This is a genomic window from Bogoriella caseilytica (assembly GCF_003752405.1).
In the GTDB taxonomy this organism is placed as follows: Bacteria; Actinomycetota; Actinomycetes; order Actinomycetales; family Actinomycetaceae; genus Allobogoriella; species Allobogoriella caseilytica.
Genome location: NZ_RKHK01000001.1, coordinates 1,712,891 through 1,768,958, shown reverse-complemented (window position 1 = coordinate 1,768,958; position 56,068 = coordinate 1,712,891). Strand labels below are relative to the sequence as shown.

Below are 56,068 nucleotides of genomic sequence, written 5' to 3'. Positions count from 1 at the left end.
TCCGCGCCGTCGGCCCACTCGTAGCCGGCCTCATCGAGGAGGGTGTTCGCGGCGTCGAGGTCGAAGTCCACGCGGATGTCGTCGCTGGGCTCCCACCAGATGTTGGTGAACACGTTCGGCACGATGGAGGTGGCCGGGTCGCCGAATCCGCCACGCACGCGCTCGATGAGCTCCTCGCGGTCCAGTGCGTGATGAATGGCCTGGCGCACCGCCGGGTCGGTCACGGCCTCGCGCAGGTTGCCGAACTCCTCACCGTCGCGGGTCTGCGGTCCGTGGTTGAAGCGCATGGCGAACCAGCGCCGGTCGGGGGCGGTGTTCGTGGTGACGTGCTCGATGCCTTCCAAGCGGCGGATCTGCTGCTCGTTCAGGCCACCGATGAGGTCCACCTCGCCGGCCTCCAGGGCCGCGATGGAGGTGTCGGGCTCGGTGTAGTACTGGAAGACGAGCTCGTCGAAGCCCGGTGCGCCGCGGAAGTAGTCCTCGTTGGCGGTGTATCGGATGTAGGAGTCCACCGAGAACTCGGAGGCCTGGAAGGGGCCGATGCCGACGATCGGGAAGTCGTCGTTGTCGTACTCGCCCCAGGCGCCCTCGTGCTCCTCCCAGATGTGCTTCGGCACGATGACCTGGTCACTGGCCTCGATGCCGATGTCCGGGAAGTTGAGCTCGAAGACCACGGTGAAGTCGTCCTCGGCGCGTACGTCGGCGATGAGCTCGTTGGTCGGAGCGTTCCGGGCTGAGATGTCCGGGTCTTCGCGCATGATGTGGTAGGTGTACACCACATCCTCGGCGGTGAACTGCTCACCGTCGTGCCAGTACGCGTCCTCACGCAGTTCGAAAGTCCAGGTCAAGCCATCCTCTGAGGCTTCCCAGTCTTCAGCAAGGCCCGGCTCCGGGGTGTAGTCCTCGGCACTGAGGCGCACCAGGGGCTCATAGGTGATCTGACGGAACTGGTGCTCGATGACGTACGTCTGCTGGAACGGGTTCCAGGTCTCGATGGACTGCGAGGTCCCGACGACGAGGGTGTTGGGGTCATCGCTGTCGACCTCGTCGGCCGACTCGACCCCCTCGTCGGTGTCGGTCTCCGCCTCATCGGCATCGGCCCAGGCTGGCACCGAGAGCGTCGCGCCCAGCAACAATGCGCCGGCGGCCGCTGCGGCCCTCGGGAGCAGCTTGTGTGGAGTCATGTGCGTCGTTCCTTGTCTGATGGGGACCGGGATCGTGGTCCTGCGACCACGGTGGGTGAGAGGAAGTCTCACAGACTGATGTCACAGCCGTGTAAAACTCCATTGGTCAGAGGTAACAAACCGAAAAAAAGTTCCCTTGGCTACCCCCACGGCCGGAATGTCACCAGATCGATATGGGTCATGTCACTTCCTGGACGCGCCCTGTTCGCATGCTGGACATGTGGCCAACTCGCTGAACGGGCTGTTGCAGGTTCGTGAATGACCGGTACCGTGCCCCTGCACACCGGCTGGCGCGCAGTCGTGGAAACACGTCCTCGCGTCTGACCCCACGACGATCAGGAGGATTCGTTGAGCGCTCCCCCCAGGCCCCCGCACGGCGCATCGGCTGCGCCGAGCGCGCAGCCCCGCAAGCGACGAGGGCGGATCCCCGCGCCCCGCGTCTTCATTCCTGCCCTGATCATCATTCTGGTGATGACGCTCGTCCCCTTCGTCACCTCGGTCATCGTGCCGCAGATCTGGAGCGGTGACGTCGCCGAGTCCGTGGAGACCGGGCTCGCCAACACCATCGAGACCACCATGCAGGGCGTGGTCTCGGGTCTCGGCCCCTGGATGGTCGTGGCCGTGGCCGGCTTCGTCCTCTTCTCGCTCGTCATGGGCCTGAGCCGTTTCGGCGACATCAAGCTCGGCCAGGACGACGACAAGCCCGAGTTCTCGCTGCTCTCCTGGTTCGCGATGCTCTTCGCCGCCGGCATGGGTATCGGACTGGTGTTCTGGGGCGCGGCCGAGCCTCTGGAGTACTTCACCTCACCGCGACCTGGCGTCAATGGCGAACGTCTCGACGGTGCCGCCGAGGGATACAACCACTGGGTTGAGGGCGACATCGCCGGAGTGGCCGAACAGGCCATGAACCAGACCTTCCTGCACTGGGGCTTCCACGCCTGGGCGATCTACGCCGTCATCGGCCTGGCACTGGCTTACGCGATCCACCGCAAGGGTCGTCCGGTCTCGATCCGCTGGACCCTCGAGCCGCTGCTCGGTGACCGGGTCAAGGGCTGGATCGGCGACGTCATCGATGTCATCGCCATCGTCGGCACGGTCTTCGGCGTGGCCACCTCCCTGGGCCTGGGCGTCAGCCAGATCGCCGCCGGCTTGAACCACCTCGGCCTGATCCCCTCCTGGGGCTTCGACGAGGACGGGTCCGTGGGCAGCATCGCACTGATCCTGGTGATCGTGGTGGTTTCGGGCATCGCGCTGATCTCGGTGGTCTCCGGGGTGGGCAAGGGCATCAAGTGGCTCTCGAACGTCAACCTCGGCATGGCAGCCATCTTCCTGATCGCCATGCTGCTGCTCGGCCCGACCCTGTGGCTGTTGCGCACCCTGGTGGAGTCCATCGGCGACTACCTCGGAGCCGTGGTCCCGCTGACCTTCCACACGGCGGCCTACACGGGCGAGGAAGGCTTCTCCTTCCAGCGCTGGTGGACGGTCTTCTACTGGGGCTGGTGGATCTCGTGGGCGCCGTTCGTCGGCGTCTTCATCGCGCGCATCTCCAAGGGCCGCACCGTGCGCCAGTTCATCGGCGGTGTGCTGCTGGTCCCGACGGTGATGAGCTTCGTGTGGTTCACCGTGATGGGCGCCGGCGCGATCTACGAGGCCTGGGAAGACGGCGGCGAGGGCCGTCTGTGGTCCACCGAGACAGCCGGAACCGTGGGCGAACAGCCCGAGGCGGTGCTGTTCAACTACATCGACGTGCTCGCCGGTGGCGGCACGGCCCTGGCCGCCGGCCTGGCGATCGTGGCCACCGTCATGGTGGCGATCTTCTTCATCACCTCCTCCGACTCCGGTTCGCTGGTCATCGACATGATCGCCTCGGGCGGCGAGCTCGATCCGCCGAAGTGGTCGCGCGCCATGTGGGCCGGACTGGAAGGCCTGGTGGCCATCCTGCTGCTGGTGGCCGGTGGTCTCACCCTCTTGCGGGACGCCGCCATCCTGACCTCGGTGCCGGTGATGATCGTCATGCTCGCCATGTGCGTGGCGCTGTGGAAGGCACTCAACGGCGAGCACCAGGTGCTGGTGGAGGCGGAGCGCCGCCATCGTCGCGAGGAACTCGAACGCCGAGTCGCCGCACGAATGGAGACCCACGTCGAGAAACAGGTCGACGAGACCCTCGACGAGCAGTTCCCTGATCGCTTCCGCGAGGAACTCGCCACCGTCACTGTGCGGATGGCTGCCGAGCATGAGCCGGGCGCGTCGCCCAGCACGCCTGGCGAGGCTGGCGCCGCCTTCACCCTTCCGGAGGCGCCGAAGCGCAGGAGCTGGCGCCGCAGGCGCGACTAGCACCGGACCTGGAGCGCCGTGCGCTCCGCATGCCCCCCGCTCAGCGCATGACCGCAGACCCTCGAAGCCGATGGCTTCGGGGGTCTGCGCATGCCTCATCGGCCACACTGGAGGGGTGTCCGCCTTCGCGCCGCCCGACCTCCTGGGGCTCCTGCGTTCCCTCGGGGAGCCCGACGGGCGTTTGCTCCATGTGGAGACCACTCCGGCGCGACCGGCCCGCACGGCGCCGTGGCCTGCCTGGGCCGACTCCGCGCTGGTGGCCGGTTACCGCGAGATGGGGGTGGCGGAGCCCTGGACCCACCAGGTTCAGGCCGCAGACGCATTACGAGCCGGCCGGCACACGGTGATCGCCACCGGAACCGGCTCCGGGAAGTCCCTGGCGGCATGGCTGCCCGCTCTGACCGCGGTGCGTGAGGCGGCGGGCACCTCCGGCTCCATCGCCGCCCTCCAGCGCCGGCCCACCACGCTCTACCTCTCCCCGACCAAGGCGCTCTCGGCGGACCAGCTCGCCGGGCTCGAGCGCCTGCTCGGCTCCGCCGGCGTCCGTGACGTCCGGGCCGCGACCTGTGACGGCGACACCCCCCTGCAGGAGCGGGACTGGGTCCGAGAGCACGCTGACGTGGTGCTCACCAACCCCGATTTTGTGCACTTCTCCCTCCTGCCCGGGCACCGCCGCTGGGTGCGGCTGCTCCAGGGCCTGCGCTACGTGGTGCTGGACGAGTGCCATGCCTATCGAGGTGTGCTCGGAGCGCATGTGGCCTTGATCGTGCGCCGCGTGCTGCGCCTGGCCCGTTCCTTCGGGGCCGAGCCGGTGGTGCTCGCCGCCTCGGCCACCACCGCCGACCCCGCGCAGACCGCCGCGCGGCTCATCGGCGTACCCCCGGCGGCCCTCGAGGTGGTCACTGAGGACTCCGCTCCGGCGGGCCGGCGCACCCTCGTGCTCTGGCAACCGCGCCTGAGCCGCTCTTTCTCCCCCGAGGACGACGACCCCTGGCTGCTGCCCGAGGTGGGGCAGACCGGTGACCCGATCGGCGGTGATTCTCCGGTCGACGGCGATCCCGCGCCGCGGCGCTCCGCTGCCTCCGAGGCCGCGGAACTCGTCGCGGACCTGGTCGCTGCCGGGGCCCGCACCATGGCCTTCGTGCGCTCGCGTGCCGGCGCGGAGGCACTGGCCGGGCACATCCGCGAGCACCTCCGCGGCCACGGCGAGCAGGGGGCGGCCCTGGCAGAGCGCGTGGCGGCCTACCGTGGGGGCTACCTGCCCGAAGAGCGCCGTGAGCTGGAGCGGGCGCTGCGCCGCGGGGATCTGCTCGGCCTGGCCACCACGAATGCGCTGGAGCTGGGGGTCGACATCGCCGGGCTCGACGCGGTGGTCATCAGCGGATGGCCTGGCACGCGGGTCTCCCTGCGCCAGCAGGCCGGCCGGGCCGGCCGCGCCGGGTCAGACGGCGTGGCCGTGTTCATAGCCGGTGAGGACGCGCTGGAGACCTATGTGGCACATCATCCGGAAGCGCTGCAGGGCTTGGAGGCCACCACCTTCGACCCGGCGAACCCCTACGTGCTGGCACCTCACCTGTGCGCCGCGGCCCAGGAGCTTCCCCTCACCGGCCCGGATCTCGCGCTCTTCGGCCTGCCGGACGAGACGCTGCTCGAGGAGCTGGCGCACCGCGGCTTGCTCCGCCGTCGGCCCACGGGGTGGTTCTGGGACATCTCCCGGCCCGAGCGCCCCCACGACCTCGCCGACCTGCGCGGCTCCGGCCCCCGACCGGTGCAGATCGTGGAGGCCGGCACCGGTTCCGTGCTGGGCACCGTGGATGGCGCACGCGCCGACTCCAGCGTTCACCCGGGAGCGATCTACCTCCACCAGGGCCGCAGTTTCCTGGTGGAGCAACTCGAGGACGACGTGGCGGTGGTGCACGCCGCACCGGAGGCCGCCTACCGCACGCGGGCGCGCACTTCCTCGCAGGTGCGGATCCTGCACCAGCGCGAGGAGGCCTCCTGGGGTGAGGGCATCACCTGGCACGCCGGCGACGTCGAGGTCACCAGCCAGGTCACCGGTTACGAGCGGCGGATGCTTCCGGGCATGGAGATCGTGGGGACCTATCCCCTCGAGCGACCGGAACGCGTGCTGCGCACGACTGCCGTGTGGTGGACCCTGCCGGAGGAGAGCTGCACGGCGGTGAGCGTGGGCAAGGACGTCCTACCAGGTGCGCTGCACGCGGCCGAGCACGCCTCGATCGCATTGCTGCCGCTGCTGGCCACCTGCGACCGGTGGGATATCGGCGGCCTTTCGACCGCGCTGCACCACCAGACCGCACAGCCCACGGTCTTCGTCTACGACGGCTTCGCCGGTGGCGCCGGCTTCGCCGAACGGGGCTTCCGGATGGCGGAGCAGTGGATCCGCGACACCCGGGCCGCGATTGCCTCCTGCGCGTGCGCTCATGGCTGCCCCTCATGCGTGCAGTCACCGAAGTGCGGGAACGGCAACTCGCCCTTGGACAAGCGCGGCGCGCTGCGCCTGCTGGCGCTGCTGGAGCGTTCCGCGCGCTGATCAGGCCGGGCCGGCGCGTGCCTGTGCCTCCACGTGTGCCGCAAGACGGCCCGGGAGCTGCGCGGTCACGGTGGCGGTGACCTCCACCTCGTGTCCGCGGACCGTGCAGGATCGCAGTTCCGCGCTATTGAGCTGCGCGAGCTGAGCGGCCACCACGCACGGGTCGGGTCCGCCGATCTCGTACAGGCTGCTCGCGGCCGCCAGGGCGGCCAGATCGGCGGCGGCCTGCGCTCGCCCGCGGGCATCAACAGCCGCACCAACCGAGGCGACCGCGAGCGCACAGGCGGCCAGGACGCCCACGAGGGCCACGGCAAGGACCGTGCCGGAGCCACGGTCCCCGCGGGCGAGGGCGTGCGTCATGAGCCGGGTTCGGGCCGCGCAACCGCCTGCGCGCGTGCGGTGACGTCGATCCACCCCAAGGGTCCCGGCACCGGACGGGCGACCGTGACCTCCACGAACTCGCCGGCACGCCCGATGCCGATTTCGGCGCTGTCCCCCGCGATGGCGACCGCAAGCGAGCGGACGTCACTCTCGATCTCACCCAGGGCCACCGCACGGGCTCCGGCCCGTGCAGCATCCGCCACCCGCACCTGGGTGAGCGAGGCCGATGCCACCAGCAGGACCGCCACCAGCACGGTGACCACAGCCGGCAGGGCGAGGGCGAACTCCGCCGTCGCCGCACCGCGTTCGCCACCGGGCGCCGGGCGCCGTCGCAGTGAGCGGGTGCGGTGGGCGGAGCAGCGGCGCCACCGGACGCGGTGTGCCCGGGGCGCGCACTCCCGCAAAGGCCGAGCACGTCGGGCACACTGGTCGTCCGCGGGGCAAACGGCGGTCATCAGGCGGTGAATACGCTTGAGATGATGCCCTCGATGGCCTGCTGCACCATTGGCGAGCGGATCACCAGCAGCAGTACGCCGGCGAGGGCGGCGGCCGCCACCATGACCAGCGCGTACTCGGCGGTGGCGATGCCTTCCTCCGCGGAACGGATCGCCCGCCAGCGGCGGATCAGCACAGCGCGCCGCTGGGCGGGGCGGGTGATGGCAGCGTGGCGTCTTCCAGGGCGGCCGTGGACAGTCACGGTGCCTCCTTTCGCTGGGCGATCGAGCCGCCCGGTGGGTTTCTGGCCGATCGGAACGCCGGCCGTGGAAGGCAGCGTGCGGTAGCGGAGCGGTGCGCCGCCTCGCTCTCCCCGGCGGCTGGGGATGGGGGCGTTTGCAGGGGAGCATCTGTGGACGGACCGCACTGGCTTCGATGTGGTCCGGCCTGGGCGCCACCCGTGCACTGTTCAGTGGAGGACCAGGCCACCAGCGGAGACCACCACGGGCACCACGCCGAGAAGGATGAACGCCGGGAGGTAGCAGACGCCCAGGGGCAGCACGAGGCGGGAGCCGAGGCGCGCGGCGGCCTCCTGAGCGCGGCGTGACCGTCCCGCCCGCACGGCGGCGGCGGCCTGGCGGAGCAGGGGGCCCGGGTCGGCGCCATCCCTCCAGGCCGGTTCGAGGGCCTCACTGAGGCTGCTCAAGGTCTCCGGCGCATCGGCCCACGCCTCCGGCCAATGGGCCCCGAGAAGGAGAGCGCGCCCGGCGCGGCGTAGTGCCGCACTCGCGCCGTCGTCCCGGTCATCGAGGGCGTGGCCCAGGCCAAGGATCATCGCTGGGACCGAGGAACCCGCACTCAGGCCGGCGTCGGCGAGGTCTAGCACGACCGCCGGATCCAGCGCACCTGGTGCGCCTCCTGCACTCCAGCCATCGGCGTGCTCGGCCGCCCGGTCCAGCGCCCGCACCCAGCGGCGGCCGGCCAGCATGCAGAGGACGCCAGCGAGCAACGAGAGCGATCCGAGGCCGCCTCCGAGCAGCACCGCGACGGGGTCCAGACCCAACCCGATCCCCACGATCAGACCGAAGACCGGCAGCCACCCGAGGAGCCGGGCGGTGGAGCGCGGGCCGGCCAGCGCAATGGCACGGGCGGAGTGCGCCTGGCCGGCCTCGCCGATGCCGTGGGCGCAGCGCTGGAGGATCTCGGCTGCGGGCACCCCGAGGTCATGACTGAGCCGGCACGCGGCCAGCATCCCGGGCAGAGCCCCAGCTGCTTCCGGCGGCACAGCATCTCCTGGGCGCACCCCCGTCAAGCGGGTGCGCATCGCCGCCGCCCCCCTGACTGCGGGAGCCGGTTCAGCCAGCTGCGCGAGGGCGCGCGGGACGCCACGATCATCGAGTTCCGCCACCTGACTGTGTGCCAGGCCGGCGCGCGCCATCGTGCGGGCCCAGGCGGACTCGGCCGTGGCGCCTGCCTGAAGTCGCGTGGCGACCTCGGCGGCGACTGCGCCGAGGTCCACGGGGCGCGGCTTGCTCCTGCGGCGCAACCGCCAGCGAGCTCGCGCACCTGAACTCTCAGCACCCGCGACGGCGCCCGCATGGCTGGCGGGGGGCAGACGCTGGGGCGCCAGCAGTAGCGCGACAGCGCCGGCCAGCGCGAGCCACGCCAGGAGCGTCACGGATCGAGGCGGTTGTCGAGGCCGAGCCGCCGGGCGAGCACCTCCCACGCCGGGCCGCTGCGGACCTGCCCCTCGCGGTGGATCACAGCTTCACGGCAGGCCAGCTCAGCGCCGGTGCGCTCCAGCACCCCGATCTGCTCCATCCGCCGCGTACCATCGCCTCCGCGCCGGAGGTGGATCACGGCGTCCACGGCTGCAACTGCCTGGGCGGCGGTGGTCTGCTCACTCATGCCCGCGAGCGCGCCCAGGGCCACGAGCCGGGCGGGGACCTCTCGGACAGTGTTGGCGTGGACCGTCGCCCAACCGCCGTCGTGGCCGGTGTTCAACGCGGTCAGCACCTCACGTACCTCCGCCCCCCGGCACTCACCGAGAACCAGGCGATCCGGTCGCATCCGCATAGCGGCTCGCACGAGTTCGGCCAGAGCCACCTCGCCGGCTTGCTGCACATTCGCGCGCCGCACCTGCAGGTGCACCACATGGGGATGATCAGGTCGCAGCTCCGCGGACTCCTCGATGCAGATAAGCCGCTCGCCGTGCCCTGCCAGGGAGAGCAGGGCGGCCAGCAAGGTGGTCTTCCCGGACCCGGTGGCGCCGGAGATCAACACATTGGCGCGACTGCTCACCAACGCACGGACAACGGGCTCAAGCGCGCGGGGCACGGTGCCGGCGGCCACCAGGTCCTCCAGCGTCATAGCCGTCTGCCGGTGGGTGCGCAAGGAGATCAGCGCTCCCTCAGCACCCAGTGGCGGCAACACGGCGTGCAACCGGGTGCCGCCGGGCAAGGTGCCATCGACGATCGGGCTGGCGTCGTCGAGCCGGCGCCCCGAAGCCGCGGCCAGCCGGGTGGCCAGTCCCCGGGCGGCCGGAGCATCGAGGGTGAGCGGAGTGCGTTCCATACCCTGGCCCCGATCCACCCAGACGCCGTTGCCACCGTTGACCAGCACGTCGGTCACCGCTGGGTCATCCAGGAGTGCTTGCACGGGTCCGCCGCCGTGCGTGGCGGCATGCACCCGTTCAGCGGTCTCGAGGAGTTCTCCCGCCCCGACGTCGCCCGTGCTGGACAGGGCACTCGTGAGATCAGCACCCTCAGCCAGCCGGCGGCGCACGCGGGCGACCGCGTCATCGACCGGCGCGCTCATCGGTCCAGCTCCAAGTCCGCCACCAGGGCACGTGCGCAGGTCATCAAAGGTCCACGGCGCCGGTCACCGGGGCGCAAGCCGTGATCGACATCGGCATTCAGACTGCGTTCAGTACCCATGACCCCCGCCAGGGGCAGGCCAGCAAGCTCGGCGACATCGCGGGCATGCCGCTGGGCGGAGCGGACTACCAGATGCACCTCCGGCCCCGCTCCGGCCAGCTCAGCGGCGGCCATCGTGGCCGCGCCGGCGCGGACCCCGCCGCGGCTGAGAAGCACGAGGTCGTCGCAGCGATCAAGCCACACCTCGCGCGCCTGGCCCGGGGCGAGAACCTGGCGTGGGAGATCGAGGACGATCAAGTCATGCCCCTGGCCCAGGGCCCGCACTGCTGAGCGGACGGCCAGGTCGGAGACATCCGCACCGCCACGGCGATCACCGGAGAGCACGCGCACCAGATGCCAGGCCGGGAGAGTGAGCGCGAGCCGTTCGGCTAGGAAGGCGCCGCGTTCCGCACGCACATCGGCCCAGCGGCGGCCCGGATCGAACTCGATCCCAAGCAGCACGTCCAGGCCACCGCCGCCGGGATCGAGGTCCACCAGTGCGGTGGCCATCCCCACCACCGTGGCCGCGCGAGCCAGCGCTGCCGCGAGGGAGGAGGCCCCGGCTCCGCCATGCGCCGCCAGCACTCCCACGGTGCGCGCCCGGAAAGGCAGAGCCGCCACCACCAGCGCATCGAGGAGGCGGGCCTCCTCGCCAGGAATCGTCACCGTGGCCGGCAGCGCCGCTTCTGCCGCGGCGGCACGGCCGGGGTCGAGGGTGATCTGCACCTGACCGCCCGGGAGCGCATCCAGCAGGACCGCCACCGGTGGGGCGGGGTCGGTGAGACTGAGCATGGCCAGCTCGATCCCGGCCAGCTCCGCCAGCCGGGCAACCCTGACCGCAAGCTCGGCATCGGCGCCGCGCAGGGCGGCTCCGGCAGCAGGACGGTCCAGCAAGAGTCCGGTGGTGGTCATGGCGCGAGCCTGCACGCGGTGACCACGCGCCTGCAGCCACGCCCCGAGCATCTGTGGATAAATCACCAGCGTCGAGCGTGCTGTGGAGCATGCGGTGGCTCGCGGCCTTTCCGGGTCTGAGCGGCGCGTTGGCACCGCTGAGGTCCGTGCGGTCGATACGGTGCGAGCAGGCGCAGACCGCGCTGCGCAGCAACCCAGGGAGCACCCGTGACGACCTCTGATTCCGATCGCGCACCGGAGGCCACCTCTGCCGGCGCTTCCGGCACCGACGTTCCCGGGTCACCCACACCCGAAGCTGCCGAGCACGCCCCGCCCGAGCACGCCCCGCCTGAGCACGCCCCGCCTGGGACCGCCTCCCCGGAGAGCCCGGCCACTGCCGCACCTGCTCCACCGGCCTCAGAAGCCCCGGCACCGCCCAGCGCGTCGTCCCCGGCAGCGGGACCCACCCGGCGCACACGACCGACCTGGCTCGCCACCACCTCTTCGCCGCCGGCCAGCCCGGACCGCGAGGAGGACCTCGAGTCCACTGCCGTGCGACGCCAGGGGTTGCTCGCCCCCACTGCCACCCCTGCCAGGGGCGGAAGCGCAGCATCACCGGTGGCCACCGAGCCCACTGTCGCCCTGCCGGCGGGACGCACCCCGCCGGAGCAGGAGCCGGAGGCCGCCGAGGACGCGGCCCTGCTCGACGGGGCCACCCAGGTGCGGCCGCCGTCCCGGGCCTGGGCCCATGTGCTCACACCATTCCTCACGCTGCTCCTGGTGCCCATCGCCTGGTACCTCATCGCCGACGGCGGAGCCCGCCTGGCGATCGCGCAGACTGCCTCACCCGGACAACTCGCCGTATGGCCGATGCTCGAGGTGCTCGCCGGTCTCGCCCTGGCCGCAGGGATCCTGGCACTCGCCCGGTGGTCGGCGCTCGGTGCCATCATCATCGGCGCCCTGGTCACGCTGATCAGCCTCCCCTTCCTGCTCGCACCCGGCTGGGCCACCGACCTGGTCGCGCCGGCCATGACCCGGCTGGAGAACCTCGGTCTCTTCGATGCCCTCGGACCGAACATCGCCTACCACCTCCAGGCCGATGCCCTCGTGGGCCGGCTGACCCTCTACGCACTGGGCCTGCTCCTACTGGGCATCCTGGTCACTGCGGCCCGCCGGGCCGGCCGGGACGACCAACGCGCCGAAGACGCCTACGCCCGCAGCACCCACCGTCCCGCCGCCTGAGGCGCGGGGCCCGGTGCTGGGCGGCACGCTCGCCGAGGCAGAATGCGCCCGCGCGACCACGCAGACCGACCGCCGCGACCGCCCGTGACCCCGGGAGCGCCAGGCGCCGCATGCTGGCTACAGTGAGACTCCCGGGGCAGCCAGCAAGCGCGCCTCCGGTTCTGCCGTAGAAATGAGGAGGACGCCGATGTCCGCACAGCCCGAACCCCACACCGCGGAGACCTTCCCACCCAGCGCCGATTTCGCCGCACAGGCCAATGCCACGGCGGATCTCTACCAGGCGGCCGAGGGAGACCGGGAGGCCTTCTGGGCGGGCCAGGCGCGGGATCTGCTGGACTGGGCGCAGCCCTTCACCGAGACCCTGGACTTCTCCGGCGCCCCGGTGGCGCGCTGGTTCGGCGACGGCCGGTTGAACGCGGCCTACAACGCCGTCGATCGCCACGTGGCCGCCGGGCTCGGCGACCGCGTCGCCATCCACTTCGAAGGGGAGCCCGGCGACTCCCAGGCCCTCACCTATGCCGAGTTGCAGGAGCGGGTCTCGCGCGCAGCCAATGCGCTGACCGAGCTGGGCGTCGCTACCGGCGACCGGGTGGCCATCTACCTGCCCATGATCCCCGAGGCGGTCATCGCGATGCTCGCCTGCGCACGTATCGGCGCGCCGCACTCGGTGATCTTCGGCGGCTTCTCCGCCGAGGCGCTGTACTCCCGCATCGTCGACGCCGAGGCGAAGGTGGTGATCACCGCCGACGGCGGCTACCGGCGCGGCAAGCCCTCGGCGCTCAAGCCGGCCGTGGACGACGCCCTGGCCAAGGGCACCCCGGTCGAGCACGTGCTCGTCGTGGAACGCACCGGGCAGGAGGTCTCCTGGACCGAGGGCCGCGACGTGCGCTGGAACGAGGCACTGGAAGCGGCAAGCCCCGAGCACACCCCGGTCGACGTCGAGGCCGAGCACCCGCTGTTCATCCTCTACACCTCCGGGACCACCGGGAAGCCCAAGGGCATCCTGCACACCACCGGTGGCTACCTCACCCAGGCCGCCTACACCCACCGCAATGTCTTCGACCTCAAGCCAGAATCGGACGTCTACTTCTGCACCGCCGACATCGGGTGGATCACCGGGCACACCTATGTCACTTACGGCCCGCTGCTCAACGGCGCCACCCAGGTGATCTACGAGGGCACACCTGACACCCCCGAGAAGGACCGCTGGTGGCAGATCGTGGCGAAATACGGCGTCACGATCCTGTACACCGCCCCGACCGCGATCCGTGCGGCGATGAAGTGGGGCGAGGAGTTCCCCGCCCGCAACGACCTCTCCTCCCTGCGGGTGCTCGGCTCGGTCGGGGAGCCCATCAATCCCGAGGCCTGGCGCTGGTACCGGCGCGTGATCGGCGCCGGCACCACCCCCGTGGTGGACACCTGGTGGCAGACCGAGACCGGCGGCATCATGATCACCCCGCTCCCGGGAGTCACCGCCGCGAAACCCGGTTCCGCGCAGCGCCCGCTCCCCGGGGTGAGCGCCGAGATCCTCGACGACAACGGCCAGCCCGTGCCGGACGGTGGCTCCGGTTACCTGGTGCTCACTGAGCCGTGGCCGGGCATGCTGCGCGGCATCTGGGGCGACATGCAGCGCTTCACCGACACCTACTGGTCGCGTTTCCCGGGCCGGTACTTCGCCGGTGACGGTGCCCGCAAGGACAACGACGGTGACATCTGGGTGCTTGGCCGCGTGGACGACGTCATGAACGTCTCCGGCCACCGCCTCTCCACCGCCGAGATCGAATCGGCGCTCGTCTCCCACCCCGCGGTGGCCGAAGCCGCCGTGGTGGGTGCCACCGACGAGGACACCGGTCAAGCCGTGGTGGCCTTCGTGATCCTGCACGGGGACGCCGGCAAGGGCGAGACCGAGGAGCTCATGGCTGAGCTGCGCGGGCATGTGGCCAAGGAGATCAGCCCCATCGCCAAGCCTCGCTCGATCCAGGCCGTGCCCGAGCTGCCGAAGACCCGCTCGGGCAAGATCATGCGCCGCCTGCTGCGTGACCTCGCCGAGGGCCGGGAGGCCGGGGATGCCACCACGCTGGCTGACACCACCGTGATGGAGAAGATCATGCAGGGGCTCAAGCGCTGAGCGGCTGACCGGCGCCCGTTCCCCTCAGGCGCTCAGGCCCCGCTCAGGCGCCCAGTTCCCCCTCGTAGGAGGGACACAGGTCGGCCAGCACGCAGGCTCCGCAGGCCGGACGGCGGGAGTGACACACCCGCCGTCCGTGGAAGATCAGTCTGTGGCCGGTCATGGTCCAGCGCTCCTGCGGGATCACCTCGGCGAGGTCCCGCTCGACCTTGACCGGATCCTGCTCCCGGGTCCAGCCCAGACGCCGGGAGAGCCGGCCCACGTGGGTGTCCACCGTGAGGCCGGGAATGCCGAAGGCGTCGCCGAGCACCACGTTGGCGGTCTTGCGGCCCACGCCGGGCAGTGCCACCAGGGCGCTCTGGTCGGCCGGCACCTCGCCACCGTGCTCGGCCACCAAGGCCGCGCCCAGACCCTGCAGGGAGGCCGCCTTGGCGCGGAAGAACCCGAGCGGGCGGAGAATCTCCTCAAGGTCTTCCCGTGAGGCTGCCGCGTAGGCGCCGGCGTCGGGATAGCGGGAGAACAGCTCGGGGGTGACCTGATTGACACGCTTGTCGGTGGTCTGGGCGGAGAGCACCGTGGCCACCAGCAGTTCCAGTGGCGTGGTGAAGTCCAACGCGCACCGGGCGTCCGGGTGCTGCGCCGCCAGACGTTCGTCCACCTCGAGGACATGACCCCGTGCCGCCTTGCGGGTGCGGGGCCGCTTGGCACGGATGGCTGGCGGCTCCACCGACCAGGCGGGGACCTCGATCTCTGCGGCTGGCGGGGAGGCGGCGGCATCAGGAGGGCCGGTGGCCTGTGCTCCCGGGCTCGCGCGCCGCCCTGTTTCGCCGTCCGTTTGCATGGCAGTACCCTAGAACGCTGGCCCCACAGCGGCCGGTCTCGATGGAGCTCGACGTGCTCAACGAGGCCAAAGCGTGTGCCCACGGTCACAAAGTGGCAGGATGGGCTATGGAGGCGCCCCACCGGGCGCAACGGACACGACCGATTGGACCTCACGTGCAGCACAACGTCGTCGGGAATATCCCGCTCTTCGAAGCCCTGGAAGACCAGGACAAGGCAGAGCTCCGGGCGCTGATGACCGAGACGACCGTGCGCCGAGGCGAGACCCTCTTCACCGAGGGCGACCCGGGCGACCGGCTCTACATCATCGTCGAGGGCAAGATGAAGCTCGGTCACACCGCTCCGGACGGCCGCGAGAACCTCCTCGCGGTGCTCGGCCCCGGCGAACTGCTGGGCGAGCTGACCCTCTTCGACCCGGGCCCGCGCTCGGGCACCGCGACCGCCGTCGGGCTCACTGAACTCCTCAGCCTCGAGCACGACGCTCTGATGGGCTTCATCGAGCGACGCCCCGCGCTGGCCAAGCACATGCTGCGGGAACTGGCCCGCCGTCTCAAGCGCACGAACGAGGCGCTGGCCGACCTGGTCTTCTCCGACGTGCCCGGCCGCGTGGCCAAGGCACTGCTGGACCTGGCCGAGCGTTTCGGCAAGCAGACCGACCAGGGCGTGCACGTGCCGCACGACCTCACCCAGGAGGAACTGGCCCAGCTGGTGGGGGCCTCCCGCGAAACGGTGAACAAGTCGCTCGCCGAGTTCGTGCACCGTGGCTGGATCCGGCTGGAGGGCCGCGCAGTGCTGTTGCTGGACGTCGAGCGCCTCAAGCGCCGCGCTCGCTGATCTTCTGCCGCCGCGTTGCGGCAGCGCCACAGGCCCCGGAGTTGCTCCGGGGCCTGTGCTGTGTCGCTGAGGTCAGGCGAGAGCCGCGATGATCTCGACTTCCACCGCGGCATCCAAGGGGAGCACGGCCACGCCCACCGCGGAGCGGGCGTGCTCACCGAAGATCTCACCGATCAGTTCCGAAGCACCGTTGAGCACCACGGGCTGCCCGGTGAAGCCCGGATCGGAGGCCACGAAGCCGGTCACCTTGAGCACGCGCGCGATGCGGTCCAGACCGCCGGCCTGCTCGGCGACCGCGGCCAGCGCGTTCAGGGCACAGATGCGGGCCGCGTCCTGAGCCTGGTCGGGATCGACCCCGGCGCCCACTTTGCCGGTGAGCATCACACTGCCGGCAACCATAGGCAGCTGCCCAGAGGAGTACACCAGCCCGCCATGGGCGACCGCCGGCACGTAGGCGGCCACAGGAGCCGGCACCGGAGGCAGTACGAGGCCGAGCGCAGCCAGGCGCTCGCTGGGGCTTCCCAGCGCGTTGACGTCCCTGGGTGCCGGCGACGTCACGCGTGGCCGCCGGCGGGGCGCTTCATGTATGCCACCAGATTCGTGGACCCCTCCGGGCCGGGCACGACCTGCACGAGCTCCCAGCCCTCAGAGCCCCATTGATCAAGGATGGCCTTGGTGTTGTGGATGAGCAGCGGAACGGTGGAGTACTCCCAAGTGGTCATGACGCCGATCGTAGACTCTTCACGTCGTACTGACCCTCCGCTCGACGACGCGCGCGCAGTCGGCCAATCACCTTGGGGGGCTCCGGGCTGCGCAGTTCCTCGGCGACCTCGTCCTGCGAGTCACGCAGCCATTCCCACCAGTCGCTCACCCCCGGATACTCCTTGATCAGCGCGCGTCGTTCCCGCTCGGTCAGCCCGCCCCACACCCCGAAGGGCTCCTCACTACTCAGCGCCTCAGTCAGGCACTGCAGGCGAACGGGACAGGTCAGGCACAACTGGCGCACGCTCTTCTGCTCGGCACCGCGCACGAAAAGCGTGTCGGGCTCCTTGGCCGCACAGGCGGCGCGCACCGCCCACGGCTGGTCAGTGACTAGTGCGGTCACGGCCTCTCCCTTCTGGCTGTGGCCGTCAGGCTTTCGGTGGCGCGTCCTCACGCCACCAGCTGCTCGGTCCGTCGTGCACTCGACGGTATGCGTGACCGGCGCCACAAAGATAGGGGCTGCGTCCAGCCGTGATCGAACTGTGATGCGAACTGCCCGCGTGCCGCACTGACGCCCGGTGTAGGCATGCGGTGGCGCCACCTGGTGTCGAACGAGCCACGATCCCCACCGATTCGAGGCTGCGCCCGTAGTCTGGTGGCATGTCGCCTTCGCGCAGAAGCCCCTCGCGTGCGGTCGGTCCCGCGCAGATGCTCGCCCTCCTGCTCACCTTCGTCTTGGTGGCCGGGCTCGGTGGCGTCCTCGCCGCCGGCCTGATGCTCCCCGCCCTGGGAGCCGTCGGTACCGCCACGCAGGCCACTGAGGACATGTTCGACGAGATCCCCGATGAGCTGGCGATACCCGAGCCCTCGCAGCGCAGTGAGATCCTCTGGGCGGACGGCTCACGCATGGCCAGCATCTACGCCGACAACCGCGTGGTGGTGCCGCTGGACCAGATGAACCCGCACCTGCGCAACGCGGTAGTAGCCATCGAGGACCGCCGCTTCTACGACCACCGCGGCGTGGACCCCGAGGGCATCGCGCGCGCCTTCGTCAACAACCTGGCCGGCGGTAGCCTCGAGGGCGCCTCGACCATCACCCAGCAGTACGTGAAGAACGCGCTGATCGAGCATGGACGCATCACCGGGGACGCCGATCTCATCCGTGAGGCGCAGGACGAGTCCTACGGCCGTAAGCTCGCCGAGGCCCAGATGGCCATCTCGCTGGAGCAGCAACTCACGAAGGATCAGATCCTCGAGGGCTACCTCAATCTCGCCCAGTTCGGTCGCTCGCAGTACGGCGTGGAAGCCGCTGCCCAGTACTACTTCGGCAAGCCGGCAGCCGATGTGACTCCGGCCGAGGCGGCCACGCTGGCCGGGATCACTCAGAGCCCGGCCGCCCACGACCCTGAGCGCTACCCCGAACAGTCCGAGCGTCGCCGTAACACCGTGCTGTCGGTGATGCGGGCTCAGGGCTTCCTGTCCGAGGCGGAGTACCAAGAGGCGCGCGATACCCCGATGGAGGAAATGCTCACCATCACCCCGGCGCCGAACGGGTGCCAGGCCGCTCGCAGCGCCGCCTACTTCTGCGAGTACGTGGTGGACGAGCTGCTCCAGCACGAGGAGTGGCTGGATTCCCGCGAGGAACGCCGGGACGCGCTCTACCGGGGTGGCCTGATCATCCACACCACCTTGGACCGGGAGCGCCAGGTGGCGGCCTACGAGTCCGTGACTGCCAGCGTGCCCGTGGGGGATCCCTCGAACATCAGGATGGCGCTGTCCTCGGTGGACCCCACCACCGGCGACATCCAGGCCATGGCCCAGAACACGAACTTCGGCAGTCCCAGCGAGGAGGACAGCTCGGCCACCTCGGTCAACCTCAATGTCGGGCTCTCCCACGGCGGCGGCCGGGGCTTCCAGGGGGGGTCCACGCATAAGGTCTTCGCTCTCATCGAGTGGCTCCGGGAGGGCGGCGCGCTCGAGGACACCATCACCGTGCGTTCACCCACCGGGCCCGACGGACGGCGGGAGTTCGAACCCGACGAGTGGTCCAACTCTTGTGACGCCGCGAACCCCGGTAGCGTCTACCCGCCGCGCAACATCGAAGGCACCGGCAGTGATGTCATGACGGTGCACGACGCGACGCGTATGTCGATCAACCTGCCCTTCGTGGAGATGGCTACCCAGATCGACCTGTGCGCCATGATGGACACGGCTGCGGCCATGGGGCTGGAACGGGCCGATGGCAATCCGCTGCTGAACTACCCCTCCACGGTGCTCGGGTCCAACGAGATCACGCCGTTGAGTCAGGCGGTGGCCTTCGGCACCCTCGCCAACGACGGAATCGCCTGCGCACCGCGCGCGATCACCTCGATCGAGAACCACCACGACGAGGAACTGGCCACCTTCGAGACCTCCTGCGAGCGAGCACTCGAATCCAGTGTGGTCAACGCTGCGAACCACTCTCTGCAGGCAGTGATCGACGACGACCCGTACGCCACCGGGCGCAGCGCCATCCTGCCGGAGGGGCGGAGCGCCGCCGGCAAGACGGGCACGGCCAACGACGCCTCGGCCTCCTGGTTCGTGGGGTACACCCCCGAGCAACTCTCCACCGCGGTGTGGATGGGTTATCAGGAAGCCACCGGCGCCATGACCAATGTGACCGTCGACGGCCAGCACTACGACTGGATCTTCGGCTCGCACATCCCGGCACCCACCTGGCGTGACTACATGGCCCGGGCGCTGGACGGCGAGCCGCAAACCCGTTTCGGCGAGGTGGGCGAGCGGGAGCTCGAGGGTGAGCGGCGGCGGGTCCCCTCCGTCACCGGCCAAAGCATCGGCCAGGCCGAGGACACGCTCGAGCAGGCCGGATTCTCCACGCGCGTGGGTTCCGGCCAGTACTCCTCCGCGCCCTTCGGGACGGTCGCCGGGACGAGCCCGGGGGGAGGCACCGAGGTGCGCGGGGCTGAACTGATCACCATTCATCCCAGTGCCGGACCACCACCAGCGAGCACCAACAACACCGGCGGTGACGATGACGACGGCGACGATTCCGAGGACTCGGACGGAGACGAGGACTGAGCTCGCTCGGACGCCTCGCCGTCGGCGCCGGCCTGGTCCTCGGCGCCGGCGCCGCGTCTCTGGGATGGGCGGTGGCCGAGGCCCACATGTTCACGCTGCGTCGGCAGCGGGTTCCCCTCCTGGAGCCAGGCTCGGTGCCGACGTCCGGATCGCTGCGGGTGCTGCACCTTTCTGATCTGCACCTGGTGCCCTCCCAGCAGGACAAGATCACCTGGGTGCGCGCCTTGGCCGACCTGCAGCCCGACCTGGTGGTGACCACCGGCGACAACATGGCGCACCGTGATGCGGTGCCCGCCGTGCTCGAGGCGTACGCCCCGCTGCTGGGAATCCCGGGCGCCTTCGTCTTCGGCTCGAACGACTATTACGCGCCCGCCCCCAAGAATCCCCTGCGCTACTTCCTTCCGCATCGTCGCATCACTCCATCGCCTCGGACACTGCCCGCGGCGGAGCTGGCGAGCGCCTTCCGCGAAGCCGGCTGGGCAGACCTGACGAACCGCCGCGCACGCCTGAGCGCGGCCGGGATCGCGATCTCGGCGGTGGGAGTGGACGATCCGCACCTCGACCGCGATCGCATGCCTGCGAGCTCGGGGGCACAGGCCGGGCTCCATCTCGGCGTCACGCACGCGCCCTATCGCCGGGTCTTGACCGCCATGCAGGCGGAGGGCGCCGCGCTGATCCTTGCCGGCCACACGCACGGGGGACAGGTGTGCGTGCCCGGCGTGGGTGCACTGGTGACCAACTGCGATCTCGATCGCGGGCGCGTCAAGGGCCTGCACGGCTGGCCCGGCCCGCGCCCTGATGAACTCGGCGGTGCGGACTCGTCCTGGCTCCACGTCTCGGCTGGCCTGGGCACGAGCCCTTACGCGCCCATCCGCTTCGCGTGCCGCCCGGAAGCCACGCTGCTCGAACTCCTCCCGCAGGCTTGAACGCCGCGGGGACGGCGCGTTCCCGGGAACAACATAGGTCCCGCCGGATTCCGGCGGGACCTATGTTCTACCCGAGTCGGGGTGGCGGGATTCGAACCCACGACCTCCTCGTCCCGAACGAGGCGCGCTACCAAGCTGCGCCACACCCCGGGGAGCCGGTTCAGGATAGCCGAGCGAGCGGTTCACCCGGTAACGCGAGGGTGCTGACCAGGGCCGATTGAGACTGATGCCACGCTTGTCCGGGCACGGAAGCCCATAGCTCCCGCCGCCCAGCAGGGCGCTCAGCGCCCGGTGCCGCCGTAGACCACCGCTTCGGTCTCCGCAGCATCGAGCTCGAAGGCCGTGTGCACCGCACGTACCGCGGCGTCGAGGACCTCGATCCGGGTGACCACCGAGACGCGGATCTCGGAGGTGGAGATCATCTCGATGTTGATACCGGCCTCGTGCAGCGAGCGGAAGAGCTTGGCGGAGATCCCCGGATGGGAACGCATCCCCGCACCCACCAGGGAGAGCTTGCCGATCTGGTCGTCGAAGCGGTACTCCGAGAAGCCCAGGGCCTCGGCGTTCGCATCGAGCGCGCGCAGCACGTCGCGGCAGTCGGCCTCGGGCAGCGTGAAGGAGATGTCGGTCTTACCGGTCGAGTGAGTCGACACGTTCTGCACGATCATGTCGATGTTCGCGCCCACCTCGGCCACGACCTCGAAGAGGCGCGCGGCGATCCCGGGGACGTCGGGCAGGTCGACCACCGTGATCTTGCCCTGGCTCCGGTCGTGGGCCACACCGGAGATGATCGGCTGTTCCATGTTCTCCTCCTGCCCCGGTACTGCCGGGGCATCGGTAATCCACGTGCCTTCCTTGTCCGAGAAGGACGAGCGCACGTGTAAGACCACACCGTAACGCCGGGCGAACTCCACGGCGCGCAGGTGGAGCACTTTGGCTCCGTTGGCGGCGAGGTCGAGGGTCTCTTCGTAGGTCATCCGGTGCACCTTGCGCGCCGCCGGCACGATCCGCGGGTCGGCCGTGAAGACGCCGTCGACATCGGTGTAAATCTCGCACACGTCCGCCTCGAGCGCGGCGGCGAGCGCCACGGCCGTGGTGTCTGAGCCGCCGCGGCCGAGCGTGGTCACGTCGTTGAGCTCGTTGACACCCTGGAAGCCGGCCACGATCGCGACACCGCCTTCGGCGAGCACCGAGGTGATGCGTTCGGGTCCGATCGCCACGATCGAGGCCTTGCCGTAACGCGTGTCAGTGCGCAGCCCTGCCTGCTGGCCGGTGAAGGACCGCGCCGGAACGCCCAGCTCGTTGACCGCCATGGCGAGCAGGGACATGGAGATCCGCTCGCCTGCGGTCAGCAGGATGTCCATCTCCCGCGCCGGCGCCTCCTCCGTGACCTGGGCGGCGAGGTCGAGTAGCTCGTCGGTGGTGTCACCCATCGCCGAAACCACCACGACGACGTCGTGTCCTGCCTGTTTGGTGGCGGCCACCCGACGGGCGACGCGCCTGATGGCCTCGGCATCAGCCACCGAGGATCCGCCGAACTTCTGGACGACGAGTGCCACGAGATCTCCGAGAGTCGATGGGCTGCAGAATCGGTCGTGCTGTCCCGCCTCAGGCGGTGTGGCTGAGGCTATCCCCCGAGCACAGCCCGACTGGTGCAGTGTACGAAGCAGTCCAGCATTTGGTGGGGCCACATCCCGCATCGTGGTCGGTCTGCTGCGTCACGTTCCGGGAGCGGGGCCGAATGCTGCGCTCCGGGGATGGTGCGTCAGTCGCTGACGCGGCGGCGGCCTTCAAAGGCTCGGCCGAGGGTGACCTCGTCGGCGTACTCGAGGTCACCGCCCACCGGCAGGCCGGAGGCTAGGCGGGAGACTGCGATACCCATGCCGCGCAGCATGCGCTGCAGATAGGTCGCCGTGGCTTCACCCTCGATGTTCGGGTCGGTGGCGATGATGACTTCCTCGATCTGACCATCGCCCAGGCGGGTCATCAGCTCGCGGATACGAAGATCCTCCGGCCCGACGCCGTCGATCGGATTGATCGCGCCACCGAGCACGTGATAGCAACCGCGGAACTCGCGGGTGCGCTCGATGACGACAACGTCCTTCGGTTCCTCGACCACGCAGAGCACGGTCTCGTCCCGGCGCGGGTCCACGCAGATGCGGCACCGCTCGGCTTCCGCCACGTTCCCGCACACCTCACAGAACCGCACCCGAGCCTTCACTTCGGTCAGCGCGTGGGCCAGCCGGGTGACGTCCTCGGTCTCGGAGGCGAGCACGTAGAAGGCGATGCGTTGCGCGCTCTTCGGCCCGACGCCCGGGAGCCGGCCGAGCTCATCGATCAGGTCCTGGACCGCGCCTTCATACACCAGTGCATTCTACGGACGCACACCGCCCGCGGGCGCGCAGGCGCGCTCGAATCAGGATCGATCGCCCTGGAGGGGAATCTCCTCAATGATGCGCCCGCCGAGGATGCGTTCCACGAGCGGCACACCGACCATCGAAGACCCCTCGACGTCGGGGTCATCCTCGGAAGGGTCGTCGTCCATGGGCGGGACCAGACGGAGAGTGGGGCGCTCCGCATCGGGCGGGGGCTCACCGAAGCCGTCCGCCGGCGGTTCCTCCTCCGGCTCAGGCTCGGATGCGGGCTCCGGGCCGACGACGGCCTCCTCGGCGGGCGCCATGCCGGCCGCGGTGACGCTCGGCCAGGCCTCTGCGGCGGCCGGCTCGGCGGACTCCGCCTCGGGCTGCGGAGGAGCACCGGCCCCGCCTGCACCGCTCGCAGGCGAGACACTGCTGGGGCCATGCCGGCCTGCAGGCGTGGCCGGTGTGGCAGACGAAGCGCGGTCCGGCGGTAGGGCAACCGTGGGCCAACCCCCGTCGTCCTCCTCCACGGCCGGAGGTGCCGACTCAGATGCGGGCTGCGGCGCAGGCTCGGGGCTCGGCTGTGTGGAAGGACGCTCATCGCCGGTCGGAACCTGGTCCTGAGCAGCAGTGTCAGCGGGAGCTGCGGGACGCCCCCGATCGGGACGCCCAGCTTCGGCAGGCGCTGTCGCGTCTGGGCGCGGAGCCGCCGTGGCTTCCCCGCCGCCCGGTCCGCCCTCGGGGCCGCCTCCGTCGGCGACCGCCTCGACCGACAGGCGCACGCCGAGCGTCTCGTTCAGTGCGCGCTCGACATGCTGGGCGTGGTTGCCGCTCCGGAAGGTCTCGACCATGCCTGCACCAGGAAAGAGGAGGTGGAGCGTGGTGCCACTGACCGTGCCCACCTGGGCGTGCTGGCCCACGAGGGCCCAGGTGACCACCCGCAGGCCCCGCAGGGTCTCGGTGACTTCACTCCAGCGACGGCGGATCATCTCCACCTGCTCGGCCGGCTCGTCGGACTCCTCAGCAGCAGAGGTGGAGGCCGCAGCGTCCCGGTCCCGCGGTGCGGGCGTAACTGGCTGTGGAGTCTGGGCAGCAGACGTCGCGGGCGCCGTGCGCTCGGCCGCCGGTGCAGACCGCACGGGCGGCGCCGGCGCTTCTGCGGGCTGGTCCGTGCCGGCCTGCGCCGCCTCGGAGTCCGGAGCCGGCGATACGTGGCCACCTTCTGGGCGGGGCGGTGGCGGCACCGAGGCCGCTGGTGCAGGATGTGCCTGCTCGTCGGAGGTGGGGATCCGCAAGGGCTTCGCGGGGCGGCCACTCCCCGCTGTGGAGAGTGACGCGGAGGGGGCCACTGCGGGGGGATCAGCCGGCCGGGCCGGCCCCCCAGCAGCCGGGCCGCCAGCACCGGCGACGCCATCCCCGCCCGCCCCGGCATCGGCAGCAGGCTCAGCGGGCAGCACGAGCCGTGCGCAGAGCAGTTCGAGCTGCAGGCGCGGTGAGGTGGCTCCGCTCATCTCGCTCAGGGCGTCATTGACCAGATCCGCAGCACGCGAGAGCCGCGTGAGCCCCAGGTTGCGTGACTGGGTACGCATCCGCTCGAGCTGATCCTGCGGTAGCCCCCGCAGCGCTGCAGCATGACCATCGGAGACCGCAATCAGCACAAGATCGCGCAGTCGTTCAAGAAGGTCTTCGACGAAACGGCGCGGATCGTGCCCGGACTCCATCAACCGGTCCACCACCCGGAAGAGGGTGGCGCCGTCGCGCGCGGCCAGGGCGTCGAGCCCGTCATCGAGCAGGGTGGCGTCGGTATAGCCGAGCAGGGCCAGCGCGCGGGGGTACTCCAGCCTTCCCTCAGCACCGGCAAGGAGCTGATCGAGCACCGAGAGGGTGTCCCGCACCGAACCGCCGCCAGCACGCACCACCATGGGCAGCACTCCGGTGGCTACCTCGACCCCCTCGGCCTGGCTGAGCTGCTCGAGGTAGCCGAGCAACTGCTCCGGCGGGACGAGCCGGAAGGGATAGTGGTGCGTGCGCGAGCGGATGGTCCCGATGACCTTCTCCGGCTCGGTGGTCGCGAACACGAATTTGACGTGATCCGGAGGCTCCTCCACGAGCTTGAGCAGGGCGTTGAACCCCTGCGCGGTCACCATGTGGGCCTCGTCGAGGATGAAGATCTTGTACCGGTCACGCGCTGGCGCATAGGTGGCGCGCTCGCGGAGTTCGCGCGCATCGTCGACGCCGTTGTGCGAGGCAGCGTCGATCTCGACGACGTCGAGTGAGCCCGCTCCTCCGCGCGCCAGTTCCACGCACGACGGGCATGTCCCGCACGGGGTATCAGTGGGGCCTTCCACGCAGTTGAGGCAACGGGCCAGGATGCGTGCCGAGGTGGTCTTCCCGCAGCCTCGCGGCCCGGAGAAGAGATAGGCGTGGTTGGCCCGGTCAGCCCGCAGGGCAGCCATCAGCGGCTCGGTCACATGCTCCTGCCCGATGACCTCTTGGAAGGCCTGCGGGCGGTAGCGGCGGTACAGGGCGGTGCTCACCCTCCGAGAGTATCGGCGCCCGGTGACACGGGGAGCCACTCGGGCCGCTCGGATCACCCACCTCGCCTGATCCGGCAACGAGCCACCCACGGGGCTGATCACCATGAAAGGACCCCCCGCGCACCCGTCAGAGCTCACTGACCCTTGCTGCCTTCCGGCCCTGGGGGAGTTGGGTGAGGTGACGCCACACGGGGGGTCTGCCCCCACTCTACGCAAGCCGCCCCGGCGCCGTCACCCGCGCGCCCCACGGGTGAGGAAGGGCACGTCCCCCGCACCGCCAGGGGGTCGAGACCCCCGACCGTCCTCCGGTATCCTCGTCACTCGGTGCTCATGCGGCATCGCCCAGGAGGATTCGCCTAGTGGCCTATGGCGCTCGCTTGGAAAGCGGGTTGGGTTAACGCCCTCGGGGGTTCGAATCCCCCATCCTCCGCCAGTCTTGATCAGCCCCGGCAACGTCGCCCGGCACGATCCGGCACCCCCGGTTTTCCACAGAAGCGAGTCGCCACGAGCGCCGCGAGAGTGGCCTCAGCCACATTCGTAACCGAATCGTGACATTCCAGCACGACTCAGGTAGCGTCACGTGTGCTCCACCCCCTCCAGTGGAGCCCCGGTAGCCTCCGTCAGTCTCGGAGCGCCACGGGGCAGTGACATACGTTAGGTATTCCGATTGTCTGAGAACACGCGACTCAGCGGGCGCTACCGCGCTCCTGTCCGTCCGGTGACTCCGCTCTCCTCCACCCGCGCTCGCCGGGGCCTGCTCGCCGTGGCTTCCTCGGGCCTGGCCATCACGATCGCCGCCTCCTCCGCGGCAGCGGCTCCCGGAACCTCCACGCGCCCAGCACAGCCGAACACCGGAGCGGTGTCGATCTCCGAAGACGCTGCGGACGTCCTCACCACCTCGCCTGGGATGACCATCCCGGGCGATGCTTATGAGACGGGCCCGCGCGCGGAGGCTCACTTCTCCCCCGCAGCACCGGTCACCGAGCAGGTGGCCGAGACCCCGGCACTGGGCGCCCCCGCCCCGTCGGAGAACCTCAGCACCGAGCCCGCAGCTGAGGCCCCGGCCGCCGAGGCTCCCGCCGCGGAGCCCGCCGCTGAGACCGCCGAACCTGCAGCCGAGACGGCCGCCGAACCCGCCGCTGACGTTGCGCCGGCTGCCGCCCCCTCTGCTGTGGGCAGCTCCGTGGTCGCCACCGCGTACAACTACACGGGCATCCCCTACGCCTGGGGCCAGAGCAACCCAGCTGTCGGCTTCGACTGCGCCGGCTTCGTGAGCTTCGTCTTCGCCCAGCACGGCATCTCGGTGCCCCACTCCACCACGGGACAGCTCAACGCCGGACGCATCGTCTCCGCCGCTGAGGCCCGCCCGGGCGACATCGTCTACTCGCCCGGTCACACCGCGATCTACATCGGCAACGGTCAGGTCATCGGCGCGTGGAACCCGGGCATGCCCTCCGGTACCGGCCCGATCTCCTGGTATACGAACAGCCCCACCTTCGTTCGCGTCGGCTGAGCGGCGCACGCCCTCCGGGGCAAGCCGGTCAGCTACCGTAGCTGCCTGTGACCGTCCCCGATCCCGCCACCGCAGCGCGCCAGGCACGCGCACGACGTCGCCGCCACCTCCAACAGCGGCAGACGGCGATCTTCGGTGGATTAGTGGCACTCTTGTTGCTCATGATCCTGCTGGCTGCCGCAGTCTTCACCGGGCTGCTGCCGTCGCCGATCACCCGGGATTTCAGCCGCGAGGACGCCACCCCCGAGGCCGTGTCGCCATGCGTGCCAGCGGGGGCGACCGCCGAGGAACTTGGTTCGATCACCACCAACGTCTTCAATGCCACGGACCGCACGGGCCTGGCGGCCACGACCGGTGAGAACCTCTCCCGCCAGGGAGTGCTGGTCAACACGGAGGCCAACTGGCCCCAAGGCCAGATGGAAGGCGCCGTGCAGATCATGACCGGCGCGCGCGGGATCACAGCGGCCTATACGTTGCAACGGCTCTTCCCCGCGGCTGAGGTGACCTTCGAGCCCGGGCGTGAGGACGCCACCGTCGATGTGGTGCTCGGGACCGGCTTCGACAGCATGCTCTCCGACGCCGAGATCTCGGAGTTGGATCCAGAAGAACCGTTGAGTTCACCTGCCGAATGCACTCCGGTGGACATCCCGCAGGGTGACCCGGAGGGGGCCGACGGCGAGGGTGAACCCGACGAAGGCGAAACCCCGGAGCAGCCCGCCGACACCGAGGGCTCGGACTCATGACCACCCCGACCCCTCCGCAGCATCCCGGCGATTCGCCTCTGAGCCGGGCCAGCCCACCTCCCGGGCGGCCTGGCCCGTCCTCCTCGCCGCCAGCGCCCTTCCCGGGTACCGAGCATCTCGATCCGGCCGAGGTCTTCGCCGGGTCCGGGTACCGCGCTCCTGTGATCGGCAACCACCCCCTCGCCATCGCCGCGGTCGTGCTCGGGGCACTCGGGGTGATTCCCGGGCTCGGGATCGCTGCCGTGGTGTGCGGGCACCTGGCGCTGCGCGCATTGCAGTCCCCGCAGGAGCGGCGCGGCGGTCAGGGTCTCGCCGTCGCGGGATTGGTCCTCGGCTATGTCCTGACCGCGCTCTGGCTGCTCGGCGGCCTCGCGGCGCTCGCCGTCTGAACACCGGCGCCTTCCTCAGCGCCCGGCACTCGATGTCTGGACCACCGGTCAGGCAGTGCGCTCAGCGGCAGGCCTGGCGAACAACGAACCCGAAGAGGCCGGGCAGGGCCCGGGCAGCCGGCACGAGGCGTGGGCGCACAGGACTGTGTGCCAGGCGCACCAGAGCGCTGGTGAGTAGACGATGGCGCCGGACGACGCGGCTCCAGGAGTGGGCATAGCTCTCCGGTCGTCCGCTCACGATCGCCGCCACGGCCGCCTCGGCCTGAGCGAGGGCCAACGAGATCCCTTCGCCCGTGAGGGCATCGACGTAGCCACTGGCATCACCCACCAGCAGCACGCGGCCCGTCACACGGCGCGTGCTGGCCTGCCGGAGCGAACCCGCACCGCGCACGGCCGAACTCGCCGACGCCTCGCCCAGCCGTTCGCGCAGCGCCGGGAATCCGGCCAGATGCTCCGCGAAGGGACGGCGCTGCGCCGTCAGGATCGCCACCCCCACCTCGTCCGCGGCCACCGGCGTCACATAGGCCTCGGCGTGCGCAGACCAGTAGACCTCCACGTTCTCGCTCCACGGCGCCACGTGGAGATGCTGGCGCAGTCCATACCGGCGTGGTCCGCGGACCGGCGCATCCAGTCCGAAGCGACGGCGGATCGTCGAGTGCAGGCCATCGGCGGCGATGAGGTAGCGGCTGCGCCGGCCGTCGATCGTGACCGCGCCCTGGCCCTGGTGCACATCCTCCACGCGGCGGGTCTCCACGTCGACGCCGGCGGCATCCACCGCCTCCCGCAGGCACGCATGCAACTCGGTGCGACGGATTCCCATGCCGGTGCCGGGCAGCGCGGCCGTCACTCCCGCGCCCTGAGCGTCGAGGTAGCGGACCCCGCGCAGCACCCGTCCGGCGGGCTGGACGTCCAGGTCCATCAGGCTGGCCACCCCGGAGGGCATCACCCCCTCACCGCAGGCTTTGTCGATGGGGGTCGCACGCGCCTCGTGAACCACCACGGACAGTCCCGCTCGCGCCGCGTACAGGGCTGAGGCCAGGCCCGCCGGTCCACCACCGACGACGGCGAGGTCATCCACCGGGACGGCCCGTAGGACGCTCCGGCGGAGGGCCAGGCAGCGAGCGTAGCGCCCGGTTCTCTGTGCGGATGCGTACCACCATCAGCGGAATGTTGGCGAGGGTGAAGACCAGCGCAGTGATCCAGGCACCGTGGATGAGCGGTAAGGCGGCGCCCTCGATGACGACGGCCACGTAGTTGGGGTGGCTCATCCAGCGGTAAGGCCCGCCCTGCACCAGGGGCAGGCCGGGCACGATGATCACCCGCGTGTTCCACTGCGGACCCAGAGTGCGGATGCACCACCAGCGCAGCACCTGGGCACCGATCGCCAGCAGCAGCATGGGGAGGGCGAGCAGCAGCGGCGCCTCGGGACGGCGTACCCATACCTCGATCAGGGCACCGATGAGCAGCCCGGTGTGCAGCACCACCATGACGGGGTAGTGCCCGGCCCCGGATTCCACGCCACCTCGAGCAAAGCTCCACTGCGCATGGCGACGAGCCACCCGCAGCTCAAGGAGGCGCTCGACGCCGACGGCGAGCACGATGGCGGTAAAGAGCAGCTCGGAGATCATGCGCGCAACAACACCATCTCCAGGCTGAAGCCCGGGCCCATGGCCAACATGACGCCGGGCGACCCCGGTGCCGGTGGCTGTTCGCTCAGCGTCTCGCGCAGGATGTGCAGCACCGAGGCCGAGGACAGGTTCCCCACTTCCCGGAGCGACGATCTACTCAACGCCAGATCCTGATGTTCCAGTCCGAGCGCGGCGGTGAGCGCCTCGATCACCTTCGGTCCGCCCGGATGGCACACCCACCAGCCGACATCGGCGATCGTCAGACCGTGCTCGGCGAGGAAGTCCGTCACATCGGCGCCCACGTGCTCACGCACCAGCTCCGGCACCTCGACGCCGAGCACGATGCGCAAGCCGGTGGTGCGCACATGCCAGCCCATGGTCGCCTCGGTCCCCGGGTAGGTCCGGCTCCGCGCCGCCACGATCTGGGGACCGGCGCCGGGCTGGGCCGCGGGATGCTCGGGGCCCACCAGCACGGCGGCTCCGGCGCCATCACCGAACAGAGCGGAGGCCACGAGATTCGCTGTGGAGGAGTCATTGTGCTGCACGGTCAGGGAGCAGAGCTCGATGGCCACGAAGACCGCTACACCGCCCGGCCGCGCACAGAGCAGCTCCCGGGTGCGGGCCAGGCCTGCGGCCCCGGCCATGCACCCGAGCCCCATCATGGGCATCCGCACCACGGATTCCTTCATGTCCAGCCGGGCGGCGATGCGGGACTCCAGGGAGGGCACGGCGATACCGGTCACGGTGGTGGAGACGATGACGTCGACTTCACGGGGAGTCAGACCGGCACGGTCCAGGGCTGCGGTCACGGCGGCAGTTCCCAGGTCGAGCGCAGCCTCGAGGAAGGCGTCGTTGGCATCGCCGAAGTCGCTCAGGCCCGCATAGCGTTCCATCGGTAGAGCCAGATGCCGGCGGTCCACGCCCGCCCCGGTGTGAATGCGGCGGAGCAGCGCCTGCCCGCGGTCGTCGAGGCCGATGATGCCGGCGAGCGCCTCGGTCACCTCGGACTGCTCGTATCGATGCGCGGGCAGCGCAGTCTCGACACCGACGACGTAGGTCATTCGATGAGCCTAGGGGTGTGCGGGCGTCGCTGCTCCTCCAGGCGCCCAGCACCGCCGCTGCTGCTGCGGCCAGTCTTGCCATGCGCGCGATCAGCGCATATGCGAAAGTTCAGACGTGACTGACCTGGACCACACGAGAACCGCACACTCCACCCTGCAGCGGTCCGTCGAGACACGCCTGCCCACCCGGCACGGCACCTTCCGGATGATGGGCTACGAGGGCGCCGGTGGCCTCGGCCATGTGGCCCTGGTGATGGGTGACGTGGAAAGCTCGTCCGGCCCGCCGCCACTGGTGCGGGTGCACTCGGAGTGCCTCACCGGTGATGCGCTCGGCTCCTACCGCTGCGACTGCGGTGAGCAGCTCCAGGCCGCCCTGGCCGCGATCGCCGCCGAGGGGCGCGGAGCGCTCATCTATGCCCGGGGGCACGAAGGCCGCGGGATCGGCCTGCTCGCCAAGCTGCATGCCTATGCATTGCAGGACACCGGCGTGGACACCGTGGACGCGAACCTGCGTCTGGGGTACCCCGCCGATGCCCGGGACTACTCCGAGGTGGCGGGAATCCTGCACGACCTGGGCGCCACCCGGATCACGCTGCTCACCGCCAACCCCGAGAAGGGTGAGCGGTTGAACGACTATGGCATCGAGGTCGCGGCGCGGCGCCGGCCTGCCGTGGAGGATCGCCCCGAGAACGCCTTCTACCTGGACACCAAGCGCCGCAGGATGCGTCACGATGCCATCTCTGCGCTCCCGGATGCCTGGTCCATGCTGTTGGCCGGGCAGGTGCCGCCGATGTCGGCGCTGACCTCCGATGCCGAGCGGGAGCTTGTCGAACGCTATGGTCCCCTCGCGCAGGCCACCGGGGCGCTGACGATCGCGCAGATGGGGCAGTCCATCGACGGGTTCATCGCTTCCAGAACCGGCGACGGCGCACGGCTGACCGGCGAGGTGGACCACACCCACCTCCACCGCCTGCGCGCCCAGGTGGACGCGGTGGTGGTCGGGGCCTCCACCGTGATCGCCGACGATGCCCGCCTCACCGTGCGCCTGACTGCTGGCGCCCACCCGGTTCGGGTGGTGCTCGACCCCCGGGCACGCCTGCCTCGCACCGCTCATGTACTGACCGAGAGCGAGGCCCCCACCCTCTGGATCATCGGAGACGAAGCCCCGGATCCCACGGAGGTGGCCAATCCGCTCCCCCACGTGAGCGTGGTGCGGGCTCCGGTGTCCGAGCGCGGGTTCGCCCCGGCGGACGTGCTGGCCTTGCTGCACGAGCGGGGCCTGGAGCGCGTGCTCGTGGAGGGGGGCGGAAGGCTGGTGTCCGCCTTCCTGGCCGCTGGGGCGTTGGATCGGCTGTTCATCACGGTGGCGCCAGTTCTCATCGGCGACGGCGTGCCCGGTCTGCGCTTCAACGGCTCCCCGCGCTTGGCTGAGGCCGTCCGCGCCCCGAACCGGCGCTGGAACCTCGGCGAGGACGTCTGCACTGAGTTCGTGCTCGCGGACTCCTAGCCCGGGCGGCGCATGGTCAGATGATGCGGCGGACGCTCCGCGCTGTCTGCTCCCAGGAAGGCAGCATTTCCCGCACTGCACCGGCACGCCTGCGCCAGGCAGTGCGAAGCCCGTCGGCGCTCGCCCACGCGCGGAGTCGATCAGCAAGAGCCGAGGCGTCCCCCACGGGGACCACAACGCCGGGAAGTGGGCGCCCCGGCCCCCCCACGGCCAAGGCTTCTGCGGCACCGGTGTCGGTGACCACGGCCGGGATCCCGTGGGCCAGCGCCTCGAGGACCACCAGTCCGTAGGTCTCGTGGCGCGAGGGCAGCACCAGCAGGTCGGCGGCGCACCACTGCACTTCCAGCGGCTCGCCGGTCAACGCCCCGGTGAGCCGGACCCGGTCCGACCAGCCCTCGTGACGGATCATGGCGGCGAGCTCGCCCGTTAGGGCCGGATCGAGGTCGTCCGAGCCCACGATGCGGGCACTCCAATGCAGTTCGGACAGGTGGGAGAGGGCGCGCAGGAGAGTGCGGTGATCCTTGGTGGGCGTCACCGCCCCGACGGCGAGGATGCGCGGTGGATCGGAGCCGGCCGCCGGTGGTTGCGCCCGCATCCCGGGCAGCGCGACGTGCACCTGAGTGAGCCGGTGGCGCCGCTCGAGGTCTCGGGCGGCGGTCTTGCTGGTGGCCACCACCGCGCTGGCCGCACGGAAGGCGCGCCCTTCCCGGTCCTCACGGCGGGCGCGCTCGGCCTCGGAAAGGCCGTGCTCATCCGCCGCCGCCATGTGAGCCAGGACCACCACGCGCCGGCCGGCGTCGACCGCCTGGTCAATGGCTTCCGGAACGCCCGAGGCGACGATGCCATCAACGATGGCGACGGCGCCCCTGTTCAGGATCTGGGCGGCGCGCTCGCGCGCAGCAGCCTGAGGGGCCGGCCAGCTGCCGGGCACCCGGTAGACCTCCACCTCCTCACCCGCAGCACGCAGAGCGCCGATCAGCTCCGCGTTGTAGGTGTTCCCACCGGAGGGGCGCTGACTGTCCCAGGTGAGGAAGGCGGTAGCACTCACAGCTCGCGCGAGTAGCTCGCCCAGGCGTCCGGGTGTTCTCGCAGCGTGACGTCCAGCCCGGCATAGGGGCCGCCTTGAAGGCGGGTGGCGATGCGCTCGGCGATGAAGCGCGCGAGGTGCTCGGTGGTGGTCAAGGTGCCCGTCAGCTCAGGGTGGTCATCGAGATTGGAGTAGTCGAGGTCGGCCAGCGCGTCCTTGAGCATGCCGGTGGCCTCACCGATATCGATCACGATGCCGGCCTCGTCCAGCTCCGCTCGCCGGATGCTCAACTCGACCACGAAGGTGGCGCCGTGGAGGCCTTGGGCGGGCCCGAAGGCGGGGTGCGGCAGTGAATGGGCGATCATCATGTGGTCGCGGACGGTCAGGGAGAACACGGTTCACTCCTAGGTGAGGATACTCAGGCCAGGTGTCGCTCGAACGGTATGGCCCGCGGCGGGATTATGCCGTTCGATGCTGGTCGGACTGCGGATAGGTGATGACCTGGCACAACGGCGCCCCCTCACCGGCGGCCAGGCGGGGCATGACCTCGGGCAGCTCGTCGAAGGGGGCCGTGCCGGTGATGAGGGCATCGAAGGCGGGGTCGGTGAGCCGGTCCAGGGCCAGGGCCAAGCGGTCGGCGTGCGTGCGGCGAGCCCGCCGCGCCGCGGCGACCACGCCCACCTGCGAGGCACGGATGCTCAGCCGTTTGGCGTGGAAGGCTCCGCCGAGCGGCACCCGGGGAGCCGTCGAGCCGTACCAGGAGGCTTCGACGACCTCTCCCTGTTCGCCCAGCAGCTCCAGTGCGCGCGCGAGGCCGGCCTCGGATCCGGAGGCGTGGATTACCAGGTCACAGTCGCCCTCGGCGGTAGCGGGATCCCGCCACTCGATGCCCCAGTGCTGGGCCAGCCTCGCACGGTCGGGGTTGACGTCGATGAGCTGGAGGCGCGCGAGCGGGAAGTCGCGGGCGAGGGCGGCCACCGCCGCGCCGATCATCCCGGCGCCGATGATCGCGATGCGGTCACCCAGCCGCGGCGCCGCTTCCCAGAGGATGTTGATCGCGGTCTCGACTGCTCCGGCGAGCACGGCACGAGAGGTGGGCACGCCCGCCGGTACGGGGGTGACGGCCTCAACCGGCACGATGTAGCGGTCCTGGTGCGGATGCAGGACGAAGACCCGTTGATGGATCAAGTGGGCCGGACCGTCCTCGACGACGCCGACGCTGAGGTAGCCGTACTTCACCGGCCCGGGAAGGTCGCCCTCCTGGAAGGGGGCGCGCATGAGCTCGGCGACCTCCGCGGGCACGGCGCCGGTGTGCACCAGCGTCTCGGTCCCCCGGGAGACCCCGGAGACCAGGGTGCGCACCAGGACCTCCCCCGGCCCGGGTACGCGGCCCCGTTCGGTCCGCAGTTCGCCATGGCCAGGAGAGGTCGTCCAGTACGCGGTCCACACCTGAGACAGCTTGCCTGCTGGACGCCCGCGTGGCATCCAGTAGCGCATCGCACTGGAATTACGTAATATTAGAGGATGTCGATTGAGGACCGGTTGCTGGCACTCGAGCAACGCCTGGCCGACCTGGAGGGCGGCACTGCGGGGACGACGGCGCAGCCTCGCGATACCTCCGCGCCGCACCACAGCGCTGCAGTGACCTCTGAGGATCCTTATTGGGCCCTCAACGGGCTCCGCGATCGACTTGAGTCTGAGGCCGGGGCTGTGGTGTGGACCGGGACGGTCCACACCGGCGCGGGACCCGTGGCGTGGCAGATGAGCCGCGAGGCGGAGGAACTCCTCGAGCCGGAGGACACCGAGTCGCTGGCGGCGAGCTTGGCGGCGCTCGGCCACCCGGTGCGCATCGACCTGGCCCTGGCTGTGGTCCGCGGCACCGGCAAGCTCTCCGATCTGGCCGCGGAACTCGGGCTCGCCTCCACGGGCCAGCTCTACCACCACGTCAAGGCTCTGACGGCGGCCGGATGGCTCCGTCCGGGGTCTCGCGGCTTCGTGACAGTCCCGCCCGAGCGGGTCATCCCCCTTCTCGTGATCTTGGGAGCCAGCCGATGACTGAGTCCACAGCAGACCACCCGGGCGCTACCGCCCCGGCCCGAGCAGCCCGCCAGGGCACTCGCCGCCCCGCCGTGCTGCTCGGGGCCGCCATGGCGGTCATCGCCGCCGTCCTGGCCCTGTGGCTGCGCCCCGCCGGCGGTTCCATTGATGGCCACAGCATGGTGGAGGGCGACACCACCCTGGCCGCCGCCGCTCTGGAGCACCTTCCGGACGGCGCATACGGCGCCGTCGTTGCCGAGGTGACACCGCAGGGGACGCGGACCGCGGCCATCGGCGTACCCCTGGAGGGCACCGTGGAGATCGGTTCTGTCTCGAAGGGCCTGACGGGTCTGCTCTACGCTGACGCCATCGAGCGCGGCGAGATCGAGCCACAGACGCCCCTGGGGGAGCTCCTCGACCTCGGCGACTCCCCCGCCGCGGACATCACACTCGAGGAACTCGCCCAGCACCGCTCCGGGCTGCCACGCCTCGCCGGTGGCGTGGGCACTTTCGCGCGGAGCTACGCCTCGGCCGTGCTCGGAACCAACCCCTACACCGGCGATCTCGCCGGCCTGCTCGCCGACCTGCGCGCCGCTGACCTCGGCCCACGCGAGCCGAGCTACTCCAACCTGGGCTTCGCCGCGCTGGGCCATGCCCTCGCGGCTGCCGCGGGCATGGACTACCCCACGCTCCTGCATGGGCGGCTGGCGGTCCCGGCAGACCTGAGCGCGCTGAGTCTGCCGTCCTCCCGGGACGAGCTCGGCCCGGAGGCCGTCCAGGGCCGGGACCAGCAGGGGCGCCGGCCACAGCCCTGGATCAATGAGGCCTACGCCCCGACCGGGACGGGCATCAGGGCGGACGCCGCCACGATGGCGCAGCTGGCCGAGCTCATGCTGGCGGGTAGTGTGCCCGGCGCGCAGGCCATGGAGCCCACGGCGGACTTCCATGAAGGCTCCATCGGTGCGGCGTGGTTCACCGACACCATCAACGGTTCCGAGGTGGTCTGGCACAACGGAGGGACCGGCGGTTTCTTCACCTGGTTCGGCGTGGATCCCGAGCACGGGACCGCCCTCTTCCTCAGCGCTGCCACCAACCAGCCGGTGGACCAGGCCGGTCAGGCGCTGCTCGCCCAGGCGGGGGGCGACCGATGATCATCTCCCTGGCCCTTCTGGCATGGTCCCTGACCAGCGTCGTGATCGCGACCCTGCAGGCCCGCAAAGCCACCGACCGGATCCGCCTGATCTCCCTGAGCACCAACACGCTCGCCGTCCTGGCCCTGGCCCGGGCGCTCGCACCCTGGCCCGGCGCCACCGGATGGGGGTGGACCGCGAGCGCCCTGGGCTTCAGTGCCATGCTCGTGTTCGCGGCCTCTCGATGGCCCGAGCTGGCGCCGTATCCCGAAGACACCTCCGAGAAGAAGCGCCGCTGGGCCCCGCTCGGAGCCCTCTCACCTCTCGCACTGGTGGCACTGGTGATCTGGACCTTTATCTGAGCCGCCACCTCCGCGATCCGGGGCTCCACACCACCGGGTTCAGTGGAGGGCGGTGTCAGCCTCGGTGAGGTGCCAGGAGTGGAAGCGGACACTCAGCCCGGCCCGCGTCGGTGCGCACAGGTAGGGGCCCGCCTCAGCGACCTGCTCGGGGTCGAGCGGAGTGACCCGCACGAACTGCCGGTCCTGGCCGGCCAGACCGGCGCGGACGATCAGAGCACCACCAGTGCGGCTGACCCGCACGGTCACGCGCTGCCCGCTCCATTCATCGGCCGGCGCCACGGACCAGTCCGACTGACCCTGGGTCACCACCGCGCCGAGCTGGAGGCGTCCGTCCGACCGCTCGAGGCCGGCTTTGACCCACCGCTGCGCATCGATCCTGACGAAGACTCCCGCCTGGTCGAACTGCTCGGGAAGCGCGGCGGTGAAGGTCACCTCGACGGCAGCGCCCACCGGGAAGGAGTCGAGCAGCGCGTGCTCGGAATCGTGGATGAACCCGTACGAGGTCAGCCGCCAGGCGTCCGAGTTCTCCGCGGCGGTGACCACGAGGTCTTCCCCCTCGGCGACGGCCGAGACCGGCGCATGCGTCCATCGCCCTGCCGACCAGGGCAGCTGCTGATGCGACGAGCGCTCAGAGATGGTCATCCCGGGTTCTCCTCAGTGATTGCACCCACACACCTTGTCTCCGGACAGCGAGCTCTCCGGCGCTACGGGCAACGAAGGTCCGAACCCACCAGGGTTCGGACCTTGCCGATGTCCTAGGACATCTGGAACGCGGAGACGGTGGGATTTGAACCCACGGACGGTTTGCACCGTCACGGCCTTAGCAGGGCCGCGCACTAGACCAGACTATGCGACGTCTCCTTGGAGCCAGCGTGCTGTGGAACTCCGCTGACCAGGTTACCGGGAGGCTAGCCTGCCATGGCAAACCGTCCCACGTGGCCTCGGCCACGCCGGCACCTCGAACTGGCGCCGGTGGACACACGAGCGCCCGGCACCCACAGGGGGCGCCGGGCGCTCATGACCGACTGGCTGTGTGGATCAGAACGATCCGCTAGCAGCCTCGGACGATCAGGAAGAGTGGGTCACTCGTCCGCGTCGTCCTCGGTGTCGTCCAGACCGTCGTCCTCGGTGTCGTCGAGGCCGTCGTCCGCCGGGTCATCGGCGGGGTCTTCGACCGCAGGGTCGTCCATCGGGTCGTCGGCGGTTCCGTTGTCGTCGCAAGCCGCGAGGCCAGCCACAAGGAAGACGCCGGCAGTCGCGGTCACAAGCTTCTTGGCCGTGCTGGTACGCATAGCCCCTCCTCGAACGTTATCGGTTCGTTATCTGACTCGAAATACGCTACCTGCACATTGCGGCTCGTGCCACCCCAACCGCTCCGGAACCGTTGCGAAAGCCGTTCACGCCGTCGGCGCGGCCCCCGCGTCAGCCGGCGTGCCCCGCGGGAAGGGAGCCCACTTTTCCTTGTTTTCTCAAGGCTTTCACGCCGCTTCACCACCGAGCAAGCCCGCCCTGGCCGACGAGCGTGGGTGGCTGGATTCCGTGTTGCAGTTCACACGAGCGACGCCGTTCATGGGCACCAATAAGCCAATTGACTTGGAATGAAAAGGTAAAGAAACCGACACTCGTCGATCATGAAACTAGCAATTCGGCCGTAGGCTGAAGGCCGCACCCACCGCCCAGCATCCGCGACGGATACCGGGCGAACGCGCGGCCAGGCCGCTTCACGCACGAGCGCCCTCCCCGGCGTGATTCCCGGGAAGGGCGCTCGTTCCGCATCATTCTGCGGAGGGACGGGGATTCGAACCCCGGGTGCGAGGTCATCGCACAGCGGTTTTCAAGACCGCCACATTCGGCCGCTCTGTCATCCCTCCTGGGCACACCACACGTAGCGCCGTACCAACTCGAGAAGTCTACGAGGCCGGAGCCCCGCCGGTCTCGCCCGCACGCCGAGATCACCGCCACGAGCGAGCGTCGGTGCCCCCTGTCCCACCCCTGGGCGCCACGTTCAGGGCACGATGGGTGCCATGCACGCCATCTGCGCACGCACCGGGGAACTCTCCCTGGTCGAACTCCCCGATCCCTCCCCTGCCGCCGGGGAGGTGCAGATCACCGTGGCTGCGGCCGGCGTGAACCGTGCCGATCTGCTCCAGCGCACCGGCCACTATCCACCGCCACCGGGCGCGAGCGACATCCTCGGTCTCGAGGTCTCCGGCATCATCACGGCGCTCGGCCCCGGCGTTCCGGACTGGCAGGTAGGCGACGAGGTCTGCGCCCTGCTGGCCGGGGGTGGCTACGCCACGCAGGTCACGGTTCCCGCCGGGCAGCTCCTCCCGGTACCGCGGGGGGTGGACCTCATCTCAGCCTCCGCCCTCCCCGAGGTGGCCTGCACCGCATGGTCGAACCTCGTCGAGGTTGCCCGGCTCCGCGCGGGTGAGTCCGTCCTCGTCGTCGGAGGGTCCGGAGGCATCGGCTCCCATGCCATTCAGCTCGCCGCCGCGCTCGGGGCGCGGGTGGTGACCACCGCGGGCGGGCCTGAGCGAGTGCAGCGTTGTCTGGACCTTGGTGCCGACGTCGCACTGGACCATCGCGCATTGGCGGGCCGAGAGCTCGCCTGCGCCGTCAAGGAGGCGAGCGGCGGCGGTGTGGACGTGATCCTCGACGTCCTCGGAGCCGGGTCGCTGGCGACTCATCTGGCCAGCCTGGCCACCGGAGGGCGGCTCGTGGTGATCGGCATGCAGCAGGGCCGCCACGGCGAGATCGACCTGGGGCGGCTGCTCGCCAAGCGCGCCTCGATCCACGGCACCACCTTGCGCTCGCGGTCAGCACAGGACAAGGCTGAGATCGTTGCCGCGGTGCAATCGCACGTGTGGCCGCTGATCGAGCAGGAACAGGTGCGCCCGGTGGTCCACGCGGTGCTGCCGCTCAGAGACGCAGGCCGGGCACACGAGCTGCTCGACTCCGGCGCCGTGTTCGGCAAGGTGTTACTGCAGGTGTGACCTCAGCGCATGGCGAGGGCGCGCAGCACCACTGCGGCGCCGTCCGCGGCGACGCCACCCGTCTGGGCGTCCGCGACGGCGACCACATGGTCCGGAGCGTCACCCATGGCCACACCGTGAGCCGCCCACTGCAGCATCTCCTCGTCGTTCTGCCCATCACCGAGCGTCACCGTGGCGCCGGGGCGGACATCGAAGCGCCCCCGCAGCCCTTCAAGCGCGCTGGCCTTGGAGACCCCGGGCGGGGTGAGGTCCAGCCACGCCGCCCATCCCACGGCGTAGGAGACGCCGTGCAGTCCGACCCGGGCGACCAGGTCGTAGAAGTCATCAGAGTCCAGATCGGGGGCGCGGACCGTCACGCGGGTGGCCGGGGTGGCCACGAGCTCGTCGAGGTCGACCACATCGATCTCACCGGTGAGTTCCCCGGTGGGGAAGGGAGCGGTGACCTTGAACCCGCGACCGATGTCCTCGACACCGAAGAGCAGGTCGGGCATCTCTGAGGCGAGCGCCCGCACCGCCGGGCCGGGATCAAAGGTGACGACGTCGGTGATCTCGTACTCGCCCTGGCTGAGCTGCACCATGACGGCCCCATTGGAGCTGACCGCCCAGGTCTCGTCCAGGCCGAGAGCGTGGGCCACCGGGACCGTGGCGGTCACGCCCCGGCCGGTGGCCAGGATGACGTGGGTGCCGGCCTCGCGCAGCGCGGCTACCGCACCGCGGATCTCGGCGGAGAGGTCGCCGTCGTAGTGCAGCAACGTGCCGTCGATGTCCAGGCCGACCATGAGGTCGGGACCAGGAGCGGGAACGGAATCGGGGATGCGCTCGACCCAGGCCGCGGCACGCTCGATGACCGGAGCGAGTTGCCCCGTGGTGTTCTCGCTCATGGCCCTCCTCGCACTCTGCTGCTCGCGGCCGCAGTCCGGCACCGCGCGGTTTCTGCCTTCGAACGTACGGCGTCACGGCTGCAGGCGCGACGGTCTGTCACCGACCTCACGGGTGAGCGGCCGCACGTCCCCGCCGTCTCATGCGTGTGGCCACGCCTCACGCGGGCTCGAGAACGTCGAGCCCGCCGAGATAAGGGCGCAGCGCCTCCGGCACACGCACCGCACCTCCGGCCACCTGGTGGTTCTCCAGGATGGCCACGATCCATCGGGTGGTGGCCAGGGTGCCGTTGAGCGTGGCGGCCGGACGGGTGCCCGAGGGGCCACGCTCGCGCACCGCGAGGCGCCGGGCCTGGAAGCTGGTGCAGTTGGAAGTGGAGGTGACTTCCATCCAGCGTTCCTGGCTGGGCAGCCACGCCTCACAGTCGAACTTGCGCGCAGCCGAGGTGCCGAGATCCCCGGCGGCGGTGTCGATGACCCGGTAGGGCAGCTCGACGGCCGCGAGCATCTCCTCCTCCCAGGCGAGCAGGCGCTCGTGCTCGGCCGCAGCGTCATCGGCCGAGACATAAGAGAACATCTCCAGCTTGTTGAACTGATGCACGCGGATGATGCCGCGGGTGTCCTTGCCGTGTGATCCGGCCTCGCGCCGGTAACAGGTGGACCAGCCGGCATAACGCTTGGGGCCCTCAGACAGATCGAGGATCTCCTCGGCGTGATAACCGGCGAGCGCGACCTCCGAGGTGCCGGTGAGGTAGAGATCGTCCGCTTCGAGCCGGTAGATCTCGTCGGAGTGCTCGCCGAGGAACCCGGTGCCCGCCATGATCTGCGGGCTCACCAACGTGGGCGTGATCATGGGGGTGAATCCGGCGCGCATCGCGAGGTCAAGACCCGCCTGCAGCAGGGCCAGCTCCAGGCGGGCGCCGATGCCGGTGAGGTAGTAGAAGCGCGAACCCGAGACCTTGGCGCCGCGCGCCATATCGATGGCGCGCAGTCCTTCGCCGATCTCGAGGTGATCCTTGACCTCGACTCCTTCGGCCGCGAAGTCGCGCACGGTGCCCTCATGGCGCAGCACGGTGAAGTCGGCTTCACCGCCCGCGGGCACGCCCTCGGCCACGATGTTCGGGATCGTCGCCAGGATCTTCTCGGCGCGCGCGCCGGCCTGGTTCGCCTGGGCCTCGGCCTCCTTGACCTGCGCGGCGAGCTCCTGGGCACGAGCCAGGACGGTGGGCCGCTCCTCGGCCGAAGCCTTGCCCACCGACTTCGAGACCTGCTTCTGCTCCGCCCGCAGGTCTTCGAACCGGGTCAGGGTGGCGCGCCGCTCGGCATCGGCCTCCAGCAGGGAGTCCACCAGCGACTCGTCGGCGCCGCGGGCCCGCTGGCTCGCGCGGACGATCTCGGGATTCTCACGCAGGGCTCGCAGGTCAATCATGCGCGCCAGCCTATCCGTCTCCGGCGGCCGTCGATGTGCCCGGCTCAGGGCTGCCCTGGCACGCGCTTCTCGCCACCTCGCCGAGCTCCGCACGCGGGCTGCGGCTGCCGGGAGACGCCGTGGTCGCGCGCTCCCGGAGCGACCGGGATACTGGCGGAATGAACCCGGAGCTATGGATCTCACTCGCCGGCCTCTTCCTCGCACTGGCCGCTCTCGTTTTCGGGATCCACGCGCTGCGGCAGTCCCTCCGCCGAGAGGTGGCCTCGCTCGTTGAGGACGAGCCCTCGCCCGCTCCTGTCACTCAGGAACTGAACGCCCCGGTGGACGCCGAGCCGAGCCCGCGCCCGCCAGCCGTGGTGCTGAACCCGGCGCGGATCGCCAACATTGCAGGCTTCCAAGCGGTCGTCACGCGCATCGCCGCCGAGGTCGATCTCCCGGAGCCGCTGTGGTTCACCACCACGGTCGAGGACCCGGGCGCCGGCCAGGCGAAGGAGGCACTGGCCGCGAACCCCTCCGTGGTGATCGCCGTCGGCGGTGACGGCACCGTGCGGGCGGTGGCCGGGGCCATGGCGGGCTCCGGGGTGCCGATGGGCGTCGTCCCCCTGGGCACCGGCAACCTGCTGGCCCGCAACCTCGACCTCCCCATCGGCAATCCCCGTGACTGCGTGATCGCGGCCCTCACGGGCCAAGAACGCCCCATGGATGTCGGCTGGCTCAGCACCGAGCCGGAGAGCCCCGACCCCGACAAACTCGCCAAGGCGGACGACGAGCCACCCGTGGAGCACCCCTTCGTGGTGATCGGCGGGCTCGGCTTCGACGCCGCCATGGTCGAAGGTGCCGGCGATGACCTCAAGAAGCGCCTCGGATGGTTCGCCTACTTCGTGGCCGGGGTGCGCCACCTGCGCAGCCCTCGGCTGCGCGCCACCCTCGAGCTGGGCAGCGCCGGCGAGCACGGCCCGGTCGAGGCGCGCACGGTGCTCGTGGCCAATTGCGGGAAGCTCCCCGGCGGATTCCTCCTCTTCCCCGATGCCCGGATCGATGACGGCTGGCTGGACATCGGCGTGATCGACACGCGATCCGGCCTGTTCGGCTGGGCGGACCTCCTGCGCCGCGTCATCCTGCAGGGCATCGGCCTGCGGCAGGACTCCCTGCCCTTCCAGATCGGGTCGATCGAGTTCCGCAGGGCGCGCACGATCACGGTTCGCGCCGACAAGCCGGAGGCGGTGCAGGTCGACGGTGACCTGCTCGGCGACGCCCGGGTGGTGCGCGCCCGCATCCAGCCGGACGCCGTCATCATCCGCAGCCCCAGCGCCACCTTCTGAGGTTCCGGGCGGCCACGCCTCGGACCGATCCACGGCCCGGGTCGAGGCTCAGTGCGAGCCGAGGCCTGCGACCCACTCCCGCGCGGCCCGGAAGTCAGCGTCAGCGGTGCCGGGGCGCAGATGCGGTGGCACGCCGTCGGCGCGCGGGTAGGAGCCGAGGAAGTTCACCACGGGGCAGACCCGGTGCAGGCCGATGAGGGCCTCCCGGAGCCGCTCATCGGACAGGTGCCCCTCGGCGTCGATGGAGAAGGAGTAGCGGCCTAGCGAGTCCCCGATGGGCCGCGACTCGATGCGCGCCAGATTGACTCCGCGGGTGGCGAACTGCTCGAGCATCCGCAGCAGCGCACCAGCCTCGTTGTCCGGCAGGTGCACCGTGAGTGTGGTCTTGTCCGCCCCGGTGGGCTCCGGCAGCGGACCGGGCGCCGCGACCTCGATGAAGCGTGTGATGGCTCCGGGATTGTCGGCCACGTTCTCCGCGAGCACCTCGAGGTCGTAGCGCACTGCGGACAGGTGCGAGCAGAGCACCGCCTCGAAGGGCTGGGGCCCTTCGCTCAGGAGCGCTGCGGCTGCGGCGGTGGAAGTCGCCGGCACGTGGACGACGGCGTCGCTGCGATCATCCGCCGTGGCGGGAAGGTGCTCCGCCACCCAGCGGCGGCACTGAGCCCAGGCGTGGGGGTGGGTGGAGATGCGCCGGACGTCGCGCAGCGCCGTCCCGCGGCGAGCGCACAGGGTGAAGGTCACCGGCACGAGCATCTCGCCCACGATGCGCAGCCCCGTACCGGTGGCCAGCGTGTCCAGGGTGGCATTCACACCACCCTCGATGGAGTTCTCCACCGGCACGACGGCGCGGTCAGCCTGACCGCTGCGTACCTGGTCCAGGGCGGTCACGACATCGGTGCAGGGCAGCAGCTCTGCCACTTCCGGTCCGGTCACCTGCAGCAGTGCCGCCTCGGTGAAGGTGCCCTCCGGCCCGAGGTAGGTGTAGCGGGGTCTCGAACTCTCCTCGGGGCTGTGGGCTGCAGTCACGTCGGTCAGCGTAGCCCGCCCGCGAGGAGCTGAGCACGTAGCCTGAGGGGATGCGTCGACGGAATCAGTGGCAGCGCTGGGTGGTGGCGACGATTGCCATCCTGGCGGTCATCGGGCTGGTCGTGCCCTTGGTGATCGGTGGCGGCTTCATCTGACGGACTCCCACCGGTGGGACCGCGCCGTCAGTGACCGTGGTCGGAGGCTGCCTGCGTGACGTCCCTGACCCATGCCCGGTAGGGGTAGCCGGGCTTCTGGCGCTGCGGCAGGTCTCCCCGTTCCCGGCGCGGAACCCGGATCCGCCGGAGCTTCCGCGAGTTGATGGCCAGCGCGACATCCCGGTAGTGGGCACTCCCGCGCATCCGCGCGCTGAAGTCCGATGTGGTGACGGGCCGGTCGAGCTCGCAGGGGACCTCGATGAGCGTGTAACCCGCCACGAGGAGATCAATGATCATGCCTGTCTCCACGCCCCAGCCCCGTGCGAGGGGGTTGACGGCGTCGAAGGCCTCGCGGGTCACGCAGCGCTGCGCGGAGAGCGGCTGCATGGGCGTCCATCCCGTGGCCTTGGCGATGCCCTTACGTGCCAGGGCCGAGATGACGCTGCGGCCCCCGGGACCGCTTCCCGGCGCGCGCACCGCGATCGCACAGTCGGCCTCGCCGTCCAGGACGGGCACGACCACCGGAGCCGTGGCCACGGCTGTCTCGCCCAGGCCGGCGTCGAGGAAGAGTAGGTGTCGTGGTGGCGAGCCCGGGACGTCGCGCATGGCCACGACCGCGGCACCGGTCTCCATGGCGGTGGCCTTGCCACGCTCCACCGAGTGGCGCACCACCACCGCTCCGGCGCTGCGCGCGGCGTGCTGGGTGTCGTCATCGGAGCCGTCATCCACGACCAGCACCAGGTCCACGTGCGGGATGGCACGGGCGGCGCGAACAGTCGCCGCCACGTGACCGGCCTCATCCTTGGCAGGGATGATGACCGCCACGCGCTGCGACCGGGAAGAGGACACAGACGAACCCTATCTCTGCGACGTCGATCAGCCGGACGAAACCGCCGCGCCGCGCGGCGCCGTCCGCCAGGGTGGCCGGGCGACGCCCGCTCGCTCATCGGTCAGCGCAGCGATACCTGGCGGGAGACGAGGCCGGCGCGGGCCCGCCGCTGCTCCGGGGTGAGGGGCGCATCCTCGGCGATCGCTGCGGTCAGTCGCTTGTCGAAGGCCGCAGCAGGGCCAACCAGTTCATCGGCCTCCGCGCCGCGGGCCAGCTCCCAGACCGGGATGGAGAGCCCGCAGGAGCGGAAGGCCCCCACGAAACGTGAGCCCTCGTCGATCGCTGAGCTGCGCTCGGCGTGCAGTCGGGCGATGCCGTCGAGCACCTTCTCCGGGTCCTCGGGCCGGGCCCAGCGCACGAACTCCTTGCCCATCCGGCACCAGTACATCGAGGTCACGCCCTCGACCGGCGCGGTGGGCACGATCGACTCGTTCGCGTTCTCCAGAGCCTGAGCGGCCTGCGGGTCCTTGGCCTGCTCCTCACCGATCCAGAACACGAAGTCGTCGTGGACGGTGACCTCGGGGGCCTCGGTCAGGTCCAGGATGTCCTGCAGGCGCGGACCTGGCTCGATGATGCCGGTACCGCGCAGCGGCTCACCGGGTTCGAGTTCCAGAGCCATCAGCGTGGCCACGGCGACATCGCGCGAGGCGTCGCCGGAGTGCGCGGCAGTCTGCAGCGCGACCAGCACGGTGCCGTCCTCGCGACGCAGGGCGGGCAGGAAATCCGGCAACAGGGTCACGAGCTGGAACTCCCGGCCGCCGAAATCCTCCGTGGTGCGCAGCGTGGTCGATGCCGCGGGCACCACCTCGCGCATCGCGACGATCTCGGTCTCGCCGGGCAGCCCTTCGAAGGGCCGCTCGACGTACTCGACCTTCTTGGTCTTGGGCTCCGCACCCGGCTTGGGGCCGAGCTTCTTCTTCCGGTTCTTCTTGGCCATGCCGGCCAGCGTACGCAATGCTGACCGGCACTCCGGCTCAGGGGGTGAGGATCGGCGTGGGCTCGGCGAGCCCGTGCGCGGCGCGTACCCGCCGGGAGATGGCCTCGATGGTGGTCAGGGCGTCGAGCACGGCGTCCGCGGTGACCGGGAAGGGCATGTTGTGGATGGTCTCCCCCGGAGCGGTGGCGGCCTCGGCCACCGCACGCAGTTCGGCGGTGTCCTGCGGGCTGAGCCCGATCTCGGTGAGGGTGTTGGGCAGACCCACCCTGGTGGTGAAGACGATGAAGTCCTCGATGTCGCGTGCCGGCGCGCCCTCGAGCACGAGCTGGGTGAGCGTGCCGATGTTGACCTTCTCGCCATGGGTCAGGCCATGCGTCTGCGGCGCGGCGGTCAGCCCGTTGTGAATGGCGTGGGCGGCCGCGAGGCCACCGGACTCGAAGCCCAGACCGGAGAGCAGGGTGTTCGCTTCGGTCACCGCCTCCAGTGCTGGAGTGACCGTGTTCGAGCGCACCGCTTCGAGGGCATCGAGGGCGTGCTCCCAGAGGATCTCCCAGGACAGCTTCGCCAGCGCGGTACCGGTCCGTGTGGGCCGGTCGCCGACCATGGTGCCGGCGAAGGCACGAGCCGTGGCGCGTGCCTCCACCCAGGTGGCGAGAGCGTCGCCGATGCCACCGATGAGGAAGCGTTCCGGCGCCCCGGCCACCAGCTGGGTGTCCATGAGCACCAGGTCGGGGTTCTTGGGGAAGAAGCGGTACTCCTCGAAGGCGCCTTCCGCGGTGTAGATGACGGACAGGGCCGAGGTCGGGGCGTCCGAGGAAGCGGCCGTCGGCACGCTTGCCCACCGGATCCCGGCCAGGTGCCCGGCGGCCTTGGCGGCGTCGATGACAGATCCACCGCCCACCCCGGCAATGACGTCGTGGCCCCCCGAGCCGATGGCCTCGACCAACTCGTCAACGGCAGCAGCGGTGGCGTAGCTGTCGAAGCCCACGCGGGTGACCGGCAGGCCGGCCTCCTCGAAGCCGCGACGCAAGGGCTCCTCGACGATGCCCCAGACCACGTCATCGGCCACCAGCAGTGGTGTGGAGCCGATCTCCGACAGCCGGGCGCCCAGGGATTCGATCGCACCCTTGCCCTGGACATAGCGGGAGGGCGCCGCCAGGACCTGCTCGACGATCTGCTTCTCAGCCATGATTGCTCCTTCGCTCTCGGGTCACTCCCGAGCCTGGCACATCCGGGGAGCCGGGCACAGAGCCAAAGGTCCCCTCAAGCCCGGGACGGGCCGGGCCTGAAGGGACTGTGGGGCGATTCAGCGGATGTTGCCGTCAATGCGGAACTCGCGCCAGACGTTCTCGAAGAAGTCGTCGTCCTCGGGGATGGGGCGGCGTTCGCGCCACCAGGCCCGAGGAGCAGCCTGCTCGCCATCCCGGTGCAGCGCCACCTCCTGGATCTCGGCGTCGAGCGCTCCCTCGTCGAGGGTGAACCGGAAGATCTCGGGCAGGTCCAGTTCGCGCTGCGGATTCTCGCCGTAGCCGACCTGGGGGAGGTCACCGGCGGGGTCGGTGTAGAGCACCGACCCGCGCGAACGCCCCCCGTGGCCGACGTAGTCCGACATGGCGTTCACGTACACGTGCGCGGTGGTGAGGATGTCGCGGATCAGGAACAGACGATTCATCGAACGCCGGGAGCTGCGGTCGGCGGCGATGGTCTGCTCGTACTCCTCGAACCAGGCGGCCACCTGCTGCCGGGCTTCCTCGATGGTCTCCGGCGACCGCACCGGCCCCACCTTGGCGCTCATCATTTCCTGGATCTCCGTCAGCAGCTCCCCGGTGGTATCGGGCGCGCCGTGCTCGGCGCGGCGCGCGGCTGCTTCGGCCAAAGCCAGCGCATCGGCCACCACCGGCTCGGCTGCGGCGCGGAAGCCCTCCTCGCCCACCGGCTCCGCGGTGCGGTGCGCAGCGATGAACTGGGCGGCGCGGGTAGCGCCCACCTGGCCGGAGTTCAACGCCGAGCCACCGGGCCGGTAGACGCCGTGCGCCCCGCCGGCCTCCCCCACCGGGAAGAAACCGGTGAGGTTCGACTGCCACCAGCCGTCGACCACCAGGCCGCCGTTGTTGTGCTGGGCGCAGACGTCGACCTCGAGCATCTCCTGCTCCAGATCCACGTAGGGATTGCGGTCCAGATAGAACTGGTAGGCGGGCTCGTTCATCTTCCGGAGCCGCTCGATGGGCGTGCCGAAGAGCACGTCGGCGCGCTGGAGGTAGTCGTAAGCCTCCGGGGAGAGCAGTGAGGGATCGAAGTCCATGTTGACCGGGTTGCGGCGGAAGTCCAGGAAAACCCGGCGTCCGCGCAGCACGGTCTCGCGGTAGACGAGCAGGTCGATGAGCGAGGAGCCGTCACGCGCCTTTCGCACGTCGAAGGGCCACTGGTAACCCTTGAGGAAGACCAGGCTCATCAACCGCCCGAGATCCTCGATGCCCTCGGTGAGGAACTCGCGCTCGTCGTTACCCTCGGCGTCGGTGGAGACAAAACGCGGAATGACCTGCATGTAGGTGCCGGAGACGTTCCAGCGCGGCTTGATCGAGGCCAGCCCGAACTGCCACTCGGTCACGTTCTTGCCGTGCACCCCGCCACGGTAGGCCGCGCCCGAGGCGCCCCATTGGCCGTTGGGGAAGACGCGAGTGGCGTAGAGCCCGGCGGGCCCGCCGGTGGCGTAGACGACGTTCGTGGTGCGCACCAGCAGGAACGGGCTGCGTTCGCCGTCGTGCGGGACGTCGGTGCGCAGCAGCAGCACGCCGCAGATCGCGCCGTCGCGCACGATGAGGTCGACGACGCGGCAGTTGTCGTACACCGGGGTGCCGTTGCGGGCGACCTTCTTCTCCGTGTTCTCCACCATGGAGCGGGAGGTGTACGGGCCGACCGACGTGGCCCGGCGCCGCGGATCGTGGTCGGTCTTGTAGCCGATGAACTCGCCGTAGCGGTTCTGCGGGAAGGGGACGCCCAGGTCGCACAGGCGCAGGAAGGCGCGTGCCGAGAGGGCCGCCTCGGCGAGGGCGTTGTCGCCGTCCATGGCACCGCCGGAGAAGAGGGTCTCGGCCATCTCCTGGACCGAATCGCCCTCGGGCCCGGAGAGGGTGAGCTTGTAGTAGGTCTGCTTGTCCGATCCGGCATTACGGCTGGCGCCGGCGCGGACCTTGTCCGCCACCATGATGAGGTCGGTCTGGCCGAACTCCCAGAGCCGGTCGGCAGCGCAGTAGCCGGCCGAGCCCGTGCCCACCACCAGGGTGTTGGTGGTGAGCACCGGGATCTGCGCCCCGCCCACGTCCAGCAGGTCGGACTCGGGCACCGGGCTGGGCTCGAGGGTGTGGTTCTGCTCGTTCATGGTGTCCTTCCGGTGTGCCGTCAGAGGCGCTGGATGTGCATACCGCCGTCGACGTGCAGCACGTCACCGGTGGAGTAGGGCATGGCGCCCGCGGCGAGCTGGACGACGGCGCCGGCGACGTCCTCGGCCGAGCCCCAGCGCGGCATCGGCGCCAGGCCGGCGGCGAAGAGCTCGTCGTATTTCGCCGTCACCGCGGCCGTCATGTCGGTGGCGATCACCCCGGGCCGCACCTCATACGCGAGCACACCCTCGGGAGCGAGGGCCGCCGCCCAGAGCTTGGTCGCCATCGCGAGGCCCGCCTTGGACAGGCAGTACTCGCCCCGGTTGGTCGAGACCACGGTGGCCGAGACTGAGGTGACATTGATGATCGTGCCGCGCGCCTCACCCTCGACGCGGGGCCGCTGCAGCATGGCGCGAGCCACGCACTGGGTGAGGAAGTACGGACCGCGCAGGTTGATGTCCATCACCCGGTCGTAGCTCTCCGGGGTGGCCTCGATGAGATCTGCGCGCACCTGGGGCGCCACGCCGGCGTTGTTGACCAGCAGGTCGATCCGGCCCCATTCGGCCAGCGTTTCGCTGACGTAGCGCTCGTGCACCTCGAGTTCGGCCACAGAGCCTCGGGTGTAACGCACCGGCCCGAGCTCGCGTAGCTCGGCCAGCAGCTCGGCCGGTTCCTCCCGGGTGGCCAGGATCGCCACGGCGTAGCCCTCGGCGAGCAGGCCGCGGGTGATGCCGAGTCCGATGCCGCGGTTGCCTCCGGTCACCAGAGCGACCTTCTGCGTCTGGCTGGTACTGGTCTGTTCCGACGCCGTCATGGTGCGTCCTCCTCGGGGTAGCAATAGAGCAGATGGGTGCCCACCAGGCACAGCCGACCGTCATCGGTGGTGACCGTCATGGCGCAGTGGACAACGTTCTTCTCGGTCTCGATCCGCTCGACCACATAGTCCACCGCCACGGTCTGGCCGAGGAAGACGGGGGCCAGGAACCGCACGCGGTCGTAACCGTAGGACAGAGCTGTGACCCGGTGGTCTGCGCAGAGCCGGGCCGCGGCGGTCGAGGTCAGCGAGAGGGTGAGCGCGCCATGGGCGATCCGCCTGCCCTGAGGTCGGCTCCGCATGTACTCGTCATCGATGTGCTGCGGTGCGAAGTCCCCGGTGAGGCCGGCGAAGAGTGTCACATCGGTCTCCCCCACGGTCTTGCGGAACTCGGCGCGGGCACCGACCGGAGGCATGGTCGCTGGGGTGCTCATGCGAAGGCCCCCTGAGCTGCGCGACGGCCGAGCATGGTCTCGTGGATCTCGGAGGTGCCGTCGAAGATCTGCATGACCTTGGCCGCGTTGTGGAGGCGCAGGACCTCCCCGTCCGCCGCGAGGCCTGCGGCACCGAAGATCTGCATCGCCTCGTCGGTATGCCTCCGGCAGGCGTCGCTGGCGAAGAGCTTGGCCATGGAGATCAGGTCGCGGTCCCCGCCCTCGACCTGGAAGGAGTCGACGGCAGCCAGGGTCAGTTCACGGGCTGCCCGGTAGTCGGTCCACATCCGGCCCAGCTTGGCCTGGATACTCGGCAGGCCGCTGAGTGGCTGACCGAAGGCAATCCGAGAGGAGGCGCGCTCAGTGGCAAGCTCCAGGGCGCGGTGCAGGATGCCGCAGGAATAGGACGCCGCTTCGATCCGGGCCAGGTTGAGCCCGTCCATCATGCCGCGGAAGCCCTCACAGGTCAGGGCGTGCTCCTGCGGCACCCGCACTCCGGTCAAGGTCAGAGTGCCGTTCGGCATGCCGATCACACCAGAGAGCTGCGGACCAGGCTCGCCGGTCGCGCCGGCTGAGTCCATATCCACCACGAGTGCGATCGTGGGGGCGTCACGGCCGTCATGCCCCTCCTTGGCCAGCACGATCACGTAGTCACTCACCGGGGCGAGGCCGATCCAGCACTTCGCGCCGGTCAGCACGTAGTGGTCGCCGTCGCGTACCGCCACGGTCTGCATCGCCCGCACATCGGTGCCGGCACCCGGCTCGGTCATGGCGAATCCGCCGAAGACGCGGGCGGCCAGCGTGTCCGCGAGATAGCGGTCGCGCACTGCGGGCTGGGCGTACTTCAGCAACAGGTAGGCATGCAGCCGCGCCACCGAGGTGCTGATGGCCAGGGCCGGCAAGGTGGCGGCCAGGCGCTCGCTCGTCTCATGTGCCAGCCGCCCCCGGCTCAGGTCGAGCTTCCCCTCACGCACCAGCAGCGATTGCAGGCCGATCTCGGCCAGTTCGGGGAGGGCGCCGGGGAAGAAATCCTCCCCCCAGTGCGGGAAGCGTTGCGCGCGCCAGCGGTCCAGGTCGGCGAGGACGTCCGTGTCCTGCGGTGACAGCATCCTTCGGTTCTCCTTGGGATCAGGTCTGGTTCCAGAAAGCGCTTACCGACAGGATGACACACAGCCTGCCGGGAACACAGTCCGGACGCAGAGGTGGGGTGCGGAAGTTCGGGATCGATGGTCAGAAACGGCGTGTGGCGTGGGCAAAGGAGGTGGTGCCGAGCAAGGCGGCCACCGAGCCGGACTCGGCGGTGGCGTGCAGTGCGGCCGGGTTCTCCCCGGCCCCGAGTAGCACCTTGGCGCGGGCGAGCGCCTCGGCACTGTGCCCGGCCATCCGCTCACCGAGCCCCTGGGCACGCCGGCGCAGCGCCTCCCCGTCGGGAAGCACATCGCTCACGAGACCGAGGCGCGCCGCCGCGTCGGCCTCGATCAGCTCACCGGTGAGGATCAGCTCGCGGGCACGCGCTGCCCCCACCGCCTCGGCCAAACGCCAGGTTCCGCCCCAGCCAGGCACCACCCCAACAGTGACCTCCGGCAACCCGAGCCGCGCGTCGGTGACGGCCAACCGGAGATCACAGGCGAGAGCCAGTTCGAGTCCTCCACCGGCAGCAAGGCCGTTGATCGCCGCGATCACCGGGAGAGGGCTGTGCCGGACACGGTCGAAGACACGATGCCCGATCAGGTTCGCCGCAAGGAAGGCAGCAGGCTCGGTGCCCTTGACCTCCTTGAGGTCGGCACCCGCACTGAAGGCACGTGTGCCGGCGCCGGTGAGGACCACCACGCGAACAGCAGGATCGGACTCGAGGTCGGTGAGAGCGGCCTCGAGCGCGAGCAGCAGTTCTCGACTGAGCGCATTGAGCTTGCCCTCGCGCTGCAGGGTCAGCCAGCCCACCGGTCCGTCGATTGTGGTCAGGAGCAGCTCGGAGGCGCCGTCGGCCGCATCGGCATCGGAGGGGAGAGGTTCCTCAGTCATGTCAGCCCAGCAATTCGGGGAGGAAGAGCACGATCTGCGGGAAGGCCGCACAGAGCGCGATCACGATCAGCAGCACGAGGAAGAACGGCATGAGTGGTCTGATGGCTTGGACCACAGAGATCTTCCCGATGGAGGAGGCCACCAGGAGACACAGGCCGACCGGCGGGGTGATCAAGCCCAGGGCCAGGGTCATCACAGCGATGATCCCGTAGTGCACAGGATCGATCCCCGCAGCCACCACAGCCGGGCCGAGCACCGGGATCATGATCGCCATGGCCGGCAGGGCATCCATGAAGAGCCCGATCACGAAGAGGATCAGCACGATCACCCCGAGCAGGGCCCATCCCGGGACCACGTCGACCATGCCGCGGAAGAGCTGCGGCACCTGGTAGAGCGTGAGCACGTAGGCGAGGACTGACGCGGCAGCGAGCGCGAAGAGCGCCAGTGACGTCATCTTCGAGGCGGAGACGAACACCCCACCCAGCTGCCGGAGCGAGACGGTGCGGTAGACCACCAGCGCCAGGAACAGGGCGTAGGCCACGGCGAGCAGCGCAGCCTCGGTGGCGGTGACCCATCCCAGCCGGAAGCCACCCAGGACGATCACCACGATGCCCAGCGGCGGAAGCGCTCGCACGAAGGCGACGGCGGCGGCGCGCAGGTTGAAGGACTTCTCCCGCGGGTACCCGTTCCGCCTCGCCACCACGTAGGCAGCGACCATCAGACCGACGCCGATCATCAGCCCCGGCACGATGCCGCCCAGGAAGAGGGCACCGATCGAGGTGTTGGTGAGCGAGCCCCACACGATCAGCTGGATGCTCGGCGGGATCACGGTGCTGATCACCGCCGAGGCGGCGGTGATGCCGACGGCGAAGCCGGCCGGGTACCCCCGCTTGACCATCTGCGGGATCAGCACCGAGCCCGTGCCGGCCACGTCGGCGGTGGAGGAACCCGACATTCCGGAGAACCCAATGGAGGTTCCGACATTGACGATGCCGAGTCCGCCGCGGATCCAGCCGACGAGCATGCGCGCCAAGTCGATCAGCCGATCGGTCACCCCGGAGGCGATCATGATGGTGGCCGCCAGGATGAAGAAGGGCACGGCCAGCAGAACGAAGGAGTCCAGACCCGCATACATTCGTTGGACGAAGACCTCCAGGCTCAACCGCTGATGGAGGAAGACGAAGGGCAGGCACGCCAGGATCAACCCGAAGGCCACCGGGACCCGGAGCGAACTCGCCAGTAGGAAGATCAGGACGATCGCGATGAGGACGGTCAGCGCACCCATGGACCCTCACCCCCCGCAGGGGGCACATCGCCGAGACCCAGGTCATCGAGCTCGACCTGCTCAGCCATCTCCGTGCCCCGAAGCTGCAAGCCCTTGTTCTCGGGATCCTGCATGGCTTCCCACCACACCTGGATGGTGAAGACGAGCATCAGGACGGCCGAGACGGCGGGAGCCAGGTAGGTGTACACCAACGACATGCCCGACGTGGTCGAGGTGCGGCCGGTGCCGGTCTGGACGAAGGGGATCGAGCCCACGAGCAGCGCCACGGCGACTGCCGCCACCAGCGCCAGTCCCAGCGTGGCCAGCACCCGCTTGAGCTGCGGACCCAGCCGCCGGGGAATGAGATCGATGAGGAAGTGGTCCGAGGTCCGCACCCCGGCGGCTGCGCCGAGGAAGACCAGCCACACCAGGCCCATGCGGGACAGTTCCTCGGTCCACAGCGCGCGCTGAACAAAGGGCAGATAGCGGCCGAGGATCTGGAAGGCCACCATGGCCACGGTGGCCGCCAGAGCCACGGCGCACAGGATGACCACCACCCGGTAGAGGTGGTCGACGAGGCGCTTCATCTCTCAGCTCTCGGGCCGCAGCTCGATGATCTGCTCCAAGAGGTGCTCGACCTCCCACTGCTCGGCGTAGTCGAACCAGACGGGCTGGATCTGCTCGATGAGCGGAGCCGTGTCGATCTCGGTGATGGTGACGCCGTCGCGTTCGCCGAGTTCGATGAACATGGCGTCGTCCTCGTCAGCCTCCAGAGCGCGCTGGTACTCCCCAGTCTCCTCGGCTGCCTCACGCACGAGTCCGGCGAGCTCCTCACCCAGGGAGTCGAGGCTGGCCTCGGAGATGAGTAGCGGCCGGATGGTGACCTCGTGGTTGGTCTGCAACAGGTTGGGCGCCGGCTCGAAGAAGTTCTGGCTGTCGATGAAGACCGACTCGTTCTCGGCGCCGTCGACGACTCCCTGTTGCAGTGCGTTGTACAGCTCGGTGTACGCCACGGCGGTGGGGTCCAGACCGACGGCGGCGTAGGAATCCACCAGGATGTCGGAGGGCTGCACCCGGAAGAGACGCCCTTGGACGTCGTCCCACGAATCGGCCGGGTCGGTGAAGAACATCTGGCGGTAGCTGCCCCCGAAGTAGGTCAGGGGGAGGGTGCCGGTGGATTCCAAGAGGGCGTCGGCCAGCTCCTGGCCGATCTCGCCCGCGATGACGGTGTCGCGCTGGTCGCGGTCAATGATCAGGAAGGGCACGGACAGCAGACTCATCTCCGGGGCGAACTCCCCGATGGAGCCGGGCGCGAAGATCCCGACGTCGATCGAACCGCTCTGCAGTCCCTGGAACATCTCCGGCTCGTTGCCGAGGGCGGCGTTCGGATGGACCTCCACGACCACCCGGCCCTCGGTCTTCTCCTCGACCAGTTCGGCAAAGCGGTTCATGCCGGCGTCGAAGGGGGTGTCCACGGCGAGCTGGTGTCCGGCGATGAGCGTGTGTTCGACGCCGCCGCCTCCGGCGTCGCCGCCGTTGCCGGTGCCGTTGCCGTTGTCGGTGCCATTGCTGTCGCCGCATGCGGCGAGCACGAGGGCTGCAGCGGTGGCGCTGGCAGCCAGGGCGATTCCGGAAGACTTCTTTGTCATGGTCATCTGACTAGGCCTTTCTAGCCGTTGGTCACTCGTGCTGGTGACGGTGGTGGGTGTGGAAGAACCGCGGGTCCATCAGTGCCGGATCGGCGACCTGCGGAGTGAAGTCCATGAGGTCGAGGACCTCAGCGTGGA

At 70.1% G+C, this 56,068-nt stretch carries 53 protein-coding genes, 4 tRNA genes and 1 other RNA gene (2 of these 58 cut by a window edge); 17 read left to right on the top strand and 41 right to left on the bottom strand.

What is annotated here, in order from left to right:
- Positions 1-1,184 carry the 5' portion of an ABC transporter substrate-binding protein gene (locus EDD31_RS07865; protein ID WP_123303658.1) on the bottom strand. It extends 664 nt beyond the left edge of the window, so the window shows 1,184 of its 1,848 coding nt (coding positions 1-1,184); it begins with the start codon at positions 1,182-1,184; its stop codon lies off the left edge, out of view.
- Positions 1,185-1,655: 471 nt separating this feature from the next.
- Here EDD31_RS07865 and EDD31_RS07860 point away from each other — a divergent pair, with 471 nt between their 5' ends.
- Positions 1,656-3,518: a BCCT family transporter gene (locus tag EDD31_RS07860; RefSeq protein WP_123303657.1), complete on the top strand. Its 1,863-nt coding sequence runs from the start codon at positions 1,656-1,658 to the stop codon at positions 3,516-3,518.
- Between the two features lie 70 nt (positions 3,519-3,588).
- Positions 3,589-6,069 carry a DEAD/DEAH box helicase gene (locus tag EDD31_RS07855; RefSeq protein WP_123303656.1) on the top strand — a complete coding sequence of 827 codons (2,481 nt, stop codon included), beginning with the start codon at positions 3,589-3,591 and terminating at the stop codon, positions 6,067-6,069.
- On the opposite strand, the gene EDD31_RS07850 is transcribed toward EDD31_RS07855, so the two are convergent.
- The 6 genes from EDD31_RS07850 to ssd form a co-directional block, all read right to left on the bottom strand.
- The gene (locus EDD31_RS07850; RefSeq protein ID WP_123303655.1) at positions 6,070-6,429 is read right to left on the bottom strand and encodes an Rv3654c family TadE-like protein; all 360 of its coding nucleotides are present in this window, start codon (positions 6,427-6,429) and stop codon (positions 6,070-6,072) included. It lies immediately after the preceding gene.
- Positions 6,426-6,905 (bottom strand): TadE family type IV pilus minor pilin, encoded by a 480-nt coding sequence (locus EDD31_RS07845; RefSeq protein ID WP_123303654.1) that lies wholly within the window; start codon positions 6,903-6,905, stop codon positions 6,426-6,428. Before EDD31_RS07845 ends, EDD31_RS07850 begins: the two co-directional genes overlap by 4 nt.
- Positions 6,905-7,147, bottom strand: coding sequence for a DUF4244 domain-containing protein (locus EDD31_RS07840; protein WP_245991044.1), 243 nt, complete (start codon positions 7,145-7,147; stop codon positions 6,905-6,907). Before EDD31_RS07840 ends, EDD31_RS07845 begins: the two co-directional genes overlap by 1 nt.
- A 207-nt stretch (positions 7,148-7,354) precedes the next feature.
- A complete protein-coding gene (locus tag EDD31_RS14875; protein WP_211336085.1) occupies positions 7,355-8,563 on the bottom strand; it encodes a hypothetical protein in 1,209 nt (402 codons plus the stop codon).
- A complete protein-coding gene (locus EDD31_RS07830) occupies positions 8,560-9,702 on the bottom strand; it encodes a TadA family conjugal transfer-associated ATPase (protein WP_123303653.1) in 1,143 nt (380 codons plus the stop codon). Before EDD31_RS07830 ends, EDD31_RS14875 begins: the two co-directional genes overlap by 4 nt.
- A complete protein-coding gene (gene ssd, locus EDD31_RS07825; RefSeq protein WP_170163240.1) occupies positions 9,699-10,712 on the bottom strand; it encodes a septum site-determining protein Ssd in 1,014 nt (337 codons plus the stop codon). The genes EDD31_RS07830 and ssd overlap by 4 nt, the downstream gene beginning before the upstream one ends.
- Positions 10,713-10,919: 207 nt before the next feature.
- On the opposite strand from ssd, the gene EDD31_RS14745 reads away from it, so the two are divergent.
- Together EDD31_RS14745 and acs are read left to right on the top strand one after the other, a co-directional pair.
- On the top strand, positions 10,920-11,933 hold the full coding sequence (locus EDD31_RS14745) for a hypothetical protein (RefSeq protein WP_170163239.1): 1,014 nt from the start codon (positions 10,920-10,922) through the stop codon (positions 11,931-11,933).
- Positions 11,934-12,120: 187 nt separating this feature from the next.
- Positions 12,121-14,061 (top strand): acetate--CoA ligase, encoded by a 1,941-nt coding sequence (acs, locus tag EDD31_RS07810; protein ID WP_123303650.1) that lies wholly within the window; start codon positions 12,121-12,123, stop codon positions 14,059-14,061.
- Positions 14,062-14,104: 43 nt separating this feature from the next.
- Here acs and nth read toward each other — a convergent pair whose 3' ends face one another.
- Positions 14,105-14,902, bottom strand: coding sequence for an endonuclease III (nth, locus tag EDD31_RS07805; RefSeq protein ID WP_123303649.1), 798 nt, complete (start codon positions 14,900-14,902; stop codon positions 14,105-14,107).
- Positions 14,903-15,057: 155 nt separating this feature from the next.
- On the opposite strand from nth, the gene EDD31_RS07800 reads away from it, so the two are divergent.
- Positions 15,058-15,735, top strand: coding sequence for a Crp/Fnr family transcriptional regulator (locus tag EDD31_RS07800; RefSeq protein WP_281270431.1), 678 nt, complete (start codon positions 15,058-15,060; stop codon positions 15,733-15,735).
- Between the two features lie 72 nt (positions 15,736-15,807).
- Here EDD31_RS07800 and EDD31_RS07795 read toward each other — a convergent pair whose 3' ends face one another.
- Genes EDD31_RS07795 through EDD31_RS07785 form a run of 3 tightly spaced genes read right to left on the bottom strand, consistent with a single transcriptional unit; the run spans position 15,808 to position 16,840 of the window.
- On the bottom strand, positions 15,808-16,293 hold the full coding sequence (locus EDD31_RS07795) for a RidA family protein (RefSeq protein ID WP_483964254.1): 486 nt from the start codon (positions 16,291-16,293) through the stop codon (positions 15,808-15,810).
- The gene (gene sp36 / locus EDD31_RS07790) at positions 16,290-16,457 is read right to left on the bottom strand and encodes a Sp36 family protein (protein ID WP_123303647.1); all 168 of its coding nucleotides are present in this window, start codon (positions 16,455-16,457) and stop codon (positions 16,290-16,292) included. Before sp36 ends, EDD31_RS07795 begins: the two co-directional genes overlap by 4 nt.
- Entirely contained in the window at positions 16,454-16,840 is a 387-nt protein-coding gene (locus EDD31_RS07785; RefSeq protein ID WP_123303646.1) for a WhiB family transcriptional regulator, read from the bottom strand. Before EDD31_RS07785 ends, sp36 begins: the two co-directional genes overlap by 4 nt.
- A 257-nt stretch (positions 16,841-17,097) precedes the next feature.
- On the opposite strand from EDD31_RS07785, the gene EDD31_RS07780 reads away from it, so the two are divergent.
- Positions 17,098-19,515, top strand: coding sequence for a penicillin-binding protein (locus EDD31_RS07780; RefSeq protein ID WP_123303645.1), 2,418 nt, complete (start codon positions 17,098-17,100; stop codon positions 19,513-19,515).
- Between the two features lie 71 nt (positions 19,516-19,586).
- The gene (locus tag EDD31_RS07775; RefSeq protein ID WP_425453697.1) at positions 19,587-20,441 is read left to right on the top strand and encodes a metallophosphoesterase; all 855 of its coding nucleotides are present in this window, start codon (positions 19,587-19,589) and stop codon (positions 20,439-20,441) included.
- A gap of 76 nt (positions 20,442-20,517) precedes the next feature.
- Here EDD31_RS07775 and EDD31_RS07770 read toward each other — a convergent pair.
- The 5 genes from EDD31_RS07770 to ffs form a co-directional block, all read right to left on the bottom strand.
- Positions 20,518-20,591, bottom strand: a tRNA-Pro gene (locus tag EDD31_RS07770).
- Positions 20,592-20,722: 131 nt separating this feature from the next.
- Entirely contained in the window at positions 20,723-22,000 is a 1,278-nt protein-coding gene (locus tag EDD31_RS07765; RefSeq protein WP_123303644.1) for an aspartate kinase, read from the bottom strand.
- Positions 22,001-22,206: 206 nt separating this feature from the next.
- Entirely contained in the window at positions 22,207-22,806 is a 600-nt protein-coding gene (gene recR / locus EDD31_RS07760; RefSeq protein ID WP_123303643.1) for a recombination mediator RecR, read from the bottom strand.
- Between the two features lie 51 nt (positions 22,807-22,857).
- Positions 22,858-25,338 carry a DNA polymerase III subunit gamma and tau gene (locus EDD31_RS07755; RefSeq protein ID WP_123303642.1) on the bottom strand — a complete coding sequence of 827 codons (2,481 nt, stop codon included), beginning with the start codon at positions 25,336-25,338 and terminating at the stop codon, positions 22,858-22,860.
- A 104-nt stretch (positions 25,339-25,442) separates the two neighbouring features.
- Positions 25,443-25,539, bottom strand: an RNA gene (gene ffs / locus EDD31_RS07750) — signal recognition particle sRNA small type.
- A gap of 144 nt (positions 25,540-25,683) precedes the next feature.
- Here ffs and EDD31_RS07745 point away from each other — a divergent pair.
- The 4 genes from EDD31_RS07745 to EDD31_RS07730 all read left to right on the top strand — a co-directional run bounded on the left by EDD31_RS07745 (position 25,684) and on the right by EDD31_RS07730 (position 27,983).
- Positions 25,684-25,771: transfer RNA gene (locus EDD31_RS07745), tRNA-Ser, on the top strand.
- A 234-nt stretch (positions 25,772-26,005) separates the two neighbouring features.
- Complete coding sequence (locus EDD31_RS07740; RefSeq protein ID WP_148058899.1) at positions 26,006-26,851, top strand: C40 family peptidase; 846 nt, start codon at positions 26,006-26,008, stop codon at positions 26,849-26,851.
- Positions 26,852-26,898: 47 nt separating this feature from the next.
- Positions 26,899-27,594, top strand: coding sequence for a LytR C-terminal domain-containing protein (locus EDD31_RS07735; RefSeq protein ID WP_148058898.1), 696 nt, complete (start codon positions 26,899-26,901; stop codon positions 27,592-27,594).
- Positions 27,591-27,983: a DUF4190 domain-containing protein gene (locus EDD31_RS07730; RefSeq protein WP_123303639.1), complete on the top strand. Its 393-nt coding sequence runs from the start codon at positions 27,591-27,593 to the stop codon at positions 27,981-27,983. Before EDD31_RS07735 ends, EDD31_RS07730 begins: the two co-directional genes overlap by 4 nt.
- 61 nt (positions 27,984-28,044) lie before the next feature.
- Here the strand turns inward: EDD31_RS07730 and EDD31_RS07725 are convergent, their stop codons facing one another.
- Genes EDD31_RS07725 through EDD31_RS07715 form a run of 3 tightly spaced genes read right to left on the bottom strand, consistent with a single transcriptional unit; the run spans position 28,045 to position 30,672 of the window.
- Positions 28,045-29,061 (bottom strand): NAD(P)/FAD-dependent oxidoreductase, encoded by a 1,017-nt coding sequence (locus EDD31_RS07725; protein WP_123303638.1) that lies wholly within the window; start codon positions 29,059-29,061, stop codon positions 28,045-28,047.
- Positions 29,054-29,611 carry an isoprenylcysteine carboxyl methyltransferase family protein gene (locus tag EDD31_RS07720; protein ID WP_123303637.1) on the bottom strand — a complete coding sequence of 186 codons (558 nt, stop codon included), beginning with the start codon at positions 29,609-29,611 and terminating at the stop codon, positions 29,054-29,056. The genes EDD31_RS07725 and EDD31_RS07720 overlap by 8 nt, the downstream gene beginning before the upstream one ends.
- Positions 29,608-30,672, bottom strand: coding sequence for a type III polyketide synthase (locus EDD31_RS07715; RefSeq protein WP_123303636.1), 1,065 nt, complete (start codon positions 30,670-30,672; stop codon positions 29,608-29,610). Before EDD31_RS07715 ends, EDD31_RS07720 begins: the two co-directional genes overlap by 4 nt.
- Positions 30,673-30,787: 115 nt before the next feature.
- On the opposite strand from EDD31_RS07715, the gene ribA reads away from it, so the two are divergent.
- A complete protein-coding gene (gene ribA / locus EDD31_RS07710) occupies positions 30,788-32,179 on the top strand; it encodes a GTP cyclohydrolase II (RefSeq protein ID WP_245991041.1) in 1,392 nt (463 codons plus the stop codon).
- A gap of 16 nt (positions 32,180-32,195) precedes the next feature.
- On the opposite strand, the gene EDD31_RS07705 is transcribed toward ribA, so the two are convergent.
- From EDD31_RS07705 to EDD31_RS07695, 3 genes are all read right to left on the bottom strand, one after another.
- On the bottom strand, positions 32,196-33,227 hold the full coding sequence (locus EDD31_RS07705) for a glycosyltransferase family 4 protein (RefSeq protein ID WP_123303635.1): 1,032 nt from the start codon (positions 33,225-33,227) through the stop codon (positions 32,196-32,198).
- A complete protein-coding gene (locus EDD31_RS07700) occupies positions 33,224-33,601 on the bottom strand; it encodes a 6-pyruvoyl trahydropterin synthase family protein (protein ID WP_123303634.1) in 378 nt (125 codons plus the stop codon). Before EDD31_RS07700 ends, EDD31_RS07705 begins: the two co-directional genes overlap by 4 nt.
- A 64-nt stretch (positions 33,602-33,665) precedes the next feature.
- Positions 33,666-34,691 carry a zinc-dependent alcohol dehydrogenase gene (locus EDD31_RS07695; RefSeq protein ID WP_123305306.1) on the bottom strand — a complete coding sequence of 342 codons (1,026 nt, stop codon included), beginning with the start codon at positions 34,689-34,691 and terminating at the stop codon, positions 33,666-33,668.
- 39 nt (positions 34,692-34,730) lie between these two features.
- On the opposite strand from EDD31_RS07695, the gene EDD31_RS07690 reads away from it, so the two are divergent.
- From EDD31_RS07690 to EDD31_RS07680, 3 genes are read left to right on the top strand one after another with little or no spacing between them, the layout of a single operon-like run.
- Positions 34,731-35,261, top strand: coding sequence for an ArsR/SmtB family transcription factor (locus tag EDD31_RS07690; RefSeq protein ID WP_123303633.1), 531 nt, complete (start codon positions 34,731-34,733; stop codon positions 35,259-35,261).
- A complete protein-coding gene (locus EDD31_RS07685; protein ID WP_245991038.1) occupies positions 35,258-36,394 on the top strand; it encodes a serine hydrolase domain-containing protein in 1,137 nt (378 codons plus the stop codon). Before EDD31_RS07690 ends, EDD31_RS07685 begins: the two co-directional genes overlap by 4 nt.
- On the top strand, positions 36,391-36,735 hold the full coding sequence (locus EDD31_RS07680; RefSeq protein WP_123303632.1) for a hypothetical protein: 345 nt from the start codon (positions 36,391-36,393) through the stop codon (positions 36,733-36,735). Before EDD31_RS07685 ends, EDD31_RS07680 begins: the two co-directional genes overlap by 4 nt.
- Before the next feature lie 39 nt (positions 36,736-36,774).
- Here EDD31_RS07680 and EDD31_RS07675 read toward each other — a convergent pair whose 3' ends face one another.
- The 4 genes from EDD31_RS07675 to EDD31_RS07660 form a co-directional block, all read right to left on the bottom strand.
- Complete coding sequence (locus EDD31_RS07675) at positions 36,775-37,377, bottom strand: DUF1349 domain-containing protein (protein ID WP_123303631.1); 603 nt, start codon at positions 37,375-37,377, stop codon at positions 36,775-36,777.
- Between the two features lie 130 nt (positions 37,378-37,507).
- Positions 37,508-37,596, bottom strand: a tRNA-Ser gene (locus tag EDD31_RS07670).
- Between the two features lie 221 nt (positions 37,597-37,817).
- Positions 37,818-38,027, bottom strand: a complete 210-nt coding sequence (locus EDD31_RS14740; protein WP_170163238.1) for a hypothetical protein — start codon at positions 38,025-38,027, stop codon at positions 37,818-37,820.
- Positions 38,028-38,518: 491 nt separating this feature from the next.
- Positions 38,519-38,606, bottom strand: a tRNA-Ser gene (locus EDD31_RS07660).
- Positions 38,607-38,759: 153 nt separating this feature from the next.
- On the opposite strand from EDD31_RS07660, the gene EDD31_RS07655 reads away from it, so the two are divergent.
- On the top strand, positions 38,760-39,731 hold the full coding sequence (locus tag EDD31_RS07655; RefSeq protein ID WP_123303629.1) for an NAD(P)H-quinone oxidoreductase: 972 nt from the start codon (positions 38,760-38,762) through the stop codon (positions 39,729-39,731).
- Between the two features lie 2 nt (positions 39,732-39,733).
- Here EDD31_RS07655 and EDD31_RS07650 read toward each other — a convergent pair whose 3' ends face one another.
- The gene (locus EDD31_RS07650) at positions 39,734-40,612 is read right to left on the bottom strand and encodes an HAD family hydrolase (protein ID WP_245991035.1); all 879 of its coding nucleotides are present in this window, start codon (positions 40,610-40,612) and stop codon (positions 39,734-39,736) included.
- Between the two features lie 157 nt (positions 40,613-40,769).
- On the bottom strand, positions 40,770-42,038 hold the full coding sequence (serS, locus tag EDD31_RS07645) for a serine--tRNA ligase (protein ID WP_123303628.1): 1,269 nt from the start codon (positions 42,036-42,038) through the stop codon (positions 40,770-40,772).
- Positions 42,039-42,196: 158 nt separating this feature from the next.
- Between serS and EDD31_RS07640 the strand changes: the two genes are divergently transcribed.
- Positions 42,197-43,360, top strand: coding sequence for a diacylglycerol/lipid kinase family protein (locus tag EDD31_RS07640; RefSeq protein ID WP_123303627.1), 1,164 nt, complete (start codon positions 42,197-42,199; stop codon positions 43,358-43,360).
- A 48-nt stretch (positions 43,361-43,408) separates the two neighbouring features.
- On the opposite strand, the gene pheA is transcribed toward EDD31_RS07640, so the two are convergent.
- The 13 genes from pheA to EDD31_RS07575 form a co-directional block, all read right to left on the bottom strand.
- A complete protein-coding gene (gene pheA, locus EDD31_RS07635; RefSeq protein WP_123303626.1) occupies positions 43,409-44,386 on the bottom strand; it encodes a prephenate dehydratase in 978 nt (325 codons plus the stop codon).
- A gap of 182 nt (positions 44,387-44,568) precedes the next feature.
- Positions 44,569-45,390 carry a glycosyltransferase gene (locus EDD31_RS07630; RefSeq protein WP_245991032.1) on the bottom strand — a complete coding sequence of 274 codons (822 nt, stop codon included), beginning with the start codon at positions 45,388-45,390 and terminating at the stop codon, positions 44,569-44,571.
- Positions 45,391-45,491: 101 nt separating this feature from the next.
- On the bottom strand, positions 45,492-46,367 hold the full coding sequence (locus tag EDD31_RS07625; protein ID WP_123303625.1) for a DUF5926 family protein: 876 nt from the start codon (positions 46,365-46,367) through the stop codon (positions 45,492-45,494).
- Between the two features lie 37 nt (positions 46,368-46,404).
- Positions 46,405-47,556 carry a glycerol dehydrogenase gene (locus tag EDD31_RS07620; RefSeq protein WP_123303624.1) on the bottom strand — a complete coding sequence of 384 codons (1,152 nt, stop codon included), beginning with the start codon at positions 47,554-47,556 and terminating at the stop codon, positions 46,405-46,407.
- Between the two features lie 117 nt (positions 47,557-47,673).
- Positions 47,674-49,746 carry an FAD-dependent oxidoreductase gene (locus EDD31_RS07615; RefSeq protein ID WP_123303623.1) on the bottom strand — a complete coding sequence of 691 codons (2,073 nt, stop codon included), beginning with the start codon at positions 49,744-49,746 and terminating at the stop codon, positions 47,674-47,676.
- Positions 49,747-49,766: 20 nt separating this feature from the next.
- The gene (locus EDD31_RS07610; RefSeq protein WP_123303622.1) at positions 49,767-50,561 is read right to left on the bottom strand and encodes a 3-ketoacyl-ACP reductase; all 795 of its coding nucleotides are present in this window, start codon (positions 50,559-50,561) and stop codon (positions 49,767-49,769) included.
- Positions 50,558-50,995 carry a MaoC family dehydratase gene (locus EDD31_RS07605; RefSeq protein WP_211336083.1) on the bottom strand — a complete coding sequence of 146 codons (438 nt, stop codon included), beginning with the start codon at positions 50,993-50,995 and terminating at the stop codon, positions 50,558-50,560. The genes EDD31_RS07610 and EDD31_RS07605 overlap by 4 nt, the downstream gene beginning before the upstream one ends.
- A complete protein-coding gene (locus EDD31_RS07600; RefSeq protein WP_123303620.1) occupies positions 50,992-52,104 on the bottom strand; it encodes an acyl-CoA dehydrogenase family protein in 1,113 nt (370 codons plus the stop codon). Before EDD31_RS07600 ends, EDD31_RS07605 begins: the two co-directional genes overlap by 4 nt.
- Before the next feature lie 121 nt (positions 52,105-52,225).
- Positions 52,226-53,017 (bottom strand): enoyl-CoA hydratase/isomerase family protein, encoded by a 792-nt coding sequence (locus EDD31_RS07595; protein ID WP_123303619.1) that lies wholly within the window; start codon positions 53,015-53,017, stop codon positions 52,226-52,228.
- A gap of 1 nt (position 53,018) precedes the next feature.
- On the bottom strand, positions 53,019-54,302 hold the full coding sequence (locus EDD31_RS07590; RefSeq protein WP_123303618.1) for a TRAP transporter large permease: 1,284 nt from the start codon (positions 54,300-54,302) through the stop codon (positions 53,019-53,021).
- Positions 54,290-54,868: a TRAP transporter small permease gene (locus tag EDD31_RS07585; RefSeq protein ID WP_123303617.1), complete on the bottom strand. Its 579-nt coding sequence runs from the start codon at positions 54,866-54,868 to the stop codon at positions 54,290-54,292. Before EDD31_RS07585 ends, EDD31_RS07590 begins: the two co-directional genes overlap by 13 nt.
- A 3-nt stretch (positions 54,869-54,871) precedes the next feature.
- Positions 54,872-55,930, bottom strand: a complete 1,059-nt coding sequence (locus EDD31_RS07580) for a TRAP transporter substrate-binding protein (protein ID WP_170163237.1) — start codon at positions 55,928-55,930, stop codon at positions 54,872-54,874.
- 31 nt (positions 55,931-55,961) lie between these two features.
- Positions 55,962-56,068, bottom strand: partial view of an acyl CoA:acetate/3-ketoacid CoA transferase gene (locus EDD31_RS07575; protein WP_123303615.1) — the 3' end only. It continues 1,525 nt past the right edge of the window; 107 of the gene's 1,632 nt are visible here — the last part of the coding sequence; the start codon falls outside the window, past its right edge — the gene reads right to left on this strand; the stop codon is at positions 55,962-55,964.

What these genes read in the sequence shown, in the direction of transcription:
- EDD31_RS07615 (WP_123303623.1), bottom strand. Translation starts at nt 49,746, where the DNA reads ATGAACGAGCAGAACCACACCCTCGAGCCCAGCCCGGTGCCCGAGTCC.
- EDD31_RS07605 (WP_211336083.1), bottom strand. Translation starts at nt 50,995, where the DNA reads ATGAGCACCCCAGCGACCATGCCTCCGGTCGGTGCCCGCGCCGAGTTC.
- nth (WP_123303649.1), bottom strand. Translation starts at nt 14,902, where the DNA reads ATGCAAACGGACGGCGAAACAGGGCGGCGCGCGAGCCCGGGAGCACAG.
- EDD31_RS07715 (WP_123303636.1), bottom strand. Translation starts at nt 30,672, where the DNA reads ATGACCTACGTCGTCGGTGTCGAGACTGCGCTGCCCGCGCATCGATAC.
- EDD31_RS07620 (WP_123303624.1), bottom strand. Translation starts at nt 47,556, where the DNA reads ATGGCTGAGAAGCAGATCGTCGAGCAGGTCCTGGCGGCGCCCTCCCGC.
- EDD31_RS14740 (WP_170163238.1), bottom strand. Translation starts at nt 38,027, where the DNA reads ATGCGTACCAGCACGGCCAAGAAGCTTGTGACCGCGACTGCCGGCGTC.
- EDD31_RS07685 (WP_245991038.1), top strand. Translation starts at nt 35,258, where the DNA reads ATGACTGAGTCCACAGCAGACCACCCGGGCGCTACCGCCCCGGCCCGA.
- EDD31_RS07690 (WP_123303633.1), top strand. Translation starts at nt 34,731, where the DNA reads ATGTCGATTGAGGACCGGTTGCTGGCACTCGAGCAACGCCTGGCCGAC.
- EDD31_RS07595 (WP_123303619.1), bottom strand. Translation starts at nt 53,017, where the DNA reads ATGACTGAGGAACCTCTCCCCTCCGATGCCGATGCGGCCGACGGCGCC.
- EDD31_RS07720 (WP_123303637.1), bottom strand. Translation starts at nt 29,611, where the DNA reads ATGATCTCCGAGCTGCTCTTTACCGCCATCGTGCTCGCCGTCGGCGTC.
- EDD31_RS07680 (WP_123303632.1), top strand. Translation starts at nt 36,391, where the DNA reads ATGATCATCTCCCTGGCCCTTCTGGCATGGTCCCTGACCAGCGTCGTG.
- sp36 (WP_123303647.1), bottom strand. Translation starts at nt 16,457, where the DNA reads ATGACCACTTGGGAGTACTCCACCGTTCCGCTGCTCATCCACAACACC.
- ssd (WP_170163240.1), bottom strand. Translation starts at nt 10,712, where the DNA reads ATGACCACCACCGGACTCTTGCTGGACCGTCCTGCTGCCGGAGCCGCC.
- EDD31_RS07675 (WP_123303631.1), bottom strand. Translation starts at nt 37,377, where the DNA reads ATGACCATCTCTGAGCGCTCGTCGCATCAGCAGCTGCCCTGGTCGGCA.
- EDD31_RS07860 (WP_123303657.1), top strand. Translation starts at nt 1,656, where the DNA reads ATGACGCTCGTCCCCTTCGTCACCTCGGTCATCGTGCCGCAGATCTGG.
- EDD31_RS07695 (WP_123305306.1), bottom strand. Translation starts at nt 34,691, where the DNA reads ATGCCACGCGGGCGTCCAGCAGGCAAGCTGTCTCAGGTGTGGACCGCG.
- EDD31_RS07640 (WP_123303627.1), top strand. Translation starts at nt 42,197, where the DNA reads ATGAACCCGGAGCTATGGATCTCACTCGCCGGCCTCTTCCTCGCACTG.
- EDD31_RS07780 (WP_123303645.1), top strand. Translation starts at nt 17,098, where the DNA reads ATGTCGCCTTCGCGCAGAAGCCCCTCGCGTGCGGTCGGTCCCGCGCAG.
- acs (WP_123303650.1), top strand. Translation starts at nt 12,121, where the DNA reads ATGTCCGCACAGCCCGAACCCCACACCGCGGAGACCTTCCCACCCAGC.
- EDD31_RS07655 (WP_123303629.1), top strand. Translation starts at nt 38,760, where the DNA reads ATGCACGCCATCTGCGCACGCACCGGGGAACTCTCCCTGGTCGAACTC.
- EDD31_RS07580 (WP_170163237.1), bottom strand. Translation starts at nt 55,930, where the DNA reads ATGACAAAGAAGTCTTCCGGAATCGCCCTGGCTGCCAGCGCCACCGCT.
- EDD31_RS07610 (WP_123303622.1), bottom strand. Translation starts at nt 50,561, where the DNA reads ATGACGGCGTCGGAACAGACCAGTACCAGCCAGACGCAGAAGGTCGCT.
- EDD31_RS07625 (WP_123303625.1), bottom strand. Translation starts at nt 46,367, where the DNA reads ATGGCCAAGAAGAACCGGAAGAAGAAGCTCGGCCCCAAGCCGGGTGCG.
- EDD31_RS07585 (WP_123303617.1), bottom strand. Translation starts at nt 54,868, where the DNA reads ATGAAGCGCCTCGTCGACCACCTCTACCGGGTGGTGGTCATCCTGTGC.
- EDD31_RS07850 (WP_123303655.1), bottom strand. Translation starts at nt 6,429, where the DNA reads ATGACGCACGCCCTCGCCCGCGGGGACCGTGGCTCCGGCACGGTCCTT.
- EDD31_RS07730 (WP_123303639.1), top strand. Translation starts at nt 27,591, where the DNA reads ATGACCACCCCGACCCCTCCGCAGCATCCCGGCGATTCGCCTCTGAGC.
- EDD31_RS07855 (WP_123303656.1), top strand. Translation starts at nt 3,589, where the DNA reads ATGGCTTCGGGGGTCTGCGCATGCCTCATCGGCCACACTGGAGGGGTG.
- EDD31_RS07650 (WP_245991035.1), bottom strand. Translation starts at nt 40,612, where the DNA reads ATGAGCGAGAACACCACGGGGCAACTCGCTCCGGTCATCGAGCGTGCC.
- EDD31_RS07845 (WP_123303654.1), bottom strand. Translation starts at nt 6,905, where the DNA reads ATGACCGCCGTTTGCCCCGCGGACGACCAGTGTGCCCGACGTGCTCGG.
- serS (WP_123303628.1), bottom strand. Translation starts at nt 42,038, where the DNA reads ATGATTGACCTGCGAGCCCTGCGTGAGAATCCCGAGATCGTCCGCGCG.
- EDD31_RS07600 (WP_123303620.1), bottom strand. Translation starts at nt 52,104, where the DNA reads ATGCTGTCACCGCAGGACACGGACGTCCTCGCCGACCTGGACCGCTGG.
- EDD31_RS07590 (WP_123303618.1), bottom strand. Translation starts at nt 54,302, where the DNA reads ATGGGTGCGCTGACCGTCCTCATCGCGATCGTCCTGATCTTCCTACTG.
- EDD31_RS07830 (WP_123303653.1), bottom strand. Translation starts at nt 9,702, where the DNA reads ATGAGCGCGCCGGTCGATGACGCGGTCGCCCGCGTGCGCCGCCGGCTG.